51 protein-coding genes, 2 tRNA genes and 2 pseudogenes are annotated in these 47,793 nt (G+C 60.0%); 17 read left to right on the forward strand and 38 right to left on the reverse strand.

All coding sequences use genetic code 11. From position 1 onward, the window contains the following. Nucleotides 1–159: 159 nt before the first annotated feature. Nucleotides 160–1,020 (forward strand): phosphate ABC transporter substrate-binding protein, encoded by an 861-nt coding sequence (locus BP858_RS11515; protein ID WP_286879538.1) that lies wholly within the window; start codon nt 160–162, stop codon nt 1,018–1,020. Between the two features lie 299 nt (nt 1,021–1,319). On the opposite strand, the pseudogene BP858_RS11520 reads toward BP858_RS11515, so the two are convergent. The 3 genes and pseudogenes from BP858_RS11520 to BP858_RS11530 form a co-directional block, all read right to left on the reverse strand. Continuing rightward, a pseudogene (locus BP858_RS11520) lies at nt 1,320–2,510 on the reverse strand (MBL fold metallo-hydrolase); the annotation flags it as partial. A 140-nt stretch (nt 2,511–2,650) separates the two neighbouring features. Then, on the reverse strand, nt 2,651–3,886 hold the full coding sequence (locus BP858_RS11525) for a WD40 repeat domain-containing protein (protein ID WP_286879539.1): 1,236 nt from the start codon (nt 3,884–3,886) through the stop codon (nt 2,651–2,653). A 297-nt stretch (nt 3,887–4,183) separates the two neighbouring features. Next, on the reverse strand, nt 4,184–4,690 hold the full coding sequence (locus BP858_RS11530; RefSeq protein ID WP_074175091.1) for a flavodoxin domain-containing protein: 507 nt from the start codon (nt 4,688–4,690) through the stop codon (nt 4,184–4,186). An 88-nt stretch (nt 4,691–4,778) separates the two neighbouring features. On the opposite strand from BP858_RS11530, the gene BP858_RS11535 reads away from it, so the two are divergent. Beyond that, entirely contained in the window at nt 4,779–5,420 is a 642-nt protein-coding gene (locus tag BP858_RS11535) for a tetratricopeptide repeat protein (RefSeq protein WP_074175092.1), read from the forward strand. Nucleotides 5,421–5,707: 287 nt separating this feature from the next. Here BP858_RS11535 and BP858_RS11540 read toward each other — a convergent pair whose 3' ends face one another. The 26 genes from BP858_RS11540 to BP858_RS11665 all read right to left on the reverse strand — a co-directional run bounded on the left by BP858_RS11540 (nt 5,708) and on the right by BP858_RS11665 (nt 24,705). Further along, nucleotides 5,708–7,393, reverse strand: coding sequence for a glutamate--tRNA ligase (locus BP858_RS11540; RefSeq protein ID WP_286879540.1), 1,686 nt, complete (start codon nt 7,391–7,393; stop codon nt 5,708–5,710). Between the two features lie 4 nt (nt 7,394–7,397). Then, the gene (locus tag BP858_RS11545; RefSeq protein ID WP_286879541.1) at nt 7,398–8,363 is read right to left on the reverse strand and encodes a polyprenyl synthetase family protein; all 966 of its coding nucleotides are present in this window, start codon (nt 8,361–8,363) and stop codon (nt 7,398–7,400) included. Nucleotides 8,364–8,373: 10 nt separating this feature from the next. Beyond that, the gene (locus tag BP858_RS11550; RefSeq protein WP_062262053.1) at nt 8,374–9,711 is read right to left on the reverse strand and encodes an RNase J family beta-CASP ribonuclease; all 1,338 of its coding nucleotides are present in this window, start codon (nt 9,709–9,711) and stop codon (nt 8,374–8,376) included. Between the two features lie 27 nt (nt 9,712–9,738). Next, nucleotides 9,739–10,791: a type 2 isopentenyl-diphosphate Delta-isomerase gene (gene fni, locus BP858_RS11555; protein ID WP_062262056.1), complete on the reverse strand. Its 1,053-nt coding sequence runs from the start codon at nt 10,789–10,791 to the stop codon at nt 9,739–9,741. Beyond that, complete coding sequence (locus BP858_RS11560) at nt 10,788–11,549, reverse strand: isopentenyl phosphate kinase (RefSeq protein ID WP_286879543.1); 762 nt, start codon at nt 11,547–11,549, stop codon at nt 10,788–10,790. Before BP858_RS11560 ends, fni begins: the two co-directional genes overlap by 4 nt. Continuing rightward, entirely contained in the window at nt 11,542–12,411 is an 870-nt protein-coding gene (gene mvk / locus BP858_RS11565; protein WP_062262060.1) for a mevalonate kinase, read from the reverse strand. Before mvk ends, BP858_RS11560 begins: the two co-directional genes overlap by 8 nt. Then, nucleotides 12,412–13,200 carry an AmmeMemoRadiSam system protein B gene (gene amrB, locus BP858_RS11570; protein ID WP_074175097.1) on the reverse strand — a complete coding sequence of 263 codons (789 nt, stop codon included), beginning with the start codon at nt 13,198–13,200 and terminating at the stop codon, nt 12,412–12,414. Between the two features lie 31 nt (nt 13,201–13,231). After that, complete coding sequence (gene rpsB / locus BP858_RS11575) at nt 13,232–13,849, reverse strand: 30S ribosomal protein S2 (protein WP_074175098.1); 618 nt, start codon at nt 13,847–13,849, stop codon at nt 13,232–13,234. Between the two features lies 1 nt (nt 13,850). Beyond that, nucleotides 13,851–15,038, reverse strand: coding sequence for a phosphopyruvate hydratase (eno, locus tag BP858_RS11580; RefSeq protein ID WP_286879544.1), 1,188 nt, complete (start codon nt 15,036–15,038; stop codon nt 13,851–13,853). Between the two features lie 7 nt (nt 15,039–15,045). Continuing rightward, complete coding sequence (locus BP858_RS11585; protein WP_062262067.1) at nt 15,046–15,213, reverse strand: DNA-directed RNA polymerase subunit K; 168 nt, start codon at nt 15,211–15,213, stop codon at nt 15,046–15,048. A gap of 29 nt (nt 15,214–15,242) precedes the next feature. Beyond that, nucleotides 15,243–15,316, reverse strand: a tRNA-Pro gene (locus BP858_RS11590). Next, on the reverse strand, nt 15,317–15,505 hold the full coding sequence (locus BP858_RS11595; RefSeq protein WP_074175099.1) for a DNA-directed RNA polymerase subunit N: 189 nt from the start codon (nt 15,503–15,505) through the stop codon (nt 15,317–15,319). It abuts the tRNA gene before it with no gap. Nucleotides 15,506–15,541: 36 nt separating this feature from the next. Then, complete coding sequence (locus tag BP858_RS11600) at nt 15,542–15,943, reverse strand: 30S ribosomal protein S9 (RefSeq protein ID WP_014866480.1); 402 nt, start codon at nt 15,941–15,943, stop codon at nt 15,542–15,544. Nucleotides 15,944–15,957: 14 nt separating this feature from the next. Then, the gene (locus BP858_RS11605; protein ID WP_062262070.1) at nt 15,958–16,380 is read right to left on the reverse strand and encodes a 50S ribosomal protein L13; all 423 of its coding nucleotides are present in this window, start codon (nt 16,378–16,380) and stop codon (nt 15,958–15,960) included. 5 nt (nt 16,381–16,385) lie between these two features. After that, complete coding sequence (locus tag BP858_RS11610; protein ID WP_014866482.1) at nt 16,386–16,754, reverse strand: 50S ribosomal protein L18e; 369 nt, start codon at nt 16,752–16,754, stop codon at nt 16,386–16,388. Then, a complete protein-coding gene (locus BP858_RS11615; protein WP_286879545.1) occupies nt 16,751–17,581 on the reverse strand; it encodes a DNA-directed RNA polymerase subunit D in 831 nt (276 codons plus the stop codon). Before BP858_RS11615 ends, BP858_RS11610 begins: the two co-directional genes overlap by 4 nt. Then, the gene (locus tag BP858_RS11620; protein ID WP_062262076.1) at nt 17,581–17,970 is read right to left on the reverse strand and encodes a 30S ribosomal protein S11; all 390 of its coding nucleotides are present in this window, start codon (nt 17,968–17,970) and stop codon (nt 17,581–17,583) included. Before BP858_RS11620 ends, BP858_RS11615 begins: the two co-directional genes overlap by 1 nt. A 4-nt stretch (nt 17,971–17,974) precedes the next feature. After that, nucleotides 17,975–18,523 carry a 30S ribosomal protein S4 gene (locus tag BP858_RS11625; RefSeq protein ID WP_062262080.1) on the reverse strand — a complete coding sequence of 183 codons (549 nt, stop codon included), beginning with the start codon at nt 18,521–18,523 and terminating at the stop codon, nt 17,975–17,977. 12 nt (nt 18,524–18,535) lie between these two features. Then, on the reverse strand, nt 18,536–18,985 hold the full coding sequence (locus tag BP858_RS11630) for a 30S ribosomal protein S13 (RefSeq protein ID WP_062262085.1): 450 nt from the start codon (nt 18,983–18,985) through the stop codon (nt 18,536–18,538). A gap of 34 nt (nt 18,986–19,019) precedes the next feature. Further along, a tRNA-Ser gene (locus tag BP858_RS11635) sits at nt 19,020–19,104 on the reverse strand. A 427-nt stretch (nt 19,105–19,531) separates the two neighbouring features. Then, complete coding sequence (locus BP858_RS11640; protein WP_074175100.1) at nt 19,532–20,512, reverse strand: deoxyhypusine synthase; 981 nt, start codon at nt 20,510–20,512, stop codon at nt 19,532–19,534. Between the two features lie 265 nt (nt 20,513–20,777). Continuing rightward, entirely contained in the window at nt 20,778–21,560 is a 783-nt protein-coding gene (locus BP858_RS11645; RefSeq protein ID WP_062262091.1) for an HPP family protein, read from the reverse strand. Then, a complete protein-coding gene (locus tag BP858_RS11650; protein WP_062262094.1) occupies nt 21,557–22,396 on the reverse strand; it encodes a CBS domain-containing protein in 840 nt (279 codons plus the stop codon). The genes BP858_RS11645 and BP858_RS11650 overlap by 4 nt, the downstream gene beginning before the upstream one ends. A 9-nt stretch (nt 22,397–22,405) precedes the next feature. Then, nucleotides 22,406–23,353, reverse strand: coding sequence for a CBS domain-containing protein (locus BP858_RS11655; protein ID WP_062262096.1), 948 nt, complete (start codon nt 23,351–23,353; stop codon nt 22,406–22,408). A 36-nt stretch (nt 23,354–23,389) separates the two neighbouring features. After that, nucleotides 23,390–24,145, reverse strand: a complete 756-nt coding sequence (locus BP858_RS11660; RefSeq protein WP_062262099.1) for a CBS domain-containing protein — start codon at nt 24,143–24,145, stop codon at nt 23,390–23,392. Beyond that, nucleotides 24,142–24,705, reverse strand: coding sequence for a cyclic nucleotide-binding/CBS domain-containing protein (locus tag BP858_RS11665; protein WP_062262102.1), 564 nt, complete (start codon nt 24,703–24,705; stop codon nt 24,142–24,144). Before BP858_RS11665 ends, BP858_RS11660 begins: the two co-directional genes overlap by 4 nt. Before the next feature lie 215 nt (nt 24,706–24,920). Between BP858_RS11665 and BP858_RS11670 the strand changes: the two genes are divergently transcribed. From BP858_RS11670 to BP858_RS11685, 4 genes are all read left to right on the forward strand, one after another. Continuing rightward, entirely contained in the window at nt 24,921–25,562 is a 642-nt protein-coding gene (locus tag BP858_RS11670) for an Era-like GTP-binding protein (RefSeq protein WP_062262105.1), read from the forward strand. Nucleotides 25,563–25,567: 5 nt separating this feature from the next. Further along, nucleotides 25,568–25,933 (forward strand): DUF2073 domain-containing protein, encoded by a 366-nt coding sequence (locus tag BP858_RS11675; RefSeq protein ID WP_062266398.1) that lies wholly within the window; start codon nt 25,568–25,570, stop codon nt 25,931–25,933. A gap of 22 nt (nt 25,934–25,955) precedes the next feature. Next, nucleotides 25,956–26,330: a Zn-ribbon domain-containing protein gene (locus BP858_RS11680; protein WP_062262108.1), complete on the forward strand. Its 375-nt coding sequence runs from the start codon at nt 25,956–25,958 to the stop codon at nt 26,328–26,330. 281 nt (nt 26,331–26,611) lie between these two features. Continuing rightward, a complete protein-coding gene (locus BP858_RS11685) occupies nt 26,612–27,787 on the forward strand; it encodes a KamA family radical SAM protein (RefSeq protein ID WP_074175102.1) in 1,176 nt (391 codons plus the stop codon). A 150-nt stretch (nt 27,788–27,937) separates the two neighbouring features. On the opposite strand, the pseudogene BP858_RS12295 reads toward BP858_RS11685, so the two are convergent. The 4 genes and pseudogenes from BP858_RS12295 to BP858_RS11700 all read right to left on the reverse strand — a co-directional run. Next, nucleotides 27,938–28,021: pseudogene (locus BP858_RS12295) on the reverse strand (hypothetical protein); the annotation flags it as partial. 193 nt (nt 28,022–28,214) lie between these two features. Further along, on the reverse strand, nt 28,215–29,270 hold the full coding sequence (locus BP858_RS11690) for a PKD domain-containing protein (RefSeq protein ID WP_286879547.1): 1,056 nt from the start codon (nt 29,268–29,270) through the stop codon (nt 28,215–28,217). Continuing rightward, nucleotides 29,263–30,087 (reverse strand): type IV pilin, encoded by an 825-nt coding sequence (locus tag BP858_RS11695; protein WP_286879548.1) that lies wholly within the window; start codon nt 30,085–30,087, stop codon nt 29,263–29,265. The genes BP858_RS11690 and BP858_RS11695 overlap by 8 nt, the downstream gene beginning before the upstream one ends. Before the next feature lie 5 nt (nt 30,088–30,092). Then, a complete protein-coding gene (locus tag BP858_RS11700; protein WP_214166886.1) occupies nt 30,093–30,995 on the reverse strand; it encodes a DUF7289 family protein in 903 nt (300 codons plus the stop codon). Nucleotides 30,996–31,249: 254 nt separating this feature from the next. Between BP858_RS11700 and BP858_RS11705 the strand changes: the two genes are divergently transcribed. Together BP858_RS11705 and uppS are read left to right on the forward strand one after the other, a co-directional pair. Further along, the gene (locus BP858_RS11705; protein WP_250317329.1) at nt 31,250–32,182 is read left to right on the forward strand and encodes a radical SAM protein; all 933 of its coding nucleotides are present in this window, start codon (nt 31,250–31,252) and stop codon (nt 32,180–32,182) included. Continuing rightward, the gene (uppS, locus tag BP858_RS11710) at nt 32,182–32,955 is read left to right on the forward strand and encodes a polyprenyl diphosphate synthase (RefSeq protein WP_062262144.1); all 774 of its coding nucleotides are present in this window, start codon (nt 32,182–32,184) and stop codon (nt 32,953–32,955) included. The genes BP858_RS11705 and uppS overlap by 1 nt, the downstream gene beginning before the upstream one ends. A gap of 75 nt (nt 32,956–33,030) precedes the next feature. Here the strand turns inward: uppS and BP858_RS11715 are convergent, their stop codons facing one another. Continuing rightward, entirely contained in the window at nt 33,031–33,621 is a 591-nt protein-coding gene (locus BP858_RS11715; RefSeq protein ID WP_062266400.1) for an undecaprenyl diphosphate synthase family protein, read from the reverse strand. Next, nucleotides 33,618–35,303 carry a helix-hairpin-helix domain-containing protein gene (locus BP858_RS11720; protein WP_074176105.1) on the reverse strand — a complete coding sequence of 562 codons (1,686 nt, stop codon included), beginning with the start codon at nt 35,301–35,303 and terminating at the stop codon, nt 33,618–33,620. The genes BP858_RS11715 and BP858_RS11720 overlap by 4 nt, the downstream gene beginning before the upstream one ends. 168 nt (nt 35,304–35,471) lie before the next feature. Here BP858_RS11720 and BP858_RS11725 point away from each other — a divergent pair, with 168 nt between their 5' ends. From BP858_RS11725 to BP858_RS11755, 7 genes are all read left to right on the forward strand, one after another. Then, on the forward strand, nt 35,472–36,104 hold the full coding sequence (locus BP858_RS11725) for a DtxR family transcriptional regulator (RefSeq protein WP_062262147.1): 633 nt from the start codon (nt 35,472–35,474) through the stop codon (nt 36,102–36,104). Then, entirely contained in the window at nt 36,101–37,951 is a 1,851-nt protein-coding gene (feoB, locus tag BP858_RS11730; RefSeq protein ID WP_074175107.1) for a ferrous iron transport protein B, read from the forward strand. Before BP858_RS11725 ends, feoB begins: the two co-directional genes overlap by 4 nt. Before the next feature lie 13 nt (nt 37,952–37,964). After that, nucleotides 37,965–38,684 carry an RAD55 family ATPase gene (locus BP858_RS11735; protein WP_062262150.1) on the forward strand — a complete coding sequence of 240 codons (720 nt, stop codon included), beginning with the start codon at nt 37,965–37,967 and terminating at the stop codon, nt 38,682–38,684. Nucleotides 38,685–38,898: 214 nt separating this feature from the next. Next, entirely contained in the window at nt 38,899–39,651 is a 753-nt protein-coding gene (gene dph5 / locus BP858_RS11740; protein WP_062262153.1) for a diphthine synthase, read from the forward strand. After that, nucleotides 39,648–40,217, forward strand: a complete 570-nt coding sequence (locus BP858_RS11745; protein WP_014866508.1) for a DUF357 domain-containing protein — start codon at nt 39,648–39,650, stop codon at nt 40,215–40,217. Before dph5 ends, BP858_RS11745 begins: the two co-directional genes overlap by 4 nt. Nucleotides 40,218–41,184: 967 nt before the next feature. After that, complete coding sequence (locus BP858_RS11750; RefSeq protein ID WP_074175109.1) at nt 41,185–42,225, forward strand: lysylphosphatidylglycerol synthase transmembrane domain-containing protein; 1,041 nt, start codon at nt 41,185–41,187, stop codon at nt 42,223–42,225. Between the two features lie 43 nt (nt 42,226–42,268). Then, nucleotides 42,269–42,715, forward strand: a complete 447-nt coding sequence (locus BP858_RS11755; RefSeq protein ID WP_062266402.1) for a bifunctional nuclease family protein — start codon at nt 42,269–42,271, stop codon at nt 42,713–42,715. Between the two features lie 526 nt (nt 42,716–43,241). Here the strand turns inward: BP858_RS11755 and hisE are convergent. From hisE to BP858_RS11770, 3 genes are all read right to left on the reverse strand, one after another. After that, a complete protein-coding gene (hisE, locus tag BP858_RS11760) occupies nt 43,242–43,535 on the reverse strand; it encodes a phosphoribosyl-ATP diphosphatase (protein WP_074175110.1) in 294 nt (97 codons plus the stop codon). Continuing rightward, nucleotides 43,528–43,968, reverse strand: a complete 441-nt coding sequence (locus tag BP858_RS11765) for a NusA-like transcription termination signal-binding factor (protein ID WP_074175111.1) — start codon at nt 43,966–43,968, stop codon at nt 43,528–43,530. The genes hisE and BP858_RS11765 overlap by 8 nt, the downstream gene beginning before the upstream one ends. A 79-nt stretch (nt 43,969–44,047) precedes the next feature. Then, nucleotides 44,048–45,469: a sensor histidine kinase gene (locus tag BP858_RS11770; protein WP_286879549.1), complete on the reverse strand. Its 1,422-nt coding sequence runs from the start codon at nt 45,467–45,469 to the stop codon at nt 44,048–44,050. A 509-nt stretch (nt 45,470–45,978) separates the two neighbouring features. Here BP858_RS11770 and BP858_RS11775 point away from each other — a divergent pair. Both BP858_RS11775 and BP858_RS11780 read left to right on the forward strand, forming a co-directional pair. Continuing rightward, nucleotides 45,979–46,683, forward strand: a complete 705-nt coding sequence (locus BP858_RS11775) for a DUF432 domain-containing protein (protein ID WP_062262165.1) — start codon at nt 45,979–45,981, stop codon at nt 46,681–46,683. Continuing rightward, nucleotides 46,668–47,537, forward strand: a complete 870-nt coding sequence (locus BP858_RS11780; protein ID WP_082864888.1) for a mechanosensitive ion channel family protein — start codon at nt 46,668–46,670, stop codon at nt 47,535–47,537. Before BP858_RS11775 ends, BP858_RS11780 begins: the two co-directional genes overlap by 16 nt. Nucleotides 47,538–47,793 lie beyond the last annotated feature (256 nt).

Raw genomic sequence — 47,793 nt, forward strand, 5'->3', positions numbered from 1 at the left:
CAGGACCCGCAACATAAGGTGAAATGGTCCACTAGCGATCCCCCACGCCACACAAGAAGGTGGCTCGATGCACGACCACCATATTTTACAGGTATGCTATATATCACTAGAGTTGCCTTCGAAAAATTCTATATTGTCTCATCCCCTCACCGGTTATGCATGACAGGGAAACTTTCTGTCTGCTATGAGAGAGTGCTCATCGTCGCACTCCCGATCGTCCTGGTTGCCGCCATCCTCTGTGCCGGCTGTACGGGGGAAAACAGAACTCCCGCTCACGCTGAAACTCTCCTGGTATCCGGTTCGACGACCGTCCTTCCGGTTGCCCAGCTCACCGCCGAGGCCTTCATGGCCGAAAACCCGGACGTCGATCTCCAGATCAGCGGTGGCGGGTCCAGCGTAGGCATCCAGGCCGTCGGCGGCGGCACTGCAGATATCGGCATGGCCTCTCGCGACCTGAAAGATTCCGAGAAGGAAGCGTATCCCGACCTCGTGGGGCACGTGGTCGCCCTCGACGGCATCGTGATCATCGTAAACCCGGAAAACAGTGCCGGGAGCCTCACGCTGGACGAGGTGCGGGGCATCTACAACGGCACCTACCGGAATTGGAACGAGCTCGGCGGTCCAGATCTGGAGATCGTCGTCACCGGCCGGGATAGCGCCTCCGGGACACGCGAGTTCTTCCACGAAGCCGTGATGCAGAAAGAGGACTTTGTCGAGACCCAGCTCGAGAAAAACTCAAACGGGGCGGTCAAGCAGGCGGTTGCCCAGACCCCCGGCGCCATCGGCTACGTGGGGGTCGGCTACATCGATGCGTCGGTGAAGGCCCTTCCCATCGATACCGGCACCGGTCCGGTTGCGCCCACTCTTCAGAATATCGAGGACGGAACTTACCCGCTTGCCCGTGAACTCTTCATGTTCACCCGCGGTGAACCCACCGGGCTCGCGGCAGAGTACCTCTCATTCATCTCCAGCCCGGAAGGGCAGCAGATCATCCGGGACGCGGGGTTCGTCCCCGCCTAACTCCCTCGTCTCTCTCCGGGCCGGTAGCGCTCGACCGGGCCGGTCGCTTCCAGCCTTCCGTCCGAGAGGACGGAGATGGCGCCGTGGCCGCATGCGACCAGGCACCGCCTGCCGGCCGGGGCAAGTTCCTTATCCAGGCTCGCGATCATCTCAAGCAGCGCTTTGCGCTCTGTGCGTGCACACTCGCTGTCGACGTTAACCGACGTCACCAGGAAGTCGGCCAGCGAGTTGTAGCGTTTCCGGTCCTCATCGAGGCTCCCGAAGTTGATCAGCGTATCAGCGGTGAAGATGATGCCGTGCCCGGGGCAGAAGAGGTAGACCTGGCCGTGCAGGTGCCCGCCCAGGGACTCGAGGACCTCGAACTCAAGGTCATGGACCTTAACGCGGGCGAGGACGGGGAAGATCGAGCGCATACCGATCTTCTCCCCCGAAAAGAGTTTCGGGCTCTCCGGCGGGGCGAAGTGCGAGAAGAGGTTGATGATGGTCGTGTAGACCTCCTCGAGGATCGAGGACTCGCTGCGCGAACCGTAGGCCCGGTTCGCCTGGCGGATGATCTCAAGCGATCCTGTGTGCATATACGCCTCTGCCTCAAAGAGCCCGCCTGCCCCGCAGTGGTCGGCGTCGGCGTGGGTGATGTAGATCCTCTTGATCTTTTTGAGGTCGCCAAGACCGTAATGCTGGAACATCTGCACCACGTCCTGGTGATAGATGCCGTAGCCGGTATCGATCATGACGGTCTCACCCGGGGCGCGGAGCAGGAAGATGTTCCCGCCGCCCGGCATCTGGAAACAGAAGACCTCGACGGCGTCGCTGACCTGGATACGCTGGACATCCGCGTAGAACCCCTCCCCGGTGGTATCCCGGAGCGTTCTCCCGGTGAGCAGGATGCACTCGAAGACCTCTTTTGGGTCCTGACCGAGGCTGTTGAGTTCCTGGACGATATGGTTGACGTCATGCAGGAGGTTTAGCAGGAACCCGTCCTCTGCCGTTCCGATCAGCCCCCGCACCGCCTGGGCGAACCTGACGTAGAAGACAGTATCGTCGAGTTTCTCGCCGGTCGTGTCGTACTCGAGGATCTCAAGACGGTAGCGCGATTTCAGCCGGTCGAGCAGGCTCTCCACAATCGCGGACTCTTCGACGTTCAGGCTGATGGTGACCCTTCCCGGGTCGCACCGCCGGTCATCGAAGTCGATGTAGGCGATGTTTGCGCCCGCCCCGGTGATGTAGGTGAGGAGTTCAAAGAGGGATCCGGGCTGGTGCGGGAGGTGTACTGAGAACCTGAGGAATCCGGGCGTTGGGAGCGACTCCTGGAGGTAGCCGATTGCGTGAAGGTCTTCCTTCATTCGGTGGTAGGTCTCCGGCGCGGCGGTTACCTCGAAGAAGACCGTGGCGGGGTCGATCCTGCGGTCGTACTGGATGCGGTTGATGTTGCCCGAGTAGGACTTGATGATCTCGGCCGCGCGGTGGAGCGCGCCCGGTTCGTCGGGCATTCTTGCGACAAAGGAGTATTTATTCACCCGGTTCACCCTGACAATTGCAGATAGGTGAGCGATCGTCCTATATCCATTTTTTCTTGCGGCCCACGGGGCCGGGATAAAGAAAAGAGGAGTGCCGGGGCCCGCGATCCGCTCTAGCGGCCAGTACGCCGGTAGACGGCGGTGACCGCTATGGCCCCGAGGGCGACGGCGAGAGAGTATCCAGGCGCTTCCTGCGGTGCCGGGTCTGCGGTGTCCCCGGGCGTGGAATCTATCTCTGGGGCTGCCTGCATATCACCCCGGAGCGTTGCCGGGGTAGTGGTTTCCGGGGTAACCGTGCCCTGCTCCAGGATCACTGTCGGCGGGGTTCTGGAGGCAAAGGTGAAGTAGTAGACGTTGTGGTTATCGGAGCCTATGGCCAGGTAGTCGGCAGGCGATGAGAACGTAACAGCGGTGACGGCGCTGTTCTCTCCTTCCGGGCTCCAGACCTTGCCGAACTCCCAGAGCCGGACCCCGGCACCGTTCAGCAGGTGCGCATACCCCCTGTCCGTCCCGGCGCCGACCCGTGAGCCGCGTGGGTCGAGGTGGACCGCATTGATCGGGTCGTCGCCTCTCCATACCGTCCCTCCTCTCCCCTCGTTGTCCAGCAGGAGGACTGTGGAGCCTGCGGTTCCGGCGGCGACGGCGGACCCGCCCGCTGCTATCGAGACGCTCTGCACGGCGCTGCCTGCATCATGCGTCCAGAGCACGTCTCCCCGGGAATTCAGGAGATAGATGGATCCGTCTTCGGTTCCTGCCGCCACGAACGCACCATCAGGGCCGACCGCGACGGCGGTGACGGCGCTTCCTGGTTGCGTCTTCCAGAGAAGGCCTCCCCGGCTGTTAGTGAGGAGGATATCCCCCGCGGCGGTCCCGGCGGCGCAGTACTTCCCTTCAGGGGAGATGCCGGCCCCAAGCACTCTGCTTCCTGTGTCCATCGTCCAGAGGACCTGGCCGCCGGCATCAAGCATCATGATCCGGTTCCCGGTCCCTGCCGCGATGGCACTCCCCCCGGTAGTGATCCCAAGCCCCGTGATTGGAGCGCCGGATTGGTAGGTCCAGAGTACGCTACCGCTGCTGTTCAGGAGGGCGATCTCCCCTCCGGCGGTGCCGACAGCAACTGCCGACCCGTCGGTCGGCATGCTGATCGCAGTTACTGCGTCCGGGAAGGTGTGGGTCCAGAGCAGGACGGCGGAGAGGCCGCCGCCTCCACCGGAGTCTCCTTGCGATACGCTGTTCCCGGCTTCAGGGTAGAGGTAGAGTTCTGTTCTGATCTGTACTCTCTGTGATGCGGTGCCGGTGGCGTTATCGGAACTGTACGCCTGGCCGGTTCCAGCGATGAGGCAGAGCATGATGAGACATGTAAGGATCCTCCAAACCCCCCGGCCCCCTGACGATTTGAGGCGCTTTACGTGACTATTTTTCAGTATTGGGCCCTGATACCCCCCGTTCTGGGTCATGGTGTGCATTGATATAGGATACTATTATTTATAGGTATCTCAAATACGGTGTCGGGGTAGACGCTTTTTTATATTTATGATATTATCATAATCCTCCTCCGCTCCCGGCGTGGCGTCACAATATCCGGTTGGAACCAAAAGAGGGGACTCAGCCTCTGCCGGGCCTTGAGAAAAAGAGATGCCGGCCGGTCAGGCCCGGGCAATCCTTGGGCGTAGAGCCTCTGCCCAGGCCCGGACGGCTTCCCAATCGCGGAAGTCTCCAGTCTTCGCTCTGATGAGTTTGATGATCGCGCGGTCTGCTGCGGAGAGGCGGCTGCTCTCGAGTCTTCCCGGGAAGATGCCGATATCTACGGGGTTTACGAGCATCCTGACCTGACCCATCGACGCCTCTGCCTTCCTGATGGCATCAGGAGTCTCGCCTGCGACCGTGAGCCCCACGGCGAAGTAGGCGACCGGTATGCCGCGCAGGTACTGCTGGTGCCGCTCGACGAAGACCTGTGCTTCAGGGAGCCATTTTCCCATGTAGATCGGGCTCCCGATGATGACTGCCCGGTATCGGGAGAGGTCTAGGATATCATCGATTGGCTGCACATCGACCTCAACGCCCGTCTTCCGGAGTTCATCGCCGATCGCCTCCGCCACCTCTGCGGTCGAGCCGTAGCGGGTGGCGTAGGCAACAAGAATCGTATCTGTCATAATATATCTATCTCTCGCTTGATTGGTCTTATCCGTTGCGGGACGCCGGGCGTTAGGTTCTTATGGGTTGGTTTCCCCTGTAACTCCGATGGCGATCAGACAAGAGAATGCCGGGGTGTGGTATCACAGGGGACAGGCCTTCTGCAGCATGAGGAAGTTTGATGAGGCGATCGCCTGTTACGATAAGGCCCTTGAACTCTCCCCCGGCGACCCTGTCATATGGAGACGGAAAGGCTTTGCCCTCCTCAAGCTCGGCCGCTACGACGAGGCGGCCGCCAGTTTTGATCAGGCGCTTGCCATCGACCCGGTGAATGCGACGGCCTGGCAGCGGAAGGGGTATGCTCTTGCCTGCCTCGGGGAGCACGAAGATGCCGTCGCCTGCTGTGATACGGCGCTCACGCTGGACCCCAGACATATCCTCGCCTGGCAGAGCCGGGGATGGCTGCTTGGGGTCATGTGCAGGTACGATGAGGCGGTTGACTGCTATGAGGCAGTCCTTGCGATCGACCCCGACCGCAGGTCTGCGGCATGGCACCGGGAGCGGGTGCGGGAGAGGAGAGACCTTGAGGCACTTGCAGCCGAGATCCGGGAGGCTGAACGGTTCATCGAGGTGCCGGCCTGCATCCGTGAAGTGGTCACGGAGCGGGACTATGGCAACGTCGGGCTTGCGCGGGCGGTGCTCCGGGAACTGGTCGGGAGAGCGGAAGCGGTGGCGGTCCACCGCTCATGAGTGTGGTGGTGGGGCTGCTTGCCGGGGTGAATCAGATCGCTGACTCACACAGAAGTTCGCGGAGTCAGTGCAAAATGGTTCTTCTCCCCTAACCCCCTCATTTGGCCCGCAACGCCTCGTTTGGGTCGAGGTTCGATGCCTGCCATGCCGTGCACGGCGATGATGCACGCGACTGATATCCGCGCCCACTCTTCGGATCCCGGAAAAACAGAATGGTATGAGGTCGGCCTTGAGCAGATCCTGAAGGGGATCTGGCCGGCCTTCGGCGAAATCAGCCCGGGACCGTTTCACCGGTGCGCAAAGAACGCGTCCACCCGGCCGTCGGTCACCGCGTCTACCCGCGCAAACCCGACACGCTCAAACTGGACGACACTCTCCACCTCTCCCGCGACCAGGGGTTCGCAGAACCCCTCGACATCCCCGTCCTGTGTATGAAGGGTGCAGGGGATCTTCGCATCAGCCGGCAACCACTGGATGATCGGCGCCTTCTCCCGCCGGGCATCCTCGAGCGCCTCGCCCGCATAAGAGAGGTGCGGTACGTCCCCATCCCATGCGATCCTGACATTATAGAGGTCTTTTAACCGGACCATGCTTCGCCCCTCGATATCAGCCCTCGGGAGGAGGACACTTCCACCTGTAACAAGGGTGCGGACCCCCCGGGAGGGATCGTTCGGGTGGAGGGCCGCGTGGGCCTCATGGCGGGGAGCTCCCTCCACGACGACCTCGACCGGGTCAGGCACAAAGAAGTAGCGGTTTGCCTTCGGGTCGACAAGCTCCTTGTTCCGGGCATAGAGGTTCTCCCACGAGAAGGTGATATCGGTCTCCCCCATCCCGATATCGACCATGGCGTTCCTGACCGCCTCAGGCTCGATGCCCCTGCGCGCGATCGCCCGGAGCGTGCCGAGATGGACGTCGTCCCACCCGGTGTAGACCCCGCTCCTGATCCCCTCCCGCATACTCGACGTCGAGAGGACAACCCCCGATATCCCCATCCGGCCGTAGTGATAGTAGACCGGCGGCTTCCACCTGAAGTAATCGAAGATATACCGCTGCCGCCCTGTGTTTGCAATGTGGTCCTTCCCGCGGATCACGTGGGTGATCCCGAGCAGGTGGTCGTCAACCGCGACCGAGAAGTTCATCAGCGGAAAGACCGTTGCGTCCACCCTCGGGTGGATGGGTGTATTCACGATCCGCATCGCCGAGTAGTCCCGCATTGCCGGGTCGGGGTGGGTGAGATCCGTCTTCACCCTGACCGTCGCGTCACCTTCATAGAACTCCCCGTCAAGCATCCGCTGCCAGAGTTCCAGGTTCTCCTCAACCGGCCGGTCCCGGCAGGGGCACGCCTTCTTCTTGAGTTTGAGTTCCCTGAACCGCTCGGCATCGCAGAGACAGACATAGGCGCCGCCGAGCTCGATGAGTTTCCGGCACCAGTCGTAGTAGACCTCAAGCCGGTCGCTCTGGTAGACGATATCGGTGATACCGAGCCCCAGCCACTCGATATCCTCAAGCACCATCTCGTATGCCTCGGGATCAACCCTTCTTGGGTCCGTATCCTCGATACGGAGGACGTACCGGCCCCCATACCGCCTGACATAGTAGTCGTTCAGGATAGAGGCCCGGGCGTGGCCGAGGTGTAGCGGCCCACTTGGGTTCGGCGCAAACCGCATCACGACACCGTTCTCCGCACCGAGAAGGGCAGGAAGCTCCCTTGAGTGCTCGCGAGTCTCGGTGAGTTCATCCAGGAGTTCGGGAGCGATCTCTTCTAGAAGGCTCTTCCTCTCAGGCCCGCCCATCGCCGCCACCTTCGCGACAACCTTCCCTGCAAGAGGGCCAATCTCCTTGACCCGGCTCCGAAACTCTGGGTGCTTCCCGAGCACCGTGCCGATGACCGCCCCGCTCTTCGGGGCACTGTTGTGCTTCACCGCGTTCTGCAGGGCGTAGATGAAGAGCAGGTACTCGAGATCAGCGTCCATGATATCAGTTGCCCCGGTTTATGAAGAAATCGGCAATCTCGCCAAGCAGGCGCTTCTCCTCCGAATCCGGGAGGATCGAGAGCGCCTCCTTTGCCACGGTTGCCCGCTCGATTGCCGTGGCCCTGACCTCGTCGATGACGCCTGCACCCTCGAGCCGGGCGATGAGGTCGTCGATCTCGGCGCCCGTGAGTTCCCGCTGGTACGGGGCGAGGTCAAGCCCCTTCTCCCGTGCCGTGATCGCGATCAGGGTCTGTTTCCCTTCCCTGATATCCGACGCGCGGTCCTTCCCGCTCTTCTCGCTGCTTGCATAGAGATCGATCAGGTCGTCCTGTATCTGGAAGGCAACGCCGCTGTTCACCCCAAACTGGTAGAGGGCGTCGGCCTGGATCGGGTTTGCGCCTGCAAGGACCCCGCCGATGGCGGCGGCCGCGCCGTAGAGCACGCCGGTCTTCTTGGCGACCATCTCCAGGTACTCCGCCTCAGAGACATCCCTCCGGGCCTCAAACGCGATATCCATGCTCTGCCCCTCGCAGATCTCGGTGCAGGTCCGGGCAAGCATCCTCACCGCCCTGACTTTTTCGAGGTTCCCGGCATCAGAGATGCAGATGAACTCAAACGCCTTCGCATACAGCACATCCCCCGCAAGGATCGCCGTCGGTTCACCCCAAACGGTGTGCACTGTCGGGACGCCGCGCCGGGTAACATCTCCATCCATGATGTCGTCATGGATGAGAGTGAAGTTATGCGTCAGTTCAAGGGCGAGAGCCGCAGGGAGCAGATCATCCGAACTCCCCTTCTTCACCGCATCCGCAGCGAGGATCACGACCGCCGGGCGGAGCCGTTTGCCGCCCGCAAACAGCAGATGGGCGCTTGCCCGGAAGAGGTCACCGTAGACGTCCCCGAAGTAGCGGTTGATCATCTTGTCCATTCTGTCAGCATTCTTCTCCAGGTAGTCTTCAAGCGTTGTCATGCCTTCTCTCCTACTTTAGCAGAACCCTCTGCCCGTTCCGCAGGACATGGAGATCGTCCCCGAGGGTATACCCGATCTCCTCTGAAAACTTCGCGTAACCGCCGGTCATGTCGATATCGCCATGGGCCGGGATGACATGCTGCGGGTTTAAGAGGTGCAGGAACTCGTAGTGGTCCTCCCGGTACGCGTGGCCCGAGACATGCAGTTCATCAAAGATCCGCACGCCTGCCATCCTGGCGCGGGCCTCGACCAGGTAGCGCTGCCCGTAGTTCATCGGGTTCGGGATAACCTTTGCGGAGAAGAGGATCTTATCGCCCTTCTCCAGTTTGTACGGGGTATCCCCCATCACGATCCTCGTCAGGATGGCCCCCGACTCCCCCTGGTGGCCGGTGACGATCGGGAGGAACTTGTCCTTCCCGGTCTTCATGATCCGCCGCAGCGTCCGGTCAACGGTCCGCCGGTTGCCAAACATCGAGAGCGTCTCAGGGAACCCGACCAGTTTCAACTGCTCGGCCGCCGAGCTGTAACGCTCCATCGACCGCCCGAGCAGGACCGGTTTTCTGCCGATCTCGTGAGCGCATTCGGCGATGGTCTTGACACGGGAGATGTGCGACGAGAACGTCGAGACAAATATACCGCTCTTGTCGTCCTCGTAACTGGTGATGGTATCCCGGACGAGGTCCCGTGCGATCTTCTCGCTCGGACAGCGTCCCTTCTCACTGATGTTTGTGCTCTCGACGATCAGGGCGAGCACGCCCTCCTTCCCGATCTGCCGCAGCCGGGCAAAGTCCGGCGGCTCCCCGAGCACCGGCGTCCGGTCCAGTTTGAAATCGTTTGCGTAGACGATCGCGCCCCGCGGCGTGTGCAGGACCGGAAAGACGGTATCGATGATGGAGTGCTGGCTCCGTACGAACTCGAGCGTGAGGTGTGGGGAGATGGTGTAGCGCTGCCCGGCTTTCAGGGCGAAGAGTTTATTGTTCACCCCAAACTTCTGTTCACCCGCGATCTGCTGCCTGATCAGTTCCGATGTATAGGGCGTGCTGATGATCGGGGCATTATAGCGGTGCGCAAGTTTCGGTATCGCACCGATATGGTCCAGATGCCCGTGCGAACAGACGATCGCCTTGACACTTCCCTCTATCGAATTCATGATGGTGTCATCGGGAATGGCTTTCATCTCGATCAGGTCCAGGGAATGCATGCTCTCAATATCGGCATCCTCATGGATCATCACCTGGTCGAGACGCAGGCCCATATCAAAGATGACAATCTCTTTTCCGCAGCGGACGGCAGTCATATTTCTGCCGACTTCGTTATACCCGCCCACTGCTATAATCTCAATATCCATGTAGCCTCCTTGTAGGAATTTTTGTAGTTAGTCGATCTTTTCAATCATCTGCCGGGTCAGTCCGGTTATATACGTCCGTGCGTGCGAAAGGTCCCGTATCGTCCGAGATCCCGTCAGGAACATCGCAACCTCGAGTTCGCGGTGGATCGCCTCGACGGCTGCAAAGAGCGCGTCATCGCTCTCCATAGCCGGCTTTAAGAGGGGGAGCGCCATGCCCCCGAGATCCGCCCCAAGCGCGATTGCTTTCGCGATGTCTATTCCTGAACGCAGTCCGCCCGTTGCAATAATCGGGTTTCCTGTCGTCCGCACCTCGCAGAGGCTCACCACCGTCGGTATGCCCCAGGAGAGGAACGCTTCCCCGAGATCGGCAAGACCGGGATCTCTCGCCCTGAGACACTCTATCTTCGCCCAGGACGTCCCTCCATAGCCGCCGATATCGATGGCGCTCGCTCCTGCTCCCCAGATTGCCCTTGCTGTTCCGGCCGATATGCCGGAACCTGTCTCCTTCACGATGACCGGGTAGGAGAATTCTTCGCAGAGGTTGCGTAGTGCTTCCAGGCATCCCTCAGCGTTATGGTCGCCTTCCGGCTGAATCGCTTCCTGAAGCGAGTTGATGTGGATGGCGATCGCATCTGCATCGATCATCTCGACAGCCCGCTCCGCCCACTCGATGCCGTGGTCGCGGAGCTGGATGATTCCCAGGTTCGCACAGAGGAAGGCATGTGGCGCTTCCTCCCGCACGACGACGAAACTGTCCTCCAGTTCGGGCTTTTCCAGTGCGGCTCGCTGAGAACCGACACCCATACCGAGGTTATACCGTTCGGCGGCACGTGCGAGCCGCCGGTTCACCTCGAGGGTGTCCGGATGTCCTCCGGTCATCGCTGCAATGAAGAGGGGGGAGGAGAGTGCTCTGTCGAGGAACCGGGTTCGGGTCTCGATCGCATCCATATCGCACTCCGGAAGGGCGTTGTGGACCAGCCGCACATCCTCAAAACCGGCGTCTCCGGCCTCAATAGGTTTCTCACAACAGATAACCAGGTGATCCCGTTTCCGTGATGATGTGGCGGTCTCTTTTGTCATGGTATGCCTCTTCTGGTTACGATCGTCCCACCATGCTCGGTGCCGTCCAGGAACCGGCCGACCGTTGAGACATGGAAGATATGCGAATCGGTGCCGGCATCGGCAAGAGCCAGGAGTTCCCTGATCTTGCCTCGCATGCCCCCGGTCACGTCGGTGTTACCCGATCCGCCGATCTCAAGTGTCTCTGCTATGCTCCGGTCGATGCGCGGGACGACCGACCCGTTCTGCAGGACGCCCGCGACGTCGGTCGCAAGCCCCACACGCCTGCTCCCGAGAGCGACGGCAAGCCGGGTCACCAGCTGGTCGCCCGAGACGATGCAGGCCCCCTTCAGGCGGTCCATCACCACATCGCCGTGCAGCACGGGCACAATGCCGTGTCCAGTCATTTCGGCGATATGGCGGGTCTCAAACGAGACCAGACGTCCGCCTTCGGCGAGAGCCAGGTCAAGGGGGTGGATACCGATCGCCTCGACGCCCGCATCCCGCAGGGCACCGACGACCGCGGCGTTCAGGCGCAAGACGGCAGCGTGCGTGTGGTAGACCCCGGGGACGTTCTCCGCATCAAGGCCGTCGTTGATCCGGTAGCGCCGGGCCTCCGGGTGCCCGCACGACCCCGCTCCGTGGACGAGCACGAGTTTCGGAGCGCTCCGTGCGATATCGCCCGCGATCTCGCGCAGACGGGCGTTATCGATAGCACATTCCCCCGACTTGTCGGTTATCACGCTCCCCCCCAGTTTCAGTATCACGGTCTCAGTCATGCTTCTCTTTTCTCGCGCCGTCGGTATCGATGGTGGTGATGATCGCTTTTCCCTCGCAGGCCTCGATGGCCCCGGCAACCCGGCTCTTTGCGCGCCGCGGGCAGAGAGCGATGATACATCCGCCGCCCCCTGCTCCCGTGATCTTCGCGCCATAAGCACCGCTCGCTCTTGCAGCAAGCACAAGCTTGCTGCTTGCAGGATGCCCTACGCCGAGCGCTTCAAGGAGGGCGTTGTTCATGTCCATGCACCGCCCCAGTTCCCTTGGATGGTTGATGTTATGGAGGGCGGCAAGCGTCACGGCTCCGATGGCGTCCAGGATCGGGTTTGCGATCTCTGGGTGCTTCCTCTGGAGATTCCCGACCAGTTCCACCATCTTTGCGGTACTGTGCGGCACCATGGTGTTTCCTACAACGATCTGCAGGCCTTGTGGAGGTAGTCTCCGCTTGGAGTTCCCGGTGATGAGCACGATCCCACCGTTTGTGGAGACGTAGGTGTCAGTGGGGCTCGCTCTCCCCTTCTGGACCTTCTTTTCGATAGCAAACGCCATATCCGCGATATCCTCGCGGGTGCGCCTGAGACCGAACTCGTCGTTGATCGCACAGAGTGTCGCCACCGTCACCGCGGCCGATGACCCGAGCCCTGACGAGCTCTGGAGTTGCGAATGGACATAGACACTCCCCCGGACCCCCATCCGCTTGAAACACTCGTTGATGTAGGGTGACTTCGGGCGTGTCGGGTTGCGGGATTTCCTTACCGTGACGAAGACGCGGGGTTTGATCGCCATCGCTACCCCGGGCTTTCCGTAGACCACTGCATGCTCGCCGAACAGGAAAACCTTGCCCGGCGCGCTCCACGTTGCCAATTATATCACCGCTATCGCTGCATACCCCACTACCTGATTGAAGTCTCCCGTCACATCACCGCTGGTCGTATACCGCAGCAGTTCCCCTCTCGTTGCGCCGAGCGTCCGGCAGGCGATGCACATAGTTGCAATCGGGCCGTAGCCGCACGCTGTAGCGCCGGTCTCCCGGAGCCGGCGATAAAACTCTGGTACATCCAGGTTCTTGAGCGCGTCAATCGCGTAGAGGTCCTGCCGGCGGGCAGTCTCATCCGGGACATAATGAGAGAAGTCGCTTGAGGCGACGATCCGCACGTTCCTTCCCGTGTGCTCTATCGCCTGGAGCAGGTGCTCAGCAAGGCTTGCCGCCGCTTCGTAACTCTGGTCTCCCATCATGACGGGCGCAATCCTCGCTCTTGGGAACCGGTATTTGATGATAGGCACCTGCACCTCGATAGAGTGTTCATTCCGGTGCGACGCCTCATCTATCTCGATATCCAGCGCGTCGACAAACTCTGTATCGACATCGACAATCCCAAGCGGGGTCTCCCACGGCACGGCGGAGGCACAGGTTATGTACCCCCGGTGACTTGGACCGATGACAACAAACGTGCCGTCAAAATCAGGTGGTATGGTAGAGAAGGCACAGGCTCCCGTCTCCCCCGAGTAGATGTAGCCCGCATGGGGAGCGACGATGCCCCGGGCATCGATGCCCGGAGCCTTCTTCTGGAAGAATGTCTCCAGCAGTTGCTCCAGATGCCGGGGCTCGGCAGGATAGAACATTCCTGCTACACTGCATGGGTGCATATCCATCTATGTTTGAGCTTCTTTGTGCCCCTGTGTCTTATAACTCTGTCTCAAAGTCTTCGGGAGTGAGCGACGTGGTCACTCCACGAAGGCGGAGCAGCTCCTTTGTCAGGAGGAAGTATATCATCGAGAGCGCTTTCCTGCCCTTGTTGTTGGTAGGGATGACCAGGTCGATGTACTTGGTCATGTTGTTAGTATCACAGAGGGCGACGATCGGGATGCCCGACTGGACCGCCTCGTTGATCGCCTGTGTATCACCGATCGGATCGGTCACCACGACCACGTCCGGCTCGATGTACTTATTTAAGCCATGTAAGCGCTGGTTGGTGAGCATCCCGGGGATGAAGCGACCGATGACCGCCATGCCGCCGACGGCGTCGGCGAACATCTTCGCCGGATACTGGCCGTACTGCCGGGAGGTGACGACCAGGACTTTTGCCGGTTCGTACTGTGCGAGGAACTTCGCGGCGGTCTTGATCCGCTCGTCGGTGGCCTGGATGTCCAGGATGTACAGCCCATCTCCGCGGACGCGGTAGATGAACTTCATCATGTCCTTGCTCTTCTGCTGGGTGCCGATGTGCACGCCCGCTGCGAGATACTCTTCTACGGGTATCAGTGGTTCTTTCAGTTCGATTTCCAGTTCGTTTCCAGTCAAGCTAGATCAGCTCCTCTATACGAATCAGTTCATTCAGTTTGGCAATCCGTTCCCCGCCGACGACGCCGGTCTTGAGGAATATACATTCGAACGCGGTGGCCAGGTGGGCGATCGTCGCGTCGGTGGTCTCTCCGGACCGGTGACTCATGACCGTCTCCATGCCGCTCTTCTGGGCGAGACGTATCGCCTCAAAGGTCTCGGTGAGCGTTCCTATCTGGTTTGGTTTGATCAGCACGCAGTTTGCCGCGCAGGTCTCGACGCCCTTCGTGATCCGTTCAACGTTGGTCACGAAGAGGTCGTCCCCGCAGATCAGGCAGCGGTCCCCGACCTCTGCCGTCAGGTCTGCGAACGCCTCAAAGTCCTCCTCGAAGAGGGGGTCTTCGATGTAGATGAGGTTGTAGCGGTCGACCAGGTCCGCCATGTAGGCGACCTGCTCCTCGCGGGTTCTCACGGCATCCTTGTAGCGATACTGCTTACCGTCCCAGAGTTCACTCGCCGCAACGTCGATTCCCATGCGGACCTCGATGTTTGTCTCGTCAGAAACGGTAGCGATCGCTTCGCTGATGATCTCAAATGCCTCGGTATCGGATATCGCGGGTGCCCAGGCACCTTCATCTCCTTTACCTGAGAGTTTGCCCTGCTTCTGCAGGATCGCTTTCACTGTTTTGTGAACGGCAGCGTTCACAAAGACACCCTCCGATGCGCCGGAGGCGCCGGTGGGAACCACCAGGAATTCCTGGATGGATGTGGCATTGGGGGCGTGTGCGCCTCCGCCGATGACGTTGCCCAGGGGCAGGGGTGTCTTGTCGGCAAATGCGCCGCCCAGGTAGTGAAAGAGTTCAAGGTCGAGAGACGATGCAGCCGCCTTTGCACACGCAAGCGAGAGTGCTACCGCGACATTTGCGCCGATCGAACTGAAATCGGGTGTCCCGTCTATCTCACGCAGCCGTGCGTCGAACGTGATCTGATCACGAACGTCCTCGCCGATGAGTGATGGAATCAGGTGCTTCTGCGCATCCCTGACAGCCTCTCGTGGCGGCCGCACCATTGCCTCATAGGTCCCGGTGCTGGCGCCGCTGGGGGCCGCAGCCCGTCCAAAGCCGTAATCTGTGTAGATCTCGGCCTCAACGGTCTCGTTTCCCCGGCTGTCCAGGATAACTCTTAAGTTAATCTCTTCGATGGTCGTCATCAGATCACTACTTTCTCTTCACCGTTATAGGGATCATGCCTTGATCAAACTCTTCCAGTGCGATCTCGAGCGGCTCTGTATTCGTCGTTTTAATCAAAACCGGTGCACCCATCGATATCTGCAGAGCACGAGCCCCTATAATCCGCGCTCGTTCGTATCGGGTATAAGATTCCATCGTGCAGCCTCAAAACTTTAATAATAAAATGGGGTCGCTGAGATTTGAACTCAGGTTACAGCGTCCCGAACGCCATAGGATGTCCAGGCTACCCTACGACCCCTCACTGATACGGATTCAGGTCCTCCACTATTTCCTTGTGCGTCAGTAGCATCCGCCTGCAACAGTAACGTTCCAGATCGAGATCGTCGAGGATCCGATTTGGATCCTCGCCCGCATCTCGTCGCTCGCGAAACTCCTTCCAGGCTGGAGAGATGACCTTACCGCATGTAAAACATCGTACGGGTATCATAATAATGTACCTGCTCTCCTTATATCCCTTTTCCTCTCACCGGTAGGATTTCTGGTATCTTGCCCGTGCACCTGGACCGTGCGGCTTCTTGGACTCTTTCTGCCGTGAGTCATTCACGAGCAGCGTGCGGTCGTATGCCAGGAAGGCGTCCTTAATCTGCGGATCGTTGTGCCACTCTACAATGCCGCGCGCCAGTGCCGTACGGACTGCCTCGGCCTGACCCACTGCACCGCCGCCGGAGACATCGATTGCTGCGTCGACGCCGTCGAGTGCGCTTGGGACCAGCAGCAGGGGTTCAGCGATCTTCATGCGCATCAGTTCTGTCCCGTAGACCTCCAGGGGCACGGAGTTGATGCGGACCCGGCCGTTGCCGGGTTTCAGGGTCGCCCGCGCAATTGCCGTCTTCCTCTTACCGCTTGTATTGATGATCTTTGCCATTCCGTCACCTCATTTCAGTATTTTGCTCCGAGATTGGTGCTGATTGCTCCAACCGTTACATATCTCGGGTTGCTTAACCGGTCGATGTGGGCCACTTCAAGAGACTCTCTCTCCATCGCGGAGAACTCAACCGGAACGCCTACGTAGACCTTGATCCGCTTAAACGCGGCGATACCCCGTTCGCGCTTGTACGGGAGCATGCCGCGGATGGTGCGCTTGATGATATGGTCGGGCCGGCGTGGGTAGAACGGGCCGCCCTCGCGGGACCCGCGGTTGCGCTTCCTGTAGTAGTCCGCGAGCACGTATGCCCGGTCCCCGGAGACGATTGCCTTCTCCGCGTTCACGATGGCGATCTCCTCACCGGCGAGCGCGCGTCCTGCGACGACGCTGGCCATTCTTCCGAGCAGTAATCCGTCTGCATCGATAACCGTAACCATTCGTCTCACCTGAGGATCCGTACCCTGCTCCCCTTCGGGTTATCCCGAACGAGGTCCTCGATGGTCATGCACGTCCCGTTGGCACCGGTGATCTTGCTCACCGCGGCCTCGGAGAAATCGAGCGCGGCGACCTTCACCGGCAGGTTGAGTGCGCCGCTGCCGAGCACCTTGCCCGGCACCAGGATCGTCTCGCCTTCGTTTGCGTACCGGTCGATCTTGCTGAGGTTCACCTCGGCGTAGTTCTTCCGGGGCGCATCCAGCCTCTTTGCGATCTCGCGCCAGATATTCGCCTCATGTACACGTGACGCATCTCTCAGCGTCACGATGAGGGCAGCCAGCCGGGGGTTTGTTTTATTCTCGGTTGTCTTCTTCATTCAGTCCCCTCTCCCGTAATCTCGTTTATCACGTCTACCAGGTCATCTGATGTTTTCTGGATATACTCGAGCGCTCTCTCGATGCTCTCCCGGACGGGCATCGATCCATCGCTTTCCACCACAAAGATGTACTTCGTCTCATCAGCACTGATATGGATGGCCGCCTCAGTGCCGATACCGCCGGCAAGGCATGCCCGCTCGCAGAGCCTGCAGAGGGAACAGAACTCCTGTCTCCCTCCGATAACCCGGACTTTCCCCTGTCCGGCCTCAAGCACGTCACGCGGACACTCGTCGACACACATGCCACATCCGTCGCACTTCTCGTCGACGGTGATCACCGGGTAGTTCTTGTAGCCGCAGGCGGTCGTCGCCTGCCACTTGGCATGCTCTTTTCCGGTGCCGATGACGGCGTATGCCTCAAGCACGACCTTCTGATCTTTGTCAAGGTCGATGATGGGGATCTCCTCCTCAGCCGGTGCGGCATCGGGATCCTGGGGTATCAGGTCACTTGAGTAGACCGTCTTCGGCCCCTCGGCGGAGAGCGTGTAGGTGGCGGTACAGACCGGGCAGCCTGCGCCTTCACAGGTGCACTCTGCGCGGGTCACGTAGCGGTCCAGATCGGTCCGCAGGGGTATGAGCCCCAGCCGGTGTGCCAGCATCTCATCAAAGAGAACGCTTGTGTTATCGTAGATCCGGACGTCCTCGATGGCGAGCGTCGGCACTTCACTCATCATCGCACGCCGTAGCATATTAGCGAACGATGTGGAAACGCCGCTTATGGTGAACTTAGCGACTTTCTCATCCAGTCGAGAAAACGCAATTTCCATTACACTCTCCTTCCTCTCCGGCCGCCCTTGCCGCGGATGCTGTCATGGGGCACCGGGGTGACGTCCTCAATGCGGCCGATCCTCATCCCTGCACGAGCAAGGGCGCGGATCGCTGCCTGGGCTCCTGGACCGGGGCTTCGCTGTTTCCCCCGTCCGGGTGCGCGTACCTTTACGTGGACGCCGGTGATCCCCTTGTCGCGCGCGTTCTGTGCGACCTGGGTTGCCATCTGCATGGCTGCGTAGGGTGAACTCTCGTTGCGGTCCTGTTTCACGACCATGCCGCCGCTGCTCTTGGTCACCGTCTCGGCTCCTGAGAGGTCGGTGATGGTGATGATGGTATTGTTAAAGGAGGCAAAGATGTGTGCGATGCCCCATTTTTCTTCTGCCATGGTATTACCTCACTCCTGCACGGGAGATCCTGGTTCTCTCGGGGTGAACGTCGTTCGTGAACGGAGAGGGACCGTAGTAGGTGATCTCGGGCTCTTCGATTCTCTCGACCCGGTAACTCGGCACGGTCACCCGGCGACCCGAGATCGCGATGTGTCCGTGGGTGATGAACTGGCGAGCCTGCTTCGGGGAACGTGCGAGCCCCTTCCGGTGGACCAGCGTCTGGAGGCGGCGGTCGAGCTGCTGCTCAACCTTCAGGGCGAGGATGTCGCCGAGATTAGCGTCTTCACCGACGAGGCCGTAGCGGAAAAGGTGGTTGATGAGCTGCTCCCGCTTCTTCTCATACTCCTCCAGGTTGATCCCTGCCGACCGCAGCGCCACCAGTTCACGGGCGGCTGTCCGGTATTTTCGCAGGACGCTCTGGGCCTTCCAGACTTCGCGTTTATTCCGGAGCCCGTAATCGATGATGAGTCGCTTTTCGTCCTCGAGCCTTGTCTTCTCAAACCGCCGCTTGGGCGTCGCGTACTGCTTGTAGTTCTTTCCGGGATATCCCATTCAATCACCCCTTTACTCTTTCTTCCTGCTGACGCCGACAGTCGTGCCCGTTCTTCCGGAGGCTTTGGTGCGCTGCCCGCGGACCTTCTGTCCGGTCTCGTGCCTGATGCCGCGGTAACTGCGCATCTTGCGCATACGGTTGACGTCATCGTCGTTGGTCATGCTGAGGTCGGTCCCGAGGAGGTGACGGCCCTCTCCGGTATAGACGTCCTTTGGACGGTTTATCATCCAGTCCGGCACCTGTTCGGTGTAGGTATCGACGGCGTTTGCGAGTCGTTCGACCGATCCATCGTCCAGCTTGCCGAGCACGGCGCGAGGGTCCACATCGGCAAGGGCGGTGATGGTGCGTGACGTGTGCGGACCAATACCCTTGATGCCGGTCAGTGCGATGTGCACAGCCTTCGTGCCGTCGAGATCAGTATTTCTGATCCGAACAAAGTATTTTATCTCTTCTTCATCCATGTGATTGCCTCATCATCGACGTTGTCGGTGAAAGCGCTGAGGGAGGGATTTGAACCCTCGAGTCCCAGGGGGACACAGGTTTAGCAAACCTGCGCCATACCAGGCTTGGCTACCTCAACATAGAATTTCGCATCTCTCGATACTCGCAACACCAGGGGTGCTGCTCCAGACACAGTATTCTATGACTTGTGCTTACTAATTTTAGTGTGTTGTCTTAATAAGAGTTGTGGTGTCGGGGGTAGTGCACCAGGGTATCTCCTGATCCCGCGAAGAGCGTGTGATTGCCACCCCTGCACCTCCCGTCAAGGCTTCGCGCTCTTCACGTGAGGCTGTATCGTTATCCCACCCACCTAACTCACGCGAAGTCGCGAAGGACGCGAAGTTTGGTAATGGGTGTAGATAGTCCCCGTCAAGGCTTCGCGTGAGGGAGCTGGTGCAGGGAGGCACCAGAGCATCACGCTAAAGACGCGGGAGAGCGCGAAGCACCGTAGACGGCTATAGCAACTTCCCTTCGTGGTCTTCTCATGTGTGAGGTGACGATCAGCCTTACACCCGCATCGGGCCATCGTTGCGGGTAGCCCGCTCGACGCCGCTCCCGATGAGTGCCGACGCGACGATAGGCAGCGCAATCGTGGCATCGCAGAAGCACTGGACACGTGGGGACTCCGGCGCCTCCTTGCCCCAGCTGATCGCCTCCTCAAACGTGCAACCCGAGAGCCCGCCCCAGTGGGGGGCGTCGGTGGTGTACTGGATGGCGTAGGCGTGCCCGCCGAGATGCTGCTCGTGGATTGAGGCGATGACCTGGGTCTGCTGGATGAAGTTCTTTGGTACGCCCCCGCCGACGTAGATGACGCCGGTCTTCTGCGACTCCTCGACCATGCGCGTGATCTCATCGGTATCGGCGAGCTGGTCGATATCGACATCGACCCCGCGCCGGCGTGCCATGACAAGGCCGATGCCGATGGAGGAGTCACCGAGAGCGGGGATGAAGATCGGGACGTCGTATTCGGCGCAGGTGGCGATGAGCGAGCGTCCTTCGGGCCTCCGCTCACGGAGCCAGTTCCCGAGGCGCCGGATGAACTCCCGCGAGGAACCGCGGAACGGTGCGACTTCGTCGGCAAACCGGGCGATCTCTGCATCAACGCTGCGGAACTCCTCTTCATACGCAAAGACGTCGTAGATGCGGTCGATCCCCTCTTCGAAGAGCGCCGTGTCGTCGGCATGGTGGTGGCCGATGTAGTGCCGCACGCCGAGGTGCTCGCAGGTGTCATGGAAGATGTTTGCACCCGTTGAGACGAGGACATCGATGTAGCGGTGCCTGACGAGTTCGATGAGCACGTTCTGCATACCTGCCGGGATCATCGCGCCCGACAGGCCCATGAATATCGTGCAGTCCGGATCCCTGACCATCCTGGTCCAGACGCCGAGGGACTCCCCGAGTTTTCTCCCCTGGAAGCCGGTCCTGCTCATGGACTCAAGGAGCGCCGTTACATCCTTGTTCGGTTTGACTGGCTGCGTTGGTTTCATGGAAATATCCTGGTATCTGTTTCTGGTTGCGGAGCCTTAATGATTGGTGCCGGGACGGAAAGGCGGGACAGGTGGAGGCCCCGGCACTATCTTATATCAGGTTGGGCGAGGGGCTCCGCGCCGGAGGTGGCTGCGGGCGGGAGGCGGGTCTTGATAGAGCACTGGAGGCGCGATTGCTGGAACGAGCAGGCTATGCGGAAAGCCCCCGGGTGCCGGACAAAATAACCGGAGCACCCGCCCGAAAAAGAGGTGGTCTCCAGCCCTCTCAGAGGGCCTGGATGAGTGAGTTTCTGGTAACGATGCCCGCGATCCTGCCGTTCTGCATGACCGGGACGGAACTTATGTTCTTCTTGAGCATCAGGTCGATGACATCCGAGACGTCTGTGTCTGCATCCACGGTGATCAGGGGCGTGCTCATGATGTCACGCACGAGGAGGTTCCTGATCCGGAACTCCTGGCGGGTCCCCTCCACGATATCCTTAAACGCATACAGCGCCTTTGCGACATCAGTCTCCGTGACGATACCAAGGACAGTATCGCCCTCCTCGACGATGAACCGGTCGATATCGCCGTCCAGCATCCTCCGCCGGAGGTGGACAGCCCGCTCCTCGACCTGGATGGTGTATGCCGGTTCCATGACGTCCAGGAGACCGCCCGGCGGCCGGAGCACTCGCAAGAGATCGCCGGCCGTCACCTGCCCGATGAGGCGGTGATCGGAATCAAACACCACAATCAACTTGTAGTGCTGGAGCAGCGGCACCAGAATATCGATGTTCTGGTCCGGGTATGCGGAGGTGAAGTTCTCCTCGACCGTGTTTGCAACATGGATGGATGTGGCTTTCATCGCCTGGGTCTTTCTGCTCCCGAGCGCCTCGGCGATCGCCGCACGGGACGTCGTGCCGATGACCGCGCCGTTGTTGGTCACGATGAGCGGGTCGACACCCTCATCGAGCATCTTCTCAAGAGCTTCGCTGACAAAAGCAGACTTTGCGATGGCGATGGGTTTCGCCATCACGTCCCTGACCAGTACCTGAAATTTGTCGCTCATTTCGCCACTACCTTGATGATATCATCTCTCTTGAGCAGACCGCGGATATCCCCGTCCTCCACGACCACGAGGCTGTTGATCTGGTTTTCGAGCATCAGCCCGACCGCATCCTGCAGGGATGCGTCGGGGGGGACAGTGATGACCGGGCGGCTCATGATGTCCTCTGCAACTGCCGATACCTCGACGACGTACCTGAAACGTTTCTGCCCTGCCGGCTCCTCTTTCCTGAGGTGAGTAACGTCCTTCCTGGGCAGGTTCATCCGCTCATCCAGGTACTCGTAAAATGCAAGGTTACTCTCCGTAATGATGCCGGCAAGGCTACCATTATCGTTAACGACGATAAGTTTATCGTTTTTTCCTTTTATCGTGTTGATGACATGGTCCAGCGAGTGGTAGCGGCTGACCGTGATCGCCTCCTCCATGATCTCATCGACCCGGGCAGGGAGGCCGCGGACATGGGCTGAACGCATGACGTCCAGTTTGGTGACGATACCAACCATCTTGCCGTCCTCGACCACAGGCAGTCCTGATATGTCGCGGTCGAGCATCGTGGCTGCAATGTCATGGATGCTGGTCCCCGGCATCACGGTGATGGGGTTTTCTGTCATCAGGATGCTGACCGGGATCCGGTCGATAGGGCGCCGCCGCCACAGCGGTTCCGTCTGCCTGAGCCGGTAGGCGATGTCCTTCTTGGTGAGGATCCCCCGGAGTTCATTTCCTTCCATGACGGGGAGCCTTGAGACACGGTGCCTGAGCATCAGGTTTCGCGCATAGGCGACATTATCGGTCGGTGCAATGACATACACTGGAGAAGACATCACATCAACAGCACGCATACGATCTCCTCACTCCTCTGCAAATGCCTTCACAAGATCATATTCAGTTACGAGTCCGACAAGGTGCGAATCCTCTATGACGGGGAACGCCCCGATACGCCTCTGGATCATCTCGACGGCGATGTCGTGGATGTTCCGATCCGGGGTGGTGGTATGGAGTTCACCGGAGAGGAGCGACCGCACCGGCGCCCCCATCACCTCGGCCGAGTCTCCGGTCGTCAGCTGCTCAAACACCTTGCCCTTGCCGAGATAATTCATGATATCGGTTGCGGTAACGATGCCGCAAAGGACATCGTCCACGACAACCGGGAGACGCCTGAACCTGCACTTCACCATCTCTTCGCAGACCTTGCCGATCGGGGTATCGGGGCTGGTGACACGTACCGACGACTTCATGATATCCTCCACGGTGCGGCCTGAGTTCTCGGTGGTGAGCACCTTCATCACATCGCGCTCGGTCACGATGCCCCTCAGGTTCTCTTCGGCGTCGACGATGGGGATTCCACCAATGTTTCGGTTAATGATGACATTGACCGCATCGTCGATGCTTCCGGTGACGGGCATGGTCACCGGTTGCGGCGTCATGATCTCGCGCAGCCCCTCGTTGATAGCAGCGAGGAAGTTGCCCTTATGCTTCACCTGCACGAGGTTGAACTTGTCGCCGCCGCCCATGAAGTTGATGATGTCGCTGACGGTCACGATCCCCCTGAGGCGGTGGGTTCCGGCATCAACGACCGGCAGCCGGCGAAACCCCTCTCGGGTCATAATCTCGACCGCCTGGATGATCGTGGTGGTCTGCTGTGCCGTGATGACGTTTCTGGTAGCGATCGCCATGATCTCGCCTTCGTAACCGGCGATCCGCGTCTTGAAGTCGACAGGTCCGCGGTTGAGTTTGCCCGGCATCTTCAGGAGCCTGTCAGCCGGTTTTTTCTCTGAATGGTTTGGGTTCGGTTGCATGGTATCACTCCTCTGGGATTGGTATTCGAAATGCTCTCATGGGATTAGGCAGCTTGAGACATCATGACGGTCGATGACACCGACGATCCTCTTCCTCTCATCGATAACCGGGAGGATGCTGATATCGTGGTCGACCATCAGTCTTGCCGCCGTGGCTACCTGGTCATCGGGCGTCACGCTGATGACGGGCGTCGTCATCACCCGGTCCACGGTGGTGTCTGCCTGGTTCTTCACCGATATGCGGACGTTTCCTGCGCGCAGAAGATCGCGGCGGGAGATGATGCCGATGACCTCGTCCTTCTGCACCACCGGGAACGCGATAAAGCCGCTGGAGACAATCAGGCTATAGATCTTGTGTATGGGTTCCTCTGGCGCACAGGTGACAGGCTCCTGCGTCATGACGTCCCCGACCCTGCCGGGGATGTTGCGGCGTGATATCAGGACCGGGAAGAGTTCGGAGAAGAGCACTCCTCCCTGGAGCACACCGTCTTCGTCGACGACTGCAGCGCTATTGGTATAGGCATCCATTATGGCACGAGCGACCTCTGTGAGGGGGGTATCCCGGGCTACCTGGGCGGCCTCCCTGACAAAACCCTTGATAGTGACGTTCGATTTGGTATCCACCACTCTGAGGACGTCGGATATATCGAGATAGCCCATCAGGCGGTTTTTTTCATCCACGACGTAGAGTTCACGGAAGACGTCGTCCCGGAGGACGCTGCGTGCTTTCGTGACGTGGTCGTCGTAGCGCAGGACGGGAATCTTCACCATCAGGTTTGAGGCCACTTTCATAACAGCTGCTCCTCCTCCCGGCAGACGGGGCAGAGCATAAGGTTGTCGACCCGCGAGAGGTTATCGGACATGTTTCCGCACCGGTCGCAGACGCCCATGGCGTACTCCTCCTCGCGGTTGATCTCGATGAGGTCGGCCAGCAGTTCGTTCAACTCAGCCGCGACAGTGAGGATATCCCGGACCGTCACGATCCCGATGACCCGCTGGTTCTCAACAACAGGAAGCCTGCGGACGCGGTTCTTCACCATCATCGCTGATGCATCGCCGACCAGTTTGTCGGCACCGATCGTGATCAGCGGGGTGCTCATGATCTCGCTGACATGAATACTGCTCGGTTTTAAGTCTTTTGCCACGACTTTACAGTTGATGTCCTCCTCTGTGACGATCCCGATGGGCAGGTTATTCTGTAACACAATACAACTACCGACCTCATCGCGGCACATTGTCTGTGCCGCACGGGCGACTGTCTCCCCCACATCGATGGTCGTTGGATGGCTCCGCATGACCTCCCTGACTGGAACGCGTGTCTCGAAGTGGATGGTATCGTTATTGTTCATCATGGGATTCTCCTAATCCGGTCGTTATAAGAGCCGTTCATCCTGGTCCAAGTGTATCTAGGTTTTGACAGTATAAAAGAATTCTCACGTCCCCGGATTGTCGTTTGTCCCCAAAAAATGGATAATCCGCCGGACGGAACATATAATTATATTTATTTAAGGGTTCCATACCTAAACTGAGTATAGAAGAAAATGGTCTATCAGAGGGTGCCAGAAAGATGGAGTTCTTAGTTCGTACAAAACAGAAGATCTCGCAGCTCCTTAAGACGTTCTTCAGGAAGCGGACCTGCCGGATCGGGATCTATGGGCCGCCCAATGCGGGCAAGACGACGCTCGCAAACAGGATTGTGCGGGATTGGACCGGTGATGCGGTTGGGCCGGTCAGTGAGGTGCCGCACGAGACACGCCGGGTGCGGCGCAAGCAGGATATCACTATCACAGGCCAGAACGGCCACTCGATCACCTTCGATATCGTCGATACGCCGGGCGTGACGACCAAGATCGACTATAACGAGTTCATCGAATACGGTTTTGAGAAGGAGGAGGCGGTCAAACGGGCACGGGAGGCGACCGAAGGGGTGGCCGAGGCGATGCACTGGCTCCGTGAGGATATCGACGGCGTTATCTACATGCTTGATTCCACGCAGGACCCGTTCCAGCAGGTGAACATCATGATGGTGGGGATCATCGAGAGCAGGAAACTCCCGATCCTGATCGTTGCCAACAAAAACGATCTTCCTGATGCTTCGCCGGCGCGGATCAAGAGTGCGTTTCCCCAGCACCCTGTGGTTGCCATATCGGGCCTGGAGGGGAACAACGTGGATGAGCTGTATGAGCAGATGACGTCTTATTTCGGGTGATGGAGATGATACAGGGTGTACAGATAGACCTTATTTCGGCAGAGCGCCTTGACCGGCTCACTGCGATGGAGAAGATCCGTCTGATCCTCGACGATGTCATGGAAGGGAACATTGTCGTCCTGGAGAAGGGTCTTGCGCCTGATGAGCAGAGCAAGCTCATCGAGATTACGATGCGGGAGATCACGCCTGACGGGTTTTCGGGTATCGAGATGGAGACGTATCCTGTCAGGGATGCCCCGGACGGTCTTCTGGCAAGACTTTTCGGCGGAAAGCGCTCTGAGACACGGCTGACCGTGATCGGGCCGGCCAACCAGCTCAAGACCATCAAGAAAGAGAAGGATCTCATCAGTGCATGGGTTTCCTCCAGGTGAATTGAATTTTGGGTGATAATTGATGCCTCACAAGTGTACGCAATGCGGCAGGGAGTTCGAAGACGGGTCGACGACGATACTGAAAGGGTGCCCGAGTTGCGCCGGGAAGAAGTTTCTCTACATCCGTGAGGCTGAGCGGCACGATGATGTGCTGAAAGAAAAATCGATCGACGAGATCGCCCGGGATACCGGGGAGGATGTGCTCGAGGTCCGTGATGGGCGAAAGAGAGAGGAGATCGAGGTCTTTGAGCGGATTGAGAGCATCCGTATCCTTGCTCCTGGTTCGTATGAACTGAATATCGAGAAACTGGCCAGGTCTGATGAGGTCGTTCTCGGGCTGGAGAAGGAGGGGAGATACGTGGTGGATATCCTCTCCATGGCCCGGAAGAAGAAGTAAGACCCTTTTCGCCGACTCCGGGAAATGGGGTTTTCTCCTGTTTTTTGCGGTTTCTTGTAATAAAACTTATATATTCTCACGACCTTTTTTTGCATAGAATATAACCCGACACTCATAGGCGCATGTCGGGCAATGGTTTCCTGTATGAGAGCGCGGAAACCCTCATGAATCCCGTGTGTTGACAGATCAACCTATCTTTGATTGATTGCTCTCGTGCGGCCTGTTCCCGACTGCTTCTGACCGTACCACGTAACGGGGAGTGTCAACGTGGAGAAAATACCATGAATCCGACGTATATATCATCACTCGATAAGGTTTCCGGGATCAGTCCGGAGGAGCGTGCCCGCCTCGCGCGGGTGACCGATCTCTTTGCGTTCCGGTCGAATGACTATTATCTCTCGTTGATTGACTGGGACGACCCGATGGATCCTATCAGGCGGCTGATCATACCGACCCCGGAGGAGCTTGAGCCCTGGGGGCGCCTGGACCCATCGTCGGAGCACCTGTATACCCGGGCGCCGGGGTTGCAGCATAAGTACCGGGAGACGGCTCTGCTGCTGGTGAGCGATCACTGCGGTGGGTTCTGCCGATACTGTTTCCGCAAACGCCTCTTCATCGACGACACCCGCGAGGTGAATAAGGATATCTCGGGGGGGCTTGCCTACATCAGGGCTCACCCTGAGATCACGAATGTCCTGCTCACCGGGGGCGATCCCCTGGTCCTTGATACCGCCCGCCTGCGGGAGATCCTCGCCCGCCTGCGGGAGATTGAGCATGTCAGGATCATCAGGATCGGGACGAAGATGCTAGCATACGATCCTTACCGGATCATTAATGATCCCGGCCTGCTGGATGCGATCAGGGAGTACAGCCTTGGCGAGAAGAGTATCTACATCATGGCGCAGTTCAACCATCCGCGGGAGCTGACCGAGGTTGCGTGCCGGGCGGTGGCGCTCCTGCAGGATGCCGGGGCAGTTATCATGAACCAGACACCCCTGATCAGGGGTATCAACGATGACCCGGTGGTGTTATCGAGGCTTCTTGGCCGGCTCTCGTTCATCGGGGTCAATCCCTACTATGTCTTCCAGTGCCGGCCCACGACCGGGAACCGGCCGTTTGCGGTGCCGGTGGAGGAGTCATACCGGATATTCGAGCGGGCGCGGGCGACCTGTTCGGGGCTCTCCAAGCAGGCAAGGTTTGTTATGTCCCATGCCACCGGGAAGATCGAGGTGGTAGGGATGACTGATGAGTACACCTACTTCAAGTACAACCAGGCGACAGATCCGGATGACATCGGGCGGTTTATGGTCTACAGGGGTAACCCGGAGGCTTACTGGTTCGATGACTACACGGATCTCGTGGATGAGGGGCGGATCTGGAAGTCGGGGCGGGCTGATGGGGATCCCGGCGGGCGCGAGGCGCAGGTCGAGACTGAGGAGAGTCCGGTGGTGTTGTAGGGGTCTAACCGGCGTCCCGGCCTCTCTTCCGCGGACGGTCATGCCGGGCAATCCTGCGTGCTTGCGGTCACTGCCACGGCACGACCGGGGGGCAATCGTGAGGCCGCGCCGGAGCGGTATGGTCAGCCATGCGTCGATGGCGCCGGTAAGGTCTCTCCTGCACTCTTCGAGTGTGCTCCCGGTTGCGAGAGGCCCCGGGGTGGTCCGGGACTTCCCCATCGTACGGTTCGGCATCCTCGATGATCTTGCAGCGGGCGTGTTCGAGTACTACGGTGATGTACTCAAGGTTCATTACGCGGGTCCATGGGATTGGTGCCGTTTATGAGGTTTTGGTCTTCCCGGTCGGGCGGGGTTGCGGTCGCCGTCATAACCAGGAGTTAATCCCGAAACTTCTCTGCCGGAAGGGAGCCCCTTCCTGGCAGCGGGGTTATAGGATCGCATAGTACGCCGTGGCTGTCTGACTTTCGTCGTCGGCAACCGGTACACTGACAGTCTGGCTTTCGTGCCACGTATCGCCGACCTGCCAGCCTTCGAAGTGCCATGGCAGGAACCAGATCCCTATGCTAGCCGGCGCGGTCAGCGTGACGTTGAAGCCCGAGTCGTTCGCGTCCGTCTTGCTGAGTACGAACGGCGTCGTATCAGATCCCGAGAAGTCTCCGGAATAATCGATCTTGACGTCGTTGACTGGGACGTACCACCAGAAGAATATGAGCACCTGCCGGACTGAATTCACCTCCAGCCGTGAGACGTGTTTCTCCGTAACGATGATGTACCCCGTCTTCGTCACCGTATCGCTCTTGTGGGCGTTACTGACCGTCAGCGTGACGGTATAGATCCCTTCGTTTGCATACGTGTGCGCCGGGTTTTGTTCGGTCGACGTGCCGCCGTCGCTGAAGTTCCAGGACCACGAGGCTGCCCCTCCCGCGGAGTTATCGGTGAACTGCACCGTAAGGGGCGCCGAACCGGATGTGGGGTCGGCGGTGAAGTCGGCGACAAGGGGTACCTGTGTCGGTTCCGTAGTCACTGTTGGTGTGGCTGTTACGGTTCCTGTTGGTGTGGCTGTGCTATCCCCGATCTCGTGGAGGAGCCATGCGCTGCCGCTGCGGCTCACGCCCTCCCCGACAATCTGGATATGGGGATTCTCAGAGACTGTCACGTCCTTGCTGAGGACGAGGGCCTGCCCGGTCTCCCACGCCGTCCAGTCGGCGGATGGGTTCCCGGATGCACTGACGAGACTGAAGTCCTCCGTCCGGTCGGCGCCGTCGACGAGGATCTTGAAGTGCCCCCGTTCGAGGGGGTCGCCGCCGTCGTGGTAGATGGAGATAGTCTCCCCCTCTCTCTCCATGTGGGCAAGCATCGCGGGCGCTGCATCGTCAGGCGGGTTGGAGATGAGCGTCACCCCGACGATCGCCGCCGCTGTCACGAAGATGGCTATGAGGGCCATGACGCCGATGAGGTCGGAGGCGGCGGTGTCGTCAGGCATCTTTGTTGCCCTTATGCAGGATCCCCATCTTTGTTAACGATGCAATGGGAGTGTCATTTTCATTATAGGCGATGACCGTCACTGCGATAGTGTCATTATCATTTCCTATCTCGCTAATATTGGGCAAATGTAAGGTATAGAGCCCTTCAACCTCGGCAGGAGTCATATTGAAAGCGAGACCTTTTCCTACTCTTTCACCAGATGTTTCTTGGTTCGTCTCATTATAGTTATAGAGGATCAGATGGACGTACGCCGTCTGGTTTGATCTGATCGTCGCAGTAATTTCTGCATCTTTCTTCAATATGGCTCCGCCTTCTGGAAGAGAGATGGTCACATTGCCATCAGGCGTTGGAGCCGGCGTCACCCCCGGTTCCACCGGGTCCGGGGAGAACCCCGCCGCCCCCTCTCCACTTCCCACGAACTCCGGTTCTGCAAGGATCGTCTCGCTGCCCCCCGAGATCGCGGTCACGACCACTCTCTCTGGCGTCTCTGCGCCGTTATAGACGAGTGCTCCCCCGATCGACCAGACGCCCTCTCCAGCTCCAGCAAAGTCGCTGGTCCTATCCATAAGCCCGCTCCCGGTATCGACGTAGATCCGGTACTCCCCCGCCCTGAGGGGGTCGCCCCCCTCGTGAGCGAGGACGAGGCCGCCGCTCTCACTACTTCCCGCGACGATGGTTGCGCGGGGGATCTCGTCCGGCTGGGGGCCGGAGAGGAAGACTACTGCCACGACCGCAACGGCGAGGACGGTCACGCCGACCAGGAGCATGACCCCGATTATCTCAGAGACTCCTTCTTCATTGGAGTATCGTGTCATACTATTCACTCCATCAGGGACGCCGCGTTGTGGACTGTCACCGTGTAGTTTGCCGGGTACACGGTGAGGATTACCTTCTTGTCGCCTGCCTCCGGCCGGATGGTGAGCCGGGCCTTGTTCCCGTCCAACAACTCGGGTGTGGGCAGCCAGGTGACATTCTCATCCATCGCTCTCTGCCGGACCTCCCGAAAAGCCCTCTCCCAGGCCCGGGCCGTCACCGGGTCTTCGGCCACGATAGTCAGGCTCACCCGGTCATAGGTTCCATCGAGGGAAGAGGGGTCGCTCCAGCGCATCCTGGTCTCGATCCGCACCGGCCCCGAGCCCGCGATCGTATCCGAGCCCTCGAGGCTGATCGGCGCGACCGCGAGGGCGATGTTACCGTCCTCCCTCTTCGCCACCGCAATCGAAGGCCCGACCCGCACCGTCGTCCCCCCATCCTGGGAGAGGAAGACCGCGCCCATCTGGTAGGTCCAGGTCTGATCTACCCAGTAGTTGTTCGAGGACCGGTAAGTGAGGCTGCCGAGGGGGATGGTCACCGGATCTCTCCCTTCTGCTTCAATTGTCAGGTTGGCCCCACCCCCCTTCACCGAGACCGCCCCCCCCGACCCAGCGGGCGAGAGGATGGGAAGCGCAAAAGCGCTGCCCCCCGTCGCCGGCGCGCCCGTCCCGAGGTCAAAGGCCGCCGAGAGGAGAACACCATTCCTTCCGTTCACCCACAGCGAATCCAGGCTGATCTTATAATCCACAAACCGGTCCTTCACCTGGTTCATATGCGCAATCTCGGCTTCCCTCCCCGCCGCCGGGACCCCGTAGACCTGGTACAGCGAGAGTGCTACAACGATCACGGCGAGGAGGAGCACAAAACCGACGACCTCTGAGAGGGCGTCATCATGTGGGAAGAGCGGCATAATAATATGTTTTTTCTTTGTTTGGGCTGTATTTATCCGTTTCTAATCGGTATGCGCGGTTCTGCCGGAAAAACCAGGAGGGAAACGTTCATGGTCAGGAAGGAGAGTTCCTTCGGGGTTCTCTCTTCCCGATTGTCAAACCTTTTCATCTCCGCCCTCCCATAGGTACAGAACATATGCCACAGGATTCGGGAGTGGCCCCCGGTGGGGAATACCTGAGCCCTGGATGCGTCCTCTGCCACCAGGGAGCAAAAATGGTCCTCTTCGTGACCGGACGGTGTCACCGCACCTGCTGGTACTGCCCGCTCTCGCGCGAGAGAAAGGGCCTGGATGTGGTGTTTGCAAACGATCGATTGGTCGCATCGCCCTCCGATATCATCAGGGAGGCTGAGAACATGAGCGCTCTCGGCACCGGGGTCACCGGCGGCGAACCGCTGCTCGTCCTCGACCGGGTGGTGGAGTACTGCACCCTCCTCAAGGAGCACTTCGGTCCCGACCACCAGATTCACCTCTACACCGGCCTTGCGCCGAACGAGCCCATGCTCGGACGCCTGCAGGGGTTGGTCGACGAGATAAGGCTGCACCCGCCGCACGAATCCTGGCCGCGGATCCTCGAGACCGACTACGCCCGCTCCGCCGCCCTCGCCCGCCGGATGGGCTTTACGATCGGCATCGAGGTCCCGTCGCTCCCCGGGCTCGGGGATCTCGCCGCCGCGCTGCCGCTCCTTGACTTCTTAAACATCAACGAACTGGAGTGGGGAGAGACCTGTGCCGCCGCCATGCGCGAGCGCGGGCTCGAGCCAGAGGACGGGCTGCATAATGCGGTGAAGGGTGCCCGCCAGTGGGCGGAAGAACTCCCTGCAGACCCGAAGGTGCACTTCTGTTCGTCGGTCTTCAAAGACTCGGTCCAGCTGCGGGAACGGTTAAAGCGGATCGCTGCCAATACTGCCCGTCCGTTTGAAGAGGTGACCGACGATGGGACTGTTGTCTACGGGGTGCTCGAACCGGCTGGCTCTCTCGACGGGTTCCTGGACGGTCTTGATGGGGACGACTATGAGATCTGTGAAGGAAGGGTCGAGACGGCATGGTGGGTGCTCGCCGACCACGCCGCCCTGGTGCCGGGCAGGAAGTATGTCGTCGAGCGCTACCCGAACGGAGGGATGGTGGTGGAGGTGACGCCGCTCTGATGATCCGGTCCGCGATTGAGCGCCTCTACGCTCGCTACCTCCTATGGCAGGTGAAACATATCCCCCGGCACGTTGCGGTGATCCAGGACGGGAACCGCCGGTTTGCCAGGGATCAGGGGCTTGATACGGCGGTCGGGCACCGGCTCGGGGCGGACACCACGGAGCAGGTTCTCGACTGGGCATGCGAACTCGGTGTGCGGCACATCACGCTCTACACCTTCTCCACTGAGAATTTCCGGAGAGAGAAGAGCGAACTGAAATCGCTGTTTGCGCTTTTTCAGGAGAAATTTGCCGCGATCCTGACCGACGAACGGGTGCATAAGAACCAGATCCGGGTGCAGATGATCGGGGACCGGTCACTCCTCCCCGACGACCTTCTTGCGACCATCGATGCGGCAGAGAAGGCAACGCTGCACTACGCTGATTATTACATCAATATCGCGCTTGCCTACGGAGGCCGGAACGAGATCGTACATGCCGCCCGGTCGATCCTGGACGAGGTGAAAGCCGGGCTCATCGATCCCGAGATTATCAACCCCATGACCGTCGAGAGCCACCTCAACCGGGGAGCGCCCATTCCCCCCGTCGACCTGATCATCCGCACCGGCAACGACTGTCGGACGTCCAACTTCCTCCCCTGGCTCGCAAACGGCCATGAGTCTGCTGTCTACTTCTGCGCCCCGTACTGGCCGGCGTTCCGGAGGATCGATCTCCTGCGGGCGATTCGCGTCTATGATCAGCGCATGCGCCTGCAGGAACGCGCAGGGATCTGAGTAGGGTCGCGGATACTCACGCAGATTTCGTGCGTCAACGGTTGTATAGAGATTGCACCGGCGCTGCCCGGGGTTTCACTTCCCAAAACGCCTTGCCCGGGACTGGAAATCCCGGAGTGCCCTGAGAAAATCCACTTTTCTGAGCAGCGCCCAGTTCACATCGAGGAAGAAGAGCTCTGAGTAGACCGACTGCCAGATGAGAAAGTCGGTCAGGTGGTCCCCGCCGGTCTTGATGACGAGGTCAGGCTCGTACTTGAAGGTGAGGTATGATTCCAGCAACCCCTCGTCAACCGATGCCGGGTCCACCCCGTCTTCGGCCATCCTCCTCACGCAGTCGGCAATCTCCTCCCGGCCGCTCTTCCCGATCGCCACCGTCACGCCCATTCCTTCCCCGCTGACCTCACTCTCATCCCCGTAGTGCAGGGTCAGGCGTGCGATCGAGGAGATCGTGCGGATCAGCGGGAGACAGCGTTCGAGCCTTGCCGGATCGTCGGTGCTGATATGGAACATGACACTCTTGATCCCGAGATCGCGGCACCACTGGACGGCGAGGGAGAGGTTGCCCGGGGCATCGAGCATATCCTGCTCGGTGATCATGAAGCAGATCTGCTCCGGGAGCGTGTGGAGGTCAGCGAGGAGTCTCCTCTCGTAGAGCCGGTAGATCACGACCTCCACTCCAGCAACTCAGGTAGAGAGAGGGTATTTGCGAGATCGTCGGGGGTGCACCAGCCCCGGCGCGCCATCATGATGCCGTAGCAGATATTCGAAAATTCGCCCACCCGGTGGGCATCGGTCCCTGCAGCCAGTTTCACTCCTTTCCTCTTCGCGTGCCAGATATAAATATCCTCAAGATCCAGCCGGTAGGGCGACGCATTGATCTCGAGCGCAGTCCCTGTTGCGGCTGCATGGTCGATCACCCGCGCAAGGTCGATCGCATACGGCGGCCTCCTGCCGAGGAGACGTCCGGTGGGGTGGCCGATGATATCGACATGCTCGTTCTCCATCGCGTTGAGCACGCGCCGGGTCAGGACATCCTGGTCCTGGTCAAACCCTGAGTGGACCGAGGCTATCACCAGGTCGAGGTCTGCAAGGACCCCATTTGGGTACCCAAGGCTGCCGTCGCTCCTGATATCCACCTCGGTCCCGGCGAGGAGCTGGCAGGTATGCCGCCGGTTGACCCGCTCGATCCCGGCCTGCTGCTTTGCGAGTGCTTCCAGGCTCACCCGTGAGGAGTGGTCTGTGATCGCGATATACTCGTAGCCCATGGCATCCCCTGCCGCCGCCACATCCTCAAGCGACTGGCGGCCATCGCTTGCGGTCGTGTGCGCATGGAGGTCTCCCCGCAGGTTGCGAAGTTCGACGAGGTCGGGGAGGGTGCGGCTGAGGGCGAGTTCGATCTCGCCCCGGTCCTCGCGCAACTCCGGCGGGACGGTTTCCATGCCGAGGAACCCGAAGACCTCCTCTTCGCTCCCGAATGCCTGCAGGCGGCCGCTCGCAGAGTCGACGAGGCCGCCTGGCTCCAGCCGGTACCCCTGTTCGAGCGCCACAGCGGCGAGCCTGGCTAAAAACGCCCCGGAACCGGTGGCGCAGAGGAGTTCGGTGCCGTACCGGTCCGGGTCGGTGAACCTGACGTTCACCCGGGCACCGCCGATGGAGAGCGAGACCGCCCCGTCGTTCTCGCCGGCGACCGCGTCGGCGGCGGCCGAAAGGTGGTCCATGAGGGAGGCCCGGTCCGTGGTGGTGACGATATCGATCTTCCCGACGGTGCTTGCGCCCCGGCGGTAACTCCCGGCAACCGCATATTGCCCGTCCGGAAAGAGCGCCGCTATGCTCCCGAGCACGGCATCGGCCTGTGGGCGGGTCATCCGGTTCGACCTCTCGCGGTACCGCCTGATCCCCCTTCCTATCGCCTCCTCCTTCTTTGCGCCGAACCCCCGAAGTCCCCTGATCCGGCGCCCCTTCACCGCCGCCTCCAGGTCGTCTATCGTCTGGATACCAAGCCTCTTCCAGAGGGTATGCAGGGTCCGGGGCCCCACCCCGCTGATATCGAGGAGGTCGATGACCGTTCCCGGTATAGTGGCCTGCAGGTCATCGAGTTCCTGGAACGACCCGGTCCCGGCGATCTCCCGGATCTGCGCGGCTATCCGGACCCCGATGCCCGGGATGCGAGTGAGCGCCTCCTCATCGAGCCTGGCGACCGGGATGGAGAGCCGGTCAACCTGCCGTGCCGCCCGGGCATACGCCCCGGCCCGGTGCCGGTCGGCTCCCGCGACCTCAAGCAGCCGGCCCATGAGCGCGAGCCGTTCGGCCACGTCCCTGTTCGTGACCTGCCTCTCCGGCCCCTTCATGATCATCGGTCGTCCGCGAAACCATATGGTGTTGACGCCTCCCCCGCCCCCCGGCATTGCCGGGGATATGCCCGCTGACCGGTCGCACTGAGCCCCTCAAGAGAACGTAGCGGGTGGATCGACCCCCATCAAAATCCATAAACTGATTGAGGTGTAAGAAGTTGTAGCATGCTTCCCTCCACATTTGAGGATTACCTCGAAGCAATCCTCACAATAACAGAAAACGGCAGGCAACAGGCGACGTCGCAGGAGATGGCGGCGGCGCTCGACACCGGGAGGGCGGCTGTCGAGGCAACCATCGCCTCCCTGGTCGAGGAAGGATACCTGGAGCGGGCGCCGGGCGACGCTGTCAGATTGACCGGGAAGGGAAAGACAGTTGCATCGAAGGTGGCCCGGAAACACCGTGTTCTCCAGTGCTTCCTGACCGAGGTGCTCGGCATCGAGGAGGACGCAGCCAGCCGGGAAGCCTGCACGCTCGAGCACGGAATCTCTGATGAGACCATCGACCGCCTCTCCTCCTACATGGACGGCGCCCAGCCCCCTCCGGGGCGTCTTGGGCGCTGCCGGGGGCGGGACGCCTGCACGCTGCTCGACTGCAAGGAAGGAGACACCGTCCGTGTGGCGATGCTGCGGGGGCCCCGGCGGAACCGAAGGCTGCTTGACCTCGGCATCTTCCCCGGCGAGGTCGTGCAGATCCGGCGAAAACTCCCGAACCAGTCGGTTGTCGTCAGGGTAAAAGGGTGCGATATCGCCATCAGCCCAGAGATCGCTGCATCGGTCATCGTGGAGTCGTGTCCATGAGGTTTGCGCTGGTCGGCAACCCCAGCGTGGGTAAATCCCTGATCTTCAATCAGCTCACCGGCCTTGGCGTGGAGGTGAGCAACTACCCCGGGACCACCGTTGAACTGCAGCGCGGCAACACCTGCTTCCAGCGCGAGATGATCGAACTTGTGGACCTTCCCGGCATCTACTCGCTCGAAGGCGACTCAGATGAAGAATCCCTGGTCCGCCGGTATCTGGACCAGCACGAGACCGATGCGATCATCGCGGTGGTCAACGTCACGCGCCTCGAACGCAACCTCTACCTCCTCCTCCAGGTGGCCGAGTACGGCCTTCCGATGGTCGTCGTGCTGAACATGGCCGACGAAGCCATACAACAGGGACTCGAGATCGACCCCGGCCCGCTCCGCGACCTCCTCGGTGTCGACGTTATCCTGACGGCTGCGTCGCAGGGAAAGAACATCGACCGGATCATCCCGGCGGCCCTTGCCGCCACCCGACCGTCGAAGGTGGAGGTTCCCTACGACCACCACGTGGAAGCCGCTATCCGGAGCCTCGGGAAGATGTTCGGGGCCGACCGGAAGGAGAGTATCCAGGCACTCCTGGGGTTTGGCGATAACCCGGAGTTCCTCGAGGCGGCACGGACAATCGTCGACGAGATCGAGTCCCGGCACCGTATGACGGCCGCCCAGATCATCGCCGCCAACCGGCACAACTTCGCCCGCCAGCTCGCCGACCTCACCATCAGGGAAGAGACGCCGCTCCCCCGGACCGACCTGGACAGTATCCTGACGCGGGTGATCCCCGGAATCCCGATCCTTCTTGGGATCCTGGTAGGAATGCTCCTCCTGGTCTTCATCGCGGGATCGTTCCTCGAAGAACTGATCGTCGAATTCTTCGAGATATTTGCGCTCCAGCCGTTCCTCGCCCTCGGGCTGCCGCCGCTGGCAGAAGCACTGGGAACATCCATCCTACTCGCGCTCCAGGCAGGCCTTGGGATAGCGTTCCCGTACGTCTTCCTCTTCTACATCATCATCTCCATCCTCGAGGACTCCGGATACATGACCCGGGCTGCCTTCCTCGCCGACAACGCCATGCACCGGGTCGGGATGCACGGCGGCGCGGTCATCCCCCTCACCCTGGCGTTCGGGTGCAACGTCCCGGCGATCATGAGCGTCCGGCTCCTGCACTCCCGGCGCGAACGCATCATCGCCTCGTTCCTGGTCACAATGGTCCCCTGCTCGGCACGGACCGTCATCATCGCCGGGATAGTAGCCAGTTTCGTCGGCATCGGGGCGGCGTTCAGCGTATATGCCATCGTCTTTGTCCTGATCCTCCTCACGGGGCTCGTCCTCTCCCGCGTAACGCCCGGGGAGCAGTTCGGGATGATCATGGAGATGGTCCCGCTCCGACGGCCCGATCCGAAACTGGTGATGAAGAAGGCCTGGTCGCGCCTCTCCGAGTTCCTCTTCATCGCCATGCCGCTCCTCCTCGCAGGAAGCGTCGTCCTCGGTCTGCTCGAATTCTTCGGCATCATGACCGTATTTGAGCAGATAGTGGAGCCCTATACCATGGCTCTCCTCGGCCTCCCCGGCTACTCGGCGACAGCGCTCATATTCGGGATTCTCAGAAAAGAGATGGCGTTTGAGACCCTTGCGATCCTCGCCGGCACGGCAAACCTCGGGGCGGTGCTCACGTCCCTCCAACTCTACATATTTGCCGTCGTGACTGTCCTCTTCGTCCCCTGCCTTGCGACCATCACGGTCCTCTTACGTGAGGTCGGCTCACGGATCACGCTCGCGGTCACGATCTACACCGTCTCCCTCGGACTCCTTATCGGAGGCCTTATCTATCGTCTCCTGGCATAGGTGTTGTATTAAGATGTACCGCTACACAACCGGCATCCCGCTGATTGATAGGGAGTTCGGGGGCCTGCGGGCCAGCACGAACGTCCTCATCCTGGCCCCGCCCCTGGCCTACGCAGAGCGTCTTGCCTACAGGGTGGCCTGCCCGGGCGCGGGTGAGTGGACGATCGCGATCTCGACTGACGACCGCGCCTCTGACGTCGTCGGTGCGTTCCGAAACCTCGGGGCGGGCAGGAACCAGGTCGGGATCATCGATGCAATCACGAAGAGCTCGGTGCCGACTCTCCGGGATACACCGAAGGCGAAGTTTGTCACGAGCCCCGTCGACCTGACCAGCATGGGGATCAAGTTCTCCCGGATGGTGGAGAGTATGTGGAGGGAGGGCGTAATGGCCGACCCGCCGGGGCCGATGCCCCCGCCGATCCGGCTCTGCGTGAACTCGGTCTCGACGCTCCTTATGTACACGGGACTGGAGGTGACCTTCCGGTTCCTCCATGTTATCACCAACAGGGTGAAGAAACTGGAGGGGCTCGGTATCTATGTTCTCAACAGTGAGTCGTTCGATGAGAAGACCGTGGCCACGATGAAGCAGTTGATGAGCATGGTCATCGAGGTGAGGTCGAACGACGGGGAGGGGTTGGTGGAGCGGGATCTCCGCATCGTCGGCATCCGCGGCAGGACGACCCCCCGGATCCGTTACTTCTACGACGATGGAACGCTGACGTTTGAGGGATGAAGGTGAAATCCTACTGTTCCGGGGCAGCTCATAATTCCACGCACCCCGGGTTGCCTCTCGCGTTGCCGCGAAGCCGCGAAGTTTTCCCGTTTCCCGTCCCGCCCTTCGCGTTCTTCGCGTCTTCGCGTGCGACCGGCGATCCGCCTCACGCACCGCAAAATATGATGCACAACGGTCGCGGCAGATCCCCGCTCGGTCCCGGAGGGAGCCGGCCATGCTGACGTTTGTGGGGCTCGGGCTCTACGATCTCGGGGATATATCCCTCAAGGGCCTCGAATGCGTCCGAAATGCCGATGCCGTCTACCTGGAGGCGTACACATCACGGCTGATGGGGACCGATGTCGTGGAGATGGAAGCGTTCTTTGAGAACGAGATCCGGGTGCTCAGCCGGGAGGATGTCGAGCAGAACCCCCGTGATATCATAGAGCGTGCCGCGAGAGGCCGGGTTGCGTTCCTGACCGGGGGAGACCCCATGGTCTCGACGACCCATGCCGACCTGCGGATGCGTGCCGCCGCTGCAGGGGTTGCGACGTCGATCATCCACGCCTCGTCCATATCAAGCGCGGTCTGCGGTCTCTCGGGGCTCCAGAACTACCGGTTCGGGAAGTCCTGTTCGGTGCCGTTTCCCGCAAAGGGGTGGTTCCCGACGGCCCCTGTCGAGACGATCGCGGCAAACCTGGACCTGAACCTGCACACGCTGGTCTTTCTTGATATCCAGATGGATCGTTACATGCGCATCCCGGAGGCGATCGCCATCATCGAGGAGATGGCAGCGAAGCGCGGCATCGAACCGCCCGCGCTCTACGTGGGTATCGCCCGGGCGGGGTCGGAGAGCCCGGTGGTTGCGGCAGGCTCCGGCGCGAAACTCAAGGAGACCCAGTTCGGGCCCCCGCTCCATGTCCTCGTCGTCCCGGCCGACCTCCATCCCATGGAGCGGGAGTACCTGGAGATCTTTGCCGGTCTATGAACTTCGATGACTATGGGGTCCTCTTCAGGGAGGCCCTTTGCCGGACCCGGATCGCTGTTCCGGAAGGAACTCTCCTCCACCGGGCGGCAGCAGAGGTGCTTGAGATGGCTGTCGCCTACCAGGATGATGGCACGACGTTTCTTGGGGACGGCGACCCGGTGAACGCGCTTGCCGGGTTTGCCTACGGGCTCGGCTGGCTTGACGCAGGCTTGCGGCTCGGGCTGCTCGCACCGCTCGCCGCCCACCCTCCCGGTGAGGTGGACGCGTGCATCCCTGACGCGAAGAGCGCCCACCTCCACGAGAAGACCCACCGCTACCGGCGGATGCTCCAGTCCGCCCTCACGATGGTCGAGGCGGCGCCGGACGAGGCGAGTCCACTGTATGCTGGCTCAAGGGAACTCCATGCTACGGCGCGGTCCTGGTATGCAGAGGGGGTTGAACGACTCGAGGCGGGCGACCTCGTCGGTGCCCTCGCCCGGTTCAGCTACGGGTATGCATGGCTCGATGCCGGCATCCGTGCGGGGCTGCTGCGGGTCACCGGTGAGCGGGGCCTCTTTACGGTCTAGTGTAACGATTCCCAATTACCGGCACTCTCAACGGAGGGGAGTATCGATCTCGTTTCACACTTTCCGGGGGTTTGCATCCCGGGAGACGGCTATTCTCGGGTATCCCCACGTACTGCCCCCCCCTCTGGGGGCGGGGGCTTTGAGGGGGAACGTATAGGTACCCGCCTGCGGGGCGGGGGAAACCCCCTCCCCGGTCCCCTCCCCCGATGGTGATATCCCCACGGTCCTCTCCAAGGGGAGAACCCGGAGGAGAACCCGCTCCGGGGCAGTTCCCCCCTGCCTATCCTTCCGGGAAATCGTCGCCAGCACTATTCCTGGCGCGGCTTCCCACTGGATATCGCCATGACTGCCCTCGCCCCCGGGAGGGGGCGGGGGAGGAGCGCGCAGCGCGGGCGGGGTAGGGGAGCGGAGGGGAGCGCTCCGTGCGGGATGGGATGAAGGTCAGATGTGGTCCGCTATTTTGGAATCGATCCACTAGTGGACCGTTTCACCTTATGTTGCGGGTCCTGTGCGTAGTAGCAATCGCCACCGCACGCGAAGGCGCGAAGGACGCGAAGGGGACTCTGCCGCCCAGCAACCGAACTTCGCGGCTTCGCGCCCTTCGCGTGAGATGGTATTGCATGGACAATATTAGATGAAATGCTCCACTAGTGGGGACCACTGCATCTCATGTTTTACAGCCCTTCACGGCCTTCTGCGTGCAACTGGCGATCTGTCTCACACGCTAAGCCCGCAAAGTAAGATGACTCGATGCACCAACCGGTCCGCGCGGGAGTTCCCCGTCCGGTCCCCATGGCGCTCTCCGGTAGATCCGGCATCCACCCATTTCAGCGATAAAACCACTGATTAAATAGTAGCTATACGATACCTTATTAGTCCTATTTCGGGTAATTTTTGAAAAACATCAGGAATTGCTGGTGCCGGCCGGTGCCAGGGGATCGGCCTTGTGGAGCCGGGTGCGTGAAGAATGGAGAAGTCTCAGTGGAAGTGGCTGCTCGTTTCGATCGGGTTTAGCGCTCTTGTTATGGGTGGCGTCCTCTACTTCACCGTCGATGAGACGACGATCGAGTATCTCAGCCACGTAAACCCCTTCTACCTGATCCTTGCCGTACTCCTCCATATCCTCTCGCTCGGGTTCTGGGCGCTCCGCATCCAGAAGATGTCGGCGTCGCTCGGCTACCGGGTGGGGTTCAAGCACTGCCTGAACCTGGTGCTGGCGAACATGCTCGTTGCGGCGGTCACCCCTTCGCAGGCTGGCGGCGAACCGGTCCGGGTCCATGAACTCTACCGGGCGGGCGTCACCGTCGGGGACGCCACCGCCATCGTCATCATGGAACGGGTCATCGACGGGATCGTCCTTGGGGCGGCAGGAGCTTTTGCCATGCTCTTCCTCGGCAGGTACTGGAGCAGCCTTGCCTCAGGATTCAGCGGCGTGAGTTTCATCATGTACGCCGCCTGGATATCAGTCACCATCTTTGTACTGATCTTCGTCTACTCTGTGAAGAACCCTGACTACCTAAAACGGGTCCTCAAACGGATATCGCGCTGGATCGACCGGCGCTGGCACTTAAGGCGGTTTGAGCAGCTCCTGGGGACGATCGACCGGGAAGTGGATAACTTCAACCGCGGTCTTGTCGAGTTCGTGAACCACGGGAAAAGCGGTCTTGTGTGGGGTTTTTTCTTCACGGCACTCTTCTGGCTCTCGGAGTTCGTCATCGCATCGATGCTCCTCCTGGGGCTGGGGCAGCAGCCGTACTTCATCGAGTCGTTCGTTGTCCAGCTCGTCATCGCTATCATCATGATGATCCCGCTCACACCCGGGGGTTCGGGCGTTGCGGAGCTCGGCGCCACGTCGTTCTACAGCCTCTTCGTCCCGTCATCGATCGTCGGCGTCTTTGTTCTTCTCTGGAGACTGATCCTCTACTACCTCAACATCTTCCTCGGGCTGCTGCCGAGCCTCTCAATAATGCGGCGTGAGTTCCTCGCCCGCGCCAGAAAGCACCGGTGATCCACCCCAAGGTTTAAACACTATAAGACTCATGTCAGATCACATGACTGCTCAACGTTGCCGGGTGCAGGGCGTGTTCATGTCGGTGAGCGAGATGGGAGCGGCGCCGACAGTCGTTCTGGATGCCGGGGGTGACAGCACAATACCCATATATGTTGGCCTCTGGGAAGCGATATCGATAAACAACGCACTGAATAGTGAGATGCTTCCCCGGCCCATCACCCACGACCTCATCGTCGACCTCTTCCGGAGGTTTGACATCACGCTTGACGCCCTGCACATCGACTCCCTGGAGGAAGGGGTCTTCTACGCCAAACTCCTCCTCAGCCAGGGCTCGCGCACCGAGATCATGGACTGCCGACCGAGCGACGGGATAGCCATCGCTCTGCGCTACCGAGCTCCCATCATGATCGAAGATACGGTCGTGGAGACCGCAGCAGTCAGGAAAGACGATCTCCCGAGGATGGTGGACCTGAAGGAGTACCTCTGAACGGATCTGCTCACGCACGAAAAAGGTACGCCCCTCGCGCTACGGGAGTATTTCAGCTAAAATTTCCATGAATACCGCCCCGATTTGGCGAGTGGGAGACCCCCTGCTCTGGTGCATCGTGCCCCGGATCCAGCTTGTGCGGGGAGGGGGCGAGCCCCCTCCCCTGTCCCCATCCCCCGGGCGATGCCCACCACGGTCCACAGCATGGGTGAGAGCCTGGCGAATAGATTGCTTTCCTGCGTACAGCCTCGCGCTCTGCCCCATGAACGCTCCACATCCCTTCGCGATCTTCCGCGTGATACACGCCAAGACCTGCAAATTAAGATGAAATAATCCACTAGTAGAGCATTTCATCTACTCTTGTCCATGCGATTGTTGCCTCTCGTGCGAAGCCCGTGTAACTCCTCCCAACCGGAACCCTTCGCGTCTTCGCGACTTCGCGTGCGGCCGACCATCCGCACTCAAACCCGAAAATAAAGGTGAAACGATCCCCTCCCTTGATGTACCGGGAGATCACAAAAGGTTGTTATTTCCGGCGGGCGGCAAGTTCATCAAGCACGTCTGCCACGTCGGTGCCTGATGCCTGCAACGCTACCAGGAAGTGGAAGAGGAGGTCGGCCGCTTCTGAGACCGTCCTCTCCGGGACCTGATTCTTTGCGGCCAGGATGAACTCGACCGCTTCTTCGCCGACCTTCTCCAGGGATTTGTCAATCCCCTTTCGGTGAGTCAGGACGGAACTGACGTAACTCTCGGCCGAGGGGTGTTCCGCCCGGTCCTGGATGACCTGCCAGACCTCGTCGAGGATGCTCCAGTCACGCATGGGCCTCTCCCCCTGCCAGCACCTCGCCGAGGTCGGTATCAAAGTACCGGGAGAGCAGGAGCCGTGCCTTCTCGATGGTGCACCCACCTTTCCCGATAGCAATGCCGAGATCGCCTTTATTGACGTATACGGTGAGCCGCCCGTCGTCTTCCTTCTTCACGCCGACGACGTCAGCCGGTTTAAAAGCATTTTTTGTGAATCTTTCAATTTCAGGAGAATATTCGACCATCTCGATACGTTTCCCGAGGACCCGCTGCATCTTTCGGATATTGCTTCCCTTCCTGCCGATAGCAAGGCCCATATCTCCCTCTTTTATGAGGTATACTATGCGGTCGAAGCGCTCATCGATGATGCAGTCGAGCGCGGTCGCCCGGGTAAGAATTCTCAGCTCTTCGATATATCGCCGTTCTTTAAAACATATGGTTCTTATCATTGGAGAAGTCCCCGGTGGGAATGATGCGGTATGATATGGTTTCTCAGGGAATATATACCTGAGTACCGGGTTCGCCGCCCTAACACTTCTGCAGGATCACCTTTATTGCCGCTCCCTCCTCCGGCCTGCCCGGCACCCGGTCCGCCGCCCAGACGCGCCCGCCGTAGCGGTTCGTGAGGGTCTTGACGATATGGAGCCCAAGGCCCCTGCTTCCGGAAGCGGTTTTGCTGCCCTGGCTGAAGCGATCGAAGACGTTGAGTTTTAAGTGGTCCGGTATACCGATGCCGGTATCTGCGACGGAGAGCGTCACGATATCCCCGGTCTCCATGACCCCGATATCGATCCGCACCTTCATCCCGCCGAACTTGATGCTGTTGCTGATCAGGTTGGATATGACGTGTTCGAGGAGGGGGTTTGCCCAGACCATGCAGCTCCCTCCCTCGTAGTGGATATCGATCCCTGCATACCGCTGGATCTGGCCGCGGATGACGGCATCAAGGTCGACCGGTTCCAGGCGGATGTGGTGTTTGTTGAGCGTATTTAAGAGTTCGACGTTTTTGATGACGTTGATCCCCTGCTCGATCGTGTTCTTGACCCTTTGCGCGAGCTCCGCCTCCTCGCCGGAGAGCCGTTCCCTGAGCATCTCGATGATGGTTGCCGCAACCATGTTGGTGTTGTAGATATCGGTGCCGAGCAGGTCAAGGTAGAGGCTGGAGAACCGGCTGGTCTCCTGGAGGGTCCATTCACGGAGAAGTTCCCTCGTGATGTCGCGGCCAACCCCGGTGGCTGCCACGATCTCTCCGGCGGCGTCGTGTAGCGGATGAATGGTGACCTGGAACGACCGTTGCTCATCGTGCCACAGAAACGACCGTGTCTCAGAGATCACCTCTCCCGTCTCGATGACCCTGCGGACAGCCCGGGAGAGGAAGTCTGCCTCCTCCTCCGGGAACAGGGCGCGGGGTGTCCTGCCCGTGATCTCTGCCGGATCCAGCCCCAGATCCCGGCCTCCAGTCCAGAGGAACCGCAGGAAGACACCATCCCGGTTGAGCGTGAAGATCATATCTGGCAGCGATTTTGCGAGGACCTGTACCTCGTCCTCCGGCGCCCCGGCAGACTCGTTGACCAGCTCCTCTCGGGGGATGTCCTGGAAGGTCTCGACCGCACCGATCTGCCTGCCTGCAGGGCCATAGAGCGGGACGGCCATGCAGGCAACCTTCCTGCCTGAGACCAGGGGTATGCGCGATTCGGCGAGCAACTCTTCGCCGTCATGGGCCAGGAGGCGGTAGTAGTCGCTTCCAGGGTTGCTGTGCGTCAGGACGCAGTCAGCCAGGGTGGGGCGCCTCTCCCCGAAGAGCGCTTTTGCGTGCGCATAGCCACCTTCTCCTATGATCTCTGCCGCCGCAACGCCGGTGTATTGTGCAATGCTGTCGTTCCAGATGACCACCCGCCCCTCGCGGTCGAGAACGAGTGCCGGTTGCTGAAGGTGGTCGAAGATACTCACGGGTACCTGGCTCCGATTCATGGTTTCTTTGACTCTCTGTTGGTTCATCTTCACGCGCATCACCCGGGAACAATTTCTCGTCCCCGCAAAGCCGCCGGCCCCCTCCCCCTCCGGGTCGCAGGTGGAGATCCCTGGCGCCGGCAGGTACAGTGCCTCCTGACTATTACCGGTTCCGGTCCCAGGCGGTTACCCGCCCTGCCGGGGGTGACGATGAGGGGTGTACCACTGCGATCGGAAACAAACACGCTTGAAAAGTGTCTGGAACTCCCGCTTAAAAGGGTGTCTGTTTATCCTCTCCGGATTCTGCTGTCAGGGCAACTTGTTATTTATACCTTGTCAGATTGCCCGGGTGCCAAACATCCGGGGTTCCCACAATATACGTCATTCATTCCCTGACTGTGCAGATTGCTCGTTTTACGGGCTTCTTCCCGACCGGATGCCGGGACGCGGGAGCGGCACCCTGTGCCATTGAAGTAGGTTGATATTTGATTATTTGCAGATCATAATTGATGTTCGGGCAGTACTATGACACTTTTCGTTGCGAAGTCGGCGATATCCTGGTGGAAACCGAACAAATTGACGGTCTCCTGACCTACCGGCGGAGGTGCGAAGGGCGTGCGTTCAAGCGGATCCTGGTCTCGGAGACGGCCAGGATCATCATCAACCCGGTGGAACCGGTCAACCTCCCAAAGGAGGTCACGGATTTTCTACAGATGGAGTTTACCCCGATAGTTATTGAGCCCGGGGCTGCACGGACGATCTACCTGAAGTTTCCTGTCGAGATCGGCGTCTTTCTGGAGTCTGAAAAAGGTATCGAGGTGCTGGATGTCTTCGGCACCGGCACCCAGAAATATGCGCTCTACGGTTCGCCGACCAGCGGGGTCATCGTCCGCTGGTACAGGAGTGCGGTGTATTCGGAGATACCCCAGGTTGAGCGTTTCAGTGAGGGGGTGATGGAACTCTCCATCCAGAACGCGTCCCACGAGTGGGTCGAGGTCTCGTCTGTTGTCTTTGATAGTGTCGATATGAAGATCTACTATGGGGATATCGTGGCGACCACCGCCACGATGAAGATTGTCAGCCCGGTTATGGCAGAGACAGACTTCATCGACTCCCCGCCCATTCCGGGTATGGCAAGATCCATTGAACTGTATAAAGCGCGGAAGATCCCGGTGCTCGACCGGGGGTATCTCATGGAGTGGGGGTTGTCGTGACGTTCAATGTGACCGGTATCCTGGAGACGCCTACCGGTATCGGTACGATCACCGTCAGCGATGTCCTGTGGTTTGTCGTCATCATCGCTGTTGGGGTTGCAATCGCTAAAATAGTCTCGATAAATGTCAGGAGAGCCCTCGCTGAGCGGCTGCCCAAGAACGAGCGCGAGCTCATCGCAAAGGTGATCTACTACATCATCGTCATCTGGGCAGTCATCGTCGCTCTCCCGTACCTCAACATCAACCTCTCCGGTCTCCTGGTGGCCGGGGGTATCGCCGGTCTCGTCATCGGGTTTGCCAGTCAGAGCGTCGTCTCGAACCTCGTCTCAGGGCTCTTCCTTATGTTCGAGCACCCGATCAAGATCGGCGATAGCATCAACGTTGCTGGCGTCAGCGGCAGCGTCGAGGATATCAGGATCCTCTCGACCATCGTGAAGACTTACGATGGGATCTACACCCGGATCCCGAACGAGAAGGTCTTCACCTCGAATATCACCAACTACGTCCATAACGCTGCCCGGCGGTTCGAGTACTCAATCAGCATCCGGTATGAGGACGATGCGAACGAGGCAATCCGGCTCACGAAGGAGGTCATCGAGGCTCACCCGTTTGCGCTGAAGAACCCGGCGCCGTCGGTCTTTGTTGATAACCTCGGCGATGATTGCCTCAACCTGACTGCCCGTATATGGGCGCCGACCCAGAACTGGTGGGATGTCAGGACCGAGCTTCTCTGGGATATCGTGAAGAAACTTGAGGAGAATGGTATCGAGATGCCCTACCCGCAGAGGACTGTCTGGTTTGCGGACGATCTCCGGGTGACGGGCGGGAAGGGAGAAGAGGAGTCTCGTATTTAGATCCGGGGCGGCTGGTAATCTCGGGGTTTGTCCCCAAACTCTTCTTCCGGAGAGGGCGACCCCCTCCCGGAAGAAGGCGCTCCTTGTATGCCCCACCCCGCCCCGGGCGTGGCCCCTGGATTGCGGTTGTCTTGTGCGAAAACTGATCGATACTCGCTTTCTATTGAGAGTCGATGCACTAGTACACCGATTCCAAATTAGCAGATCATATCTGGCCTTCGTCCCATCCCGCACGGAGCGCTCCCCTCCGTCCCCC

The organism is Methanoculleus sp. UBA413 (assembly GCF_002502935.1).
In the GTDB taxonomy this organism is placed as follows: Archaea; Halobacteriota; Methanomicrobia; order Methanomicrobiales; family Methanoculleaceae; genus Methanoculleus; species Methanoculleus bourgensis.

Bases quoted from the DNA above. Each gene is read 5' to 3' on its own strand.
- BP858_RS11705 (WP_250317329.1), top strand. From the start codon at position 31,250: ATGGTCCTCTTCGTGACCGGACGGTGTCACCGCACCTGCTGGTACTGC.
- BP858_RS11620 (WP_062262076.1), bottom strand. From the start codon at position 17,970: ATGGCAGAAGAAAAATGGGGCATCGCACACATCTTTGCCTCCTTTAAC.
- BP858_RS11595 (WP_074175099.1), bottom strand. From the start codon at position 15,505: ATGATACCCGTACGATGTTTTACATGCGGTAAGGTCATCTCTCCAGCC.
- fni (WP_062262056.1), bottom strand. From the start codon at position 10,791: ATGACAAAAGAGACCGCCACATCATCACGGAAACGGGATCACCTGGTT.
- dph5 (WP_062262153.1), top strand. From the start codon at position 38,899: ATGCTGACGTTTGTGGGGCTCGGGCTCTACGATCTCGGGGATATATCC.
- BP858_RS11750 (WP_074175109.1), top strand. From the start codon at position 41,185: ATGGAGAAGTCTCAGTGGAAGTGGCTGCTCGTTTCGATCGGGTTTAGC.
- BP858_RS11685 (WP_074175102.1), top strand. From the start codon at position 26,612: ATGAATCCGACGTATATATCATCACTCGATAAGGTTTCCGGGATCAGT.
- BP858_RS11745 (WP_014866508.1), top strand. From the start codon at position 39,648: ATGAACTTCGATGACTATGGGGTCCTCTTCAGGGAGGCCCTTTGCCGG.
- feoB (WP_074175107.1), top strand. From the start codon at position 36,101: ATGAGGTTTGCGCTGGTCGGCAACCCCAGCGTGGGTAAATCCCTGATC.
- BP858_RS11560 (WP_286879543.1), bottom strand. From the start codon at position 11,549: ATGACTGAGACCGTGATACTGAAACTGGGGGGGAGCGTGATAACCGAC.
- BP858_RS11695 (WP_286879548.1), bottom strand. From the start codon at position 30,087: ATGACACGATACTCCAATGAAGAAGGAGTCTCTGAGATAATCGGGGTC.
- BP858_RS11625 (WP_062262080.1), bottom strand. From the start codon at position 18,523: ATGGGATATCCCGGAAAGAACTACAAGCAGTACGCGACGCCCAAGCGG.
- BP858_RS11530 (WP_074175091.1), bottom strand. From the start codon at position 4,690: ATGACAGATACGATTCTTGTTGCCTACGCCACCCGCTACGGCTCGACC.
- BP858_RS11675 (WP_062266398.1), top strand. From the start codon at position 25,568: ATGATACAGGGTGTACAGATAGACCTTATTTCGGCAGAGCGCCTTGAC.
- BP858_RS11655 (WP_062262096.1), bottom strand. From the start codon at position 23,353: ATGCAACCGAACCCAAACCATTCAGAGAAAAAACCGGCTGACAGGCTC.
- BP858_RS11585 (WP_062262067.1), bottom strand. From the start codon at position 15,213: ATGGAATCTTATACCCGATACGAACGAGCGCGGATTATAGGGGCTCGT.
- amrB (WP_074175097.1), bottom strand. From the start codon at position 13,200: ATGGATATGCACCCATGCAGTGTAGCAGGAATGTTCTATCCTGCCGAG.
- BP858_RS11550 (WP_062262053.1), bottom strand. From the start codon at position 9,711: ATGGATATTGAGATTATAGCAGTGGGCGGGTATAACGAAGTCGGCAGA.
- BP858_RS11540 (WP_286879540.1), bottom strand. From the start codon at position 7,393: ATGGACGCTGATCTCGAGTACCTGCTCTTCATCTACGCCCTGCAGAAC.
- BP858_RS11765 (WP_074175111.1), bottom strand. From the start codon at position 43,968: ATGATAAGAACCATATGTTTTAAAGAACGGCGATATATCGAAGAGCTG.
- BP858_RS11525 (WP_286879539.1), bottom strand. From the start codon at position 3,886: ATGCTCTGCCTCATCGCTGGAACCGGCCAGGCGTACAGTTCCGATAAC.
- BP858_RS11650 (WP_062262094.1), bottom strand. From the start codon at position 22,396: ATGCGTGCTGTTGATGTGATGTCTTCTCCAGTGTATGTCATTGCACCG.
- BP858_RS11605 (WP_062262070.1), bottom strand. From the start codon at position 16,380: ATGGTTACGGTTATCGATGCAGACGGATTACTGCTCGGAAGAATGGCC.
- BP858_RS11720 (WP_074176105.1), bottom strand. From the start codon at position 35,303: ATGAAGGGGCCGGAGAGGCAGGTCACGAACAGGGACGTGGCCGAACGG.
- BP858_RS11535 (WP_074175092.1), top strand. From the start codon at position 4,779: ATGGCGATCAGACAAGAGAATGCCGGGGTGTGGTATCACAGGGGACAG.
- uppS (WP_062262144.1), top strand. From the start codon at position 32,182: ATGATCCGGTCCGCGATTGAGCGCCTCTACGCTCGCTACCTCCTATGG.
- BP858_RS11515 (WP_286879538.1), top strand. From the start codon at position 160: ATGACAGGGAAACTTTCTGTCTGCTATGAGAGAGTGCTCATCGTCGCA.
- BP858_RS11680 (WP_062262108.1), top strand. From the start codon at position 25,956: ATGCCTCACAAGTGTACGCAATGCGGCAGGGAGTTCGAAGACGGGTCG.
- eno (WP_286879544.1), bottom strand. From the start codon at position 15,038: ATGACGACCATCGAAGAGATTAACTTAAGAGTTATCCTGGACAGCCGG.
- BP858_RS11600 (WP_014866480.1), bottom strand. From the start codon at position 15,943: ATGGCAAAGATCATCAATACAAGCGGTAAGAGGAAGACGGCAATTGCG.
- BP858_RS11690 (WP_286879547.1), bottom strand. From the start codon at position 29,270: ATGCCTGACGACACCGCCGCCTCCGACCTCATCGGCGTCATGGCCCTC.
- BP858_RS11755 (WP_062266402.1), top strand. From the start codon at position 42,269: ATGACTGCTCAACGTTGCCGGGTGCAGGGCGTGTTCATGTCGGTGAGC.
- BP858_RS11545 (WP_286879541.1), bottom strand. From the start codon at position 8,363: ATGACAACGCTTGAAGACTACCTGGAGAAGAATGCTGACAGAATGGAC.
- BP858_RS11645 (WP_062262091.1), bottom strand. From the start codon at position 21,560: ATGAGCGACAAATTTCAGGTACTGGTCAGGGACGTGATGGCGAAACCC.
- BP858_RS11615 (WP_286879545.1), bottom strand. From the start codon at position 17,581: ATGGAAATTGCGTTTTCTCGACTGGATGAGAAAGTCGCTAAGTTCACC.
- BP858_RS11670 (WP_062262105.1), top strand. From the start codon at position 24,921: ATGGAGTTCTTAGTTCGTACAAAACAGAAGATCTCGCAGCTCCTTAAG.
- BP858_RS11725 (WP_062262147.1), top strand. From the start codon at position 35,472: ATGCTTCCCTCCACATTTGAGGATTACCTCGAAGCAATCCTCACAATA.
- hisE (WP_074175110.1), bottom strand. From the start codon at position 43,535: ATGCGTGACTGGAGCATCCTCGACGAGGTCTGGCAGGTCATCCAGGAC.
- BP858_RS11630 (WP_062262085.1), bottom strand. From the start codon at position 18,985: ATGGATGAAGAAGAGATAAAATACTTTGTTCGGATCAGAAATACTGAT.
- BP858_RS11700 (WP_214166886.1), bottom strand. From the start codon at position 30,995: ATGCCGCTCTTCCCACATGATGACGCCCTCTCAGAGGTCGTCGGTTTT.
- BP858_RS11660 (WP_062262099.1), bottom strand. From the start codon at position 24,145: ATGAAAGTGGCCTCAAACCTGATGGTGAAGATTCCCGTCCTGCGCTAC.
- BP858_RS11735 (WP_062262150.1), top strand. From the start codon at position 37,965: ATGTACCGCTACACAACCGGCATCCCGCTGATTGATAGGGAGTTCGGG.
- BP858_RS11665 (WP_062262102.1), bottom strand. From the start codon at position 24,705: ATGATGAACAATAACGATACCATCCACTTCGAGACACGCGTTCCAGTC.
- BP858_RS11775 (WP_062262165.1), top strand. From the start codon at position 45,979: ATGTTCGGGCAGTACTATGACACTTTTCGTTGCGAAGTCGGCGATATC.
- BP858_RS11640 (WP_074175100.1), bottom strand. From the start codon at position 20,512: ATGAAACCAACGCAGCCAGTCAAACCGAACAAGGATGTAACGGCGCTC.
- BP858_RS11610 (WP_014866482.1), bottom strand. From the start codon at position 16,754: ATGAAGAAGACAACCGAGAATAAAACAAACCCCCGGCTGGCTGCCCTC.